The organism is Flexibacter flexilis DSM 6793 (assembly GCF_900112255.1).
Lineage (GTDB): Bacteria > Bacteroidota > Bacteroidia > Cytophagales > Flexibacteraceae > Flexibacter > Flexibacter flexilis.
The window spans coordinates 865,074-912,924 of sequence record NZ_FOLE01000001.1 but is presented as its reverse complement, the minus strand read 5'-3'; the positions used below and the strand labels follow the sequence as shown (position 1 = coordinate 912,924).

The 47,851-nt window shown below is 42.2% G+C and carries 48 protein-coding genes and 2 tRNA genes (1 of these 50 running past the window's edge); 31 read left to right on the top strand and 19 right to left on the bottom strand.

The window, feature by feature from the left end:
• Positions 1-143 precede the first annotated feature (143 nt).
• The 4 genes from BM090_RS18125 to BM090_RS03950 all read right to left on the bottom strand — a co-directional run bounded on the left by BM090_RS18125 (position 144) and on the right by BM090_RS03950 (position 11,478).
• Positions 144-4,403, bottom strand: coding sequence for a T9SS type A sorting domain-containing protein (locus BM090_RS18125; RefSeq protein WP_143083855.1), 4,260 nt, complete (start codon positions 4,401-4,403; stop codon positions 144-146).
• Positions 4,404-4,619: 216 nt separating this feature from the next.
• Positions 4,620-5,786, bottom strand: coding sequence for a tetratricopeptide repeat protein (locus tag BM090_RS03960; RefSeq protein WP_091507707.1), 1,167 nt, complete (start codon positions 5,784-5,786; stop codon positions 4,620-4,622).
• Positions 5,787-6,129: 343 nt separating this feature from the next.
• Positions 6,130-8,070, bottom strand: coding sequence for a PorP/SprF family type IX secretion system membrane protein (locus BM090_RS03955; protein ID WP_091507705.1), 1,941 nt, complete (start codon positions 8,068-8,070; stop codon positions 6,130-6,132).
• Positions 8,071-8,109: 39 nt separating this feature from the next.
• Positions 8,110-11,478 (bottom strand): Ig-like domain-containing protein, encoded by a 3,369-nt coding sequence (locus tag BM090_RS03950; RefSeq protein WP_091507700.1) that lies wholly within the window; start codon positions 11,476-11,478, stop codon positions 8,110-8,112.
• 459 nt (positions 11,479-11,937) lie between these two features.
• On the opposite strand from BM090_RS03950, the gene BM090_RS03945 reads away from it, so the two are divergent.
• Both BM090_RS03945 and BM090_RS03940 read left to right on the top strand, forming a co-directional pair.
• Positions 11,938-15,750: a PAS domain S-box protein gene (locus BM090_RS03945; protein WP_177199827.1), complete on the top strand. Its 3,813-nt coding sequence runs from the start codon at positions 11,938-11,940 to the stop codon at positions 15,748-15,750.
• 85 nt (positions 15,751-15,835) lie between these two features.
• A complete protein-coding gene (locus BM090_RS03940) occupies positions 15,836-16,435 on the top strand; it encodes a ribonuclease HII (protein WP_091507692.1) in 600 nt (199 codons plus the stop codon).
• Positions 16,436-16,439: 4 nt separating this feature from the next.
• Here the strand turns inward: BM090_RS03940 and BM090_RS03935 are convergent, their stop codons facing one another.
• Both BM090_RS03935 and BM090_RS03930 read right to left on the bottom strand, forming a co-directional pair.
• On the bottom strand, positions 16,440-17,516 hold the full coding sequence (locus tag BM090_RS03935) for a glycosyltransferase family 4 protein (RefSeq protein WP_091507689.1): 1,077 nt from the start codon (positions 17,514-17,516) through the stop codon (positions 16,440-16,442).
• An 8-nt stretch (positions 17,517-17,524) separates the two neighbouring features.
• Positions 17,525-18,529: a UbiA prenyltransferase family protein gene (locus tag BM090_RS03930; RefSeq protein WP_091507685.1), complete on the bottom strand. Its 1,005-nt coding sequence runs from the start codon at positions 18,527-18,529 to the stop codon at positions 17,525-17,527.
• An 88-nt stretch (positions 18,530-18,617) separates the two neighbouring features.
• On the opposite strand from BM090_RS03930, the gene BM090_RS03925 reads away from it, so the two are divergent.
• From BM090_RS03925 to BM090_RS03885, 8 genes are all read left to right on the top strand, one after another.
• Positions 18,618-19,034, top strand: coding sequence for a hypothetical protein (locus BM090_RS03925; RefSeq protein ID WP_143083854.1), 417 nt, complete (start codon positions 18,618-18,620; stop codon positions 19,032-19,034).
• Entirely contained in the window at positions 19,024-19,290 is a 267-nt protein-coding gene (locus BM090_RS03920) for a CPCC family cysteine-rich protein (protein ID WP_091507678.1), read from the top strand. The genes BM090_RS03925 and BM090_RS03920 overlap by 11 nt, the downstream gene beginning before the upstream one ends.
• A gap of 3 nt (positions 19,291-19,293) precedes the next feature.
• Positions 19,294-19,689, top strand: a complete 396-nt coding sequence (locus tag BM090_RS03915; protein ID WP_091507675.1) for a hypothetical protein — start codon at positions 19,294-19,296, stop codon at positions 19,687-19,689.
• Positions 19,690-19,695: 6 nt separating this feature from the next.
• Positions 19,696-19,938 carry an Imm32 family immunity protein gene (locus tag BM090_RS03910; RefSeq protein WP_143083853.1) on the top strand — a complete coding sequence of 81 codons (243 nt, stop codon included), beginning with the start codon at positions 19,696-19,698 and terminating at the stop codon, positions 19,936-19,938.
• A gap of 94 nt (positions 19,939-20,032) precedes the next feature.
• On the top strand, positions 20,033-20,377 hold the full coding sequence (locus tag BM090_RS03905) for a hypothetical protein (RefSeq protein ID WP_091507669.1): 345 nt from the start codon (positions 20,033-20,035) through the stop codon (positions 20,375-20,377).
• A 2-nt stretch (positions 20,378-20,379) separates the two neighbouring features.
• Complete coding sequence (locus BM090_RS03900; protein ID WP_091507665.1) at positions 20,380-20,871, top strand: hypothetical protein; 492 nt, start codon at positions 20,380-20,382, stop codon at positions 20,869-20,871.
• A gap of 595 nt (positions 20,872-21,466) precedes the next feature.
• Complete coding sequence (locus tag BM090_RS03890; protein WP_143083852.1) at positions 21,467-21,886, top strand: hypothetical protein; 420 nt, start codon at positions 21,467-21,469, stop codon at positions 21,884-21,886.
• Positions 21,883-22,380, top strand: a complete 498-nt coding sequence (locus BM090_RS03885) for a hypothetical protein (protein ID WP_091507654.1) — start codon at positions 21,883-21,885, stop codon at positions 22,378-22,380. The genes BM090_RS03890 and BM090_RS03885 overlap by 4 nt, the downstream gene beginning before the upstream one ends.
• A gap of 3 nt (positions 22,381-22,383) precedes the next feature.
• On the opposite strand, the gene BM090_RS03880 is transcribed toward BM090_RS03885, so the two are convergent.
• Positions 22,384-22,611, bottom strand: coding sequence for a hypothetical protein (locus BM090_RS03880; protein WP_091507651.1), 228 nt, complete (start codon positions 22,609-22,611; stop codon positions 22,384-22,386).
• 322 nt (positions 22,612-22,933) lie between these two features.
• Here BM090_RS03880 and BM090_RS03875 point away from each other — a divergent pair, with 322 nt between their 5' ends.
• The 8 genes from BM090_RS03875 (at position 22,934) to BM090_RS03840 (ending at position 27,317) form a co-directional block, all read left to right on the top strand.
• Complete coding sequence (locus BM090_RS03875) at positions 22,934-23,281, top strand: hypothetical protein (protein ID WP_091507647.1); 348 nt, start codon at positions 22,934-22,936, stop codon at positions 23,279-23,281.
• Positions 23,281-23,922 (top strand): hypothetical protein, encoded by a 642-nt coding sequence (locus tag BM090_RS03870; RefSeq protein ID WP_091507644.1) that lies wholly within the window; start codon positions 23,281-23,283, stop codon positions 23,920-23,922. Before BM090_RS03875 ends, BM090_RS03870 begins: the two co-directional genes overlap by 1 nt.
• Positions 23,923-24,012: 90 nt before the next feature.
• Complete coding sequence (locus BM090_RS03865; protein ID WP_091507640.1) at positions 24,013-24,666, top strand: hypothetical protein; 654 nt, start codon at positions 24,013-24,015, stop codon at positions 24,664-24,666.
• 154 nt (positions 24,667-24,820) lie between these two features.
• Positions 24,821-25,294, top strand: a complete 474-nt coding sequence (locus tag BM090_RS03860; RefSeq protein WP_091507636.1) for a hypothetical protein — start codon at positions 24,821-24,823, stop codon at positions 25,292-25,294.
• A 229-nt stretch (positions 25,295-25,523) separates the two neighbouring features.
• Complete coding sequence (locus tag BM090_RS03855; protein ID WP_177199826.1) at positions 25,524-25,886, top strand: hypothetical protein; 363 nt, start codon at positions 25,524-25,526, stop codon at positions 25,884-25,886.
• Positions 25,887-25,898: 12 nt separating this feature from the next.
• Positions 25,899-26,156, top strand: a complete 258-nt coding sequence (locus BM090_RS03850) for an Imm32 family immunity protein (protein ID WP_091507632.1) — start codon at positions 25,899-25,901, stop codon at positions 26,154-26,156.
• Between the two features lie 98 nt (positions 26,157-26,254).
• On the top strand, positions 26,255-26,620 hold the full coding sequence (locus BM090_RS03845; protein WP_091507628.1) for a hypothetical protein: 366 nt from the start codon (positions 26,255-26,257) through the stop codon (positions 26,618-26,620).
• 4 nt (positions 26,621-26,624) lie between these two features.
• Positions 26,625-27,317 carry a hypothetical protein gene (locus BM090_RS03840; RefSeq protein ID WP_091507624.1) on the top strand — a complete coding sequence of 231 codons (693 nt, stop codon included), beginning with the start codon at positions 26,625-26,627 and terminating at the stop codon, positions 27,315-27,317.
• Positions 27,318-27,364: 47 nt separating this feature from the next.
• Here BM090_RS03840 and BM090_RS03835 read toward each other — a convergent pair whose 3' ends face one another.
• Both BM090_RS03835 and BM090_RS03830 read right to left on the bottom strand, forming a co-directional pair.
• Positions 27,365-27,859, bottom strand: coding sequence for a DUF6428 family protein (locus BM090_RS03835; RefSeq protein WP_091507620.1), 495 nt, complete (start codon positions 27,857-27,859; stop codon positions 27,365-27,367).
• Between the two features lie 51 nt (positions 27,860-27,910).
• Positions 27,911-28,246 (bottom strand): ArsR/SmtB family transcription factor, encoded by a 336-nt coding sequence (locus tag BM090_RS03830; protein ID WP_091507617.1) that lies wholly within the window; start codon positions 28,244-28,246, stop codon positions 27,911-27,913.
• 89 nt (positions 28,247-28,335) lie between these two features.
• Here BM090_RS03830 and BM090_RS03825 point away from each other — a divergent pair, with 89 nt between their 5' ends.
• The gene (locus BM090_RS03825) at positions 28,336-28,545 is read left to right on the top strand and encodes a hypothetical protein (RefSeq protein ID WP_091507613.1); all 210 of its coding nucleotides are present in this window, start codon (positions 28,336-28,338) and stop codon (positions 28,543-28,545) included.
• A 78-nt stretch (positions 28,546-28,623) separates the two neighbouring features.
• On the opposite strand, the gene BM090_RS03820 is transcribed toward BM090_RS03825, so the two are convergent.
• Positions 28,624-29,088, bottom strand: coding sequence for an Lrp/AsnC family transcriptional regulator (locus BM090_RS03820; protein ID WP_091507609.1), 465 nt, complete (start codon positions 29,086-29,088; stop codon positions 28,624-28,626).
• 202 nt (positions 29,089-29,290) lie between these two features.
• Between BM090_RS03820 and BM090_RS03815 the strand changes: the two genes are divergently transcribed.
• Together BM090_RS03815 and BM090_RS03810 are read left to right on the top strand one after the other, a co-directional pair.
• Positions 29,291-30,556, top strand: coding sequence for a cystathionine gamma-synthase family protein (locus BM090_RS03815; protein ID WP_091507605.1), 1,266 nt, complete (start codon positions 29,291-29,293; stop codon positions 30,554-30,556).
• A gap of 297 nt (positions 30,557-30,853) precedes the next feature.
• Positions 30,854-31,159 (top strand): helix-turn-helix domain-containing protein, encoded by a 306-nt coding sequence (locus BM090_RS03810; RefSeq protein ID WP_091507602.1) that lies wholly within the window; start codon positions 30,854-30,856, stop codon positions 31,157-31,159.
• Positions 31,160-31,310: 151 nt separating this feature from the next.
• Here BM090_RS03810 and fbp read toward each other — a convergent pair whose 3' ends face one another.
• Complete coding sequence (gene fbp / locus BM090_RS03805) at positions 31,311-32,330, bottom strand: class 1 fructose-bisphosphatase (protein ID WP_091507854.1); 1,020 nt, start codon at positions 32,328-32,330, stop codon at positions 31,311-31,313.
• Positions 32,331-32,434: 104 nt separating this feature from the next.
• Positions 32,435-34,051 carry a phosphoenolpyruvate carboxykinase (ATP) gene (gene pckA, locus BM090_RS03800; RefSeq protein ID WP_091507598.1) on the bottom strand — a complete coding sequence of 539 codons (1,617 nt, stop codon included), beginning with the start codon at positions 34,049-34,051 and terminating at the stop codon, positions 32,435-32,437.
• A 494-nt stretch (positions 34,052-34,545) separates the two neighbouring features.
• Here pckA and BM090_RS03795 point away from each other — a divergent pair, with 494 nt between their 5' ends.
• The 10 genes from BM090_RS03795 to menD all read left to right on the top strand — a co-directional run bounded on the left by BM090_RS03795 (position 34,546) and on the right by menD (position 43,394).
• Complete coding sequence (locus BM090_RS03795) at positions 34,546-35,853, top strand: DUF1015 domain-containing protein (RefSeq protein ID WP_091507594.1); 1,308 nt, start codon at positions 34,546-34,548, stop codon at positions 35,851-35,853.
• Between the two features lie 20 nt (positions 35,854-35,873).
• Positions 35,874-37,541, top strand: coding sequence for a sodium-dependent transporter (locus tag BM090_RS03790; protein WP_091507590.1), 1,668 nt, complete (start codon positions 35,874-35,876; stop codon positions 37,539-37,541).
• A gap of 193 nt (positions 37,542-37,734) precedes the next feature.
• Positions 37,735-38,079 carry a phage holin family protein gene (locus tag BM090_RS03785; RefSeq protein WP_091507587.1) on the top strand — a complete coding sequence of 115 codons (345 nt, stop codon included), beginning with the start codon at positions 37,735-37,737 and terminating at the stop codon, positions 38,077-38,079.
• A 16-nt stretch (positions 38,080-38,095) separates the two neighbouring features.
• Positions 38,096-38,728 (top strand): NUDIX hydrolase, encoded by a 633-nt coding sequence (locus BM090_RS03780; protein WP_091507585.1) that lies wholly within the window; start codon positions 38,096-38,098, stop codon positions 38,726-38,728.
• 133 nt (positions 38,729-38,861) lie between these two features.
• Entirely contained in the window at positions 38,862-39,176 is a 315-nt protein-coding gene (locus BM090_RS03775; protein WP_091507581.1) for a rhodanese-like domain-containing protein, read from the top strand.
• 33 nt (positions 39,177-39,209) lie between these two features.
• Positions 39,210-39,647 (top strand): OsmC family protein, encoded by a 438-nt coding sequence (locus tag BM090_RS03770; RefSeq protein ID WP_091507577.1) that lies wholly within the window; start codon positions 39,210-39,212, stop codon positions 39,645-39,647.
• Between the two features lie 44 nt (positions 39,648-39,691).
• Complete coding sequence (trxA, locus tag BM090_RS03765; protein WP_091507573.1) at positions 39,692-39,994, top strand: thioredoxin; 303 nt, start codon at positions 39,692-39,694, stop codon at positions 39,992-39,994.
• Positions 39,995-40,198: 204 nt separating this feature from the next.
• Complete coding sequence (locus tag BM090_RS03760; RefSeq protein WP_091507568.1) at positions 40,199-40,930, top strand: RluA family pseudouridine synthase; 732 nt, start codon at positions 40,199-40,201, stop codon at positions 40,928-40,930.
• Positions 40,931-40,958: 28 nt separating this feature from the next.
• Positions 40,959-41,546, top strand: coding sequence for a DUF1573 domain-containing protein (locus tag BM090_RS03755; protein ID WP_091507564.1), 588 nt, complete (start codon positions 40,959-40,961; stop codon positions 41,544-41,546).
• A 138-nt stretch (positions 41,547-41,684) separates the two neighbouring features.
• Positions 41,685-43,394, top strand: a complete 1,710-nt coding sequence (gene menD / locus BM090_RS03750) for a 2-succinyl-5-enolpyruvyl-6-hydroxy-3-cyclohexene-1-carboxylic-acid synthase (RefSeq protein WP_091507560.1) — start codon at positions 41,685-41,687, stop codon at positions 43,392-43,394.
• Positions 43,395-43,476: 82 nt separating this feature from the next.
• On the opposite strand, the gene rpsJ is transcribed toward menD, so the two are convergent.
• From rpsJ to BM090_RS03715, 7 genes are all read right to left on the bottom strand, one after another.
• A complete protein-coding gene (gene rpsJ, locus BM090_RS03745; RefSeq protein WP_091507557.1) occupies positions 43,477-43,782 on the bottom strand; it encodes a 30S ribosomal protein S10 in 306 nt (101 codons plus the stop codon).
• 16 nt (positions 43,783-43,798) lie between these two features.
• On the bottom strand, positions 43,799-45,928 hold the full coding sequence (gene fusA / locus BM090_RS03740) for an elongation factor G (protein ID WP_091507554.1): 2,130 nt from the start codon (positions 45,926-45,928) through the stop codon (positions 43,799-43,801).
• Between the two features lie 6 nt (positions 45,929-45,934).
• On the bottom strand, positions 45,935-46,402 hold the full coding sequence (rpsG, locus tag BM090_RS03735) for a 30S ribosomal protein S7 (protein WP_091507549.1): 468 nt from the start codon (positions 46,400-46,402) through the stop codon (positions 45,935-45,937).
• 82 nt (positions 46,403-46,484) lie between these two features.
• The gene (gene rpsL, locus BM090_RS03730) at positions 46,485-46,907 is read right to left on the bottom strand and encodes a 30S ribosomal protein S12 (RefSeq protein WP_091507545.1); all 423 of its coding nucleotides are present in this window, start codon (positions 46,905-46,907) and stop codon (positions 46,485-46,487) included.
• Positions 46,908-47,342: 435 nt separating this feature from the next.
• Positions 47,343-47,415, bottom strand: a tRNA-Thr gene (locus BM090_RS03725).
• 34 nt (positions 47,416-47,449) lie between these two features.
• Positions 47,450-47,522: transfer RNA gene (locus BM090_RS03720), tRNA-Thr, on the bottom strand.
• A gap of 161 nt (positions 47,523-47,683) precedes the next feature.
• On the bottom strand, positions 47,684-47,851 hold the end of the coding sequence (locus BM090_RS03715) for an alpha amylase C-terminal domain-containing protein (RefSeq protein ID WP_091507541.1). The gene runs 1,890 nt beyond the window's last position; only the last 168 of its 2,058 coding nucleotides appear in the window; its start codon lies off the right edge, out of view; the stop codon is at positions 47,684-47,686.

The window sequence follows — 47,851 nt, the reverse complement described above, 5'->3', positions numbered from 1 at the left end:
GATGGGTTTTACCCATTCGATGTTTTGGGCGGGTAGTAAGTAGCCCAAGAGTAGGAGCAGGGAGGTAAGAAGGCGTTTTTGCATGGGGGTAGAAAAGGAAAAGCCTTCCTCGCTTGAGGCAAGGAAGGCAAGGTAAAACATTATTATTGTTGAATGGCGATTTTGTGTTTGGCCAGCACTTTACCGTTGTGCTGTAGGCTACCCAAATAAATACCCGAAGGCCAATGAGCAGTGTTAAGTTCCAAGCTGCCATTGCTTTCCGAAAGGCTTTGCTCGTACCAGAGTTTGCCTGTTACGTCGCGTATTTGTAGGCGCACAGGGTTTTGGGCAAGTGCTTCTGGCGTGAGGCTTTCCGATAGCTCATAGCTCATGAGGGTGCTGCTGCTGGCAGGGTTCGGGCTATTTTGCAAAGTAGTTGGGCGCGATGGCGCGGCTACTCGCTCTAATACGCCATTTCTGCTCATACAAGTATTAATATCGGCATCTATTTGCGGGAAGCATTTTAGTATATACATATTATTTGATGGTATTGAATATGTGTTTTCATTTTCAAAACGATAATACGTTATTTTATTAGCCATTTGGTTATTAATAAATATCATGTTGTTAGGGGTAGCGGCAGGCAAATCTATCCCCAGAGAGATTTCGTTGCCTTGTGGGCTATTGCCAGTAATGATATTATTACTGAAGCTACAATCGCCTAATTGGTAGTCATTAACATCAAGAGAGCTTTTTATTGTAGCATTTCCTTCTAATAATACGGCGGTCTGAGGGCCTGTCCATTTTTTAGCAAACTGGTTACACGTAAATCCAAGAATAAGTGGACTTGTTTCCTGTTTATTGATGTGTATGCTGGTTTGGCATTCGGAGAAGGCATTGGTTTTGATGCTATAGTTGTCACCGTTGCCTGTGAGTTGGATGCCTGTGCGTAGGTTACGGAATTGGTTTTGTCCGTCTATGGTTACGGCACGGTTGCCTTCCGCATAAATACCAATATGCTCTAAATCGTGCTGGCCTGCATTAGGACTACGGAAAATATTAAAAGTCGGTAACGCATTATTAGAACCGTTAGGTATTCGTTGAATTTTTATAATGGTATTACCTTTAGAGTAAATGCCATAATTGGCTTTTTCTGGAATCCCTCGTTCTATTTTAGTGGTCAGGCTTTGGGTAGTGTATTTGATAGGAGCATAATAAAATTGGCTGCCATATACCGAAAGCGTGTTGGTAAAGGTGTTGTAGTTAGGTCTGCTATTATACACGCCAGCTACAAAAATGTTGTTAAAGGTATTGAAGCTATATTGTGAGGTATTTCCAATCACCATTTCACCAAAAGCACTAAGCATTTCGATGCCATACATTGCTCCGTCCATATTATTATCTATAAATTGGGGAAACTCTCGTTGTGTCCTAACAAACGAATGCGCATAGAAATAACCTTCTGGATCAATGTTTGTATTATGTTCTATATCCAGTGGTGCTTTCATCTCTTCTGGATTTGAAGTGAAATTAGAAGAGGTAATAGAGAATGGGGTAATCGTACTTTGTACGCTCATGTAGTTATTTCTGAACGTGCTGTTTTCTATTACACATGTTACACCACTGCCGCTCATATCAGGGCTACTGTTATCTACTATCCCATTGTAGCTATCCGAAATTTCGCTATCAATCATTGAAAGATAAGTTCCTTTGGTAAGATAAATACCATCCCACATAGCCTCACAAGCCGCTTGGAAAGTAGAACCTTTTATGTCAAGCAGCCCCATTCTTCCATCTACCACTGAAATTTTGTAACCACCTACAGTTCCTCCCAGTATAGGTTCTTCGTGGTAATGATATCGGCTATTCACGTAGATTTTCTTCTCATGAATCTTGAAGACTTGACTGTTGTCTGGATACAAATCAATATTTCCAGCGACTAGATATTTGTTTGAAGGACTCTCGGGGAAGTTTTCGTAATATGGTGTTGATTCGGCGGTAGGGTCTCCCAAAACGACCACCTTCTCGACACAGCATTTACCCAAAACAATTACTTTGCGCGTAATTTCACCAGCACAGCCTTGTGCTGATTTTACTTTTACTTTGATCGTAACTGTTGCATAATTTCCATCAAAAGAATAAAAAACAATGCTTGCTGTCCCTCCATCTTCGATAGTAGTAAAATAGGGATGAGCATCTTGGCCGTCTTCTGTTTCCCAAGAGTATCCTTCTGGATCTAATTGAAAGCCAGAAGTAACTTGTAAAGCCAGTTGGTTGTCTGGGCAAATCACGATAGGCGCATCGTCCTCATACACTTGGTTTGTATTAGCATTTACAATATGAATATTGCCTGTGATGTTTTGGGGAGCTAAAGTATAACTAACAGTTGCCGTACAACTGCCAGCTAATTGAACAGTAACAGTGTATGTACCTGCAGCATGAGCGGTATAAGTACTAGGTACTTCGTCTTCAAACATGATATTATCTCCTTCATACTTCCATCCAAGCACTTTAGTGATTGGTAAATTATTAAGACTAACTGGGGTAAGTGTTGCTGTTCCGCCTTGACAAAGTGTAGTGGAGGTAAGTTGGATTTGAGGGTTTTGAACAATAATATTGAAGGTGGTAGAAGTAAGAATATTACCGTCAAAGTCATACCAAATTCTTTTGTAAACAGCACTTTCTTTGGGTGTAATAGTAGCTATCCAGCCGTTAGGTGGAACCTCCTGGTTGTTGGTAGCAGTCCACTGCATAATTGCACCCGAAATAGTTAAGTATGAGCCGTTTGCATTTACGCTACCAGAGCAAGGCAAGTCCGCTAATATTAGGGGATTGTCTTTACAAACATATTTGGTTACAGTATTAGAGGGTGGGGCGAGTGTTATTGAATTGCCCTGTGTACAATCTACAGATCTTCTCACAAAATAACGACTATACAACGAATTGAAGTTCTGTAGTGACAACAAATATGAATCTATGGTGAGTGTTTTAGTATGTTGGTCTGGTATAATAGCGTTATTGTAATACCAAATCCAATTGTTATCATCAGGAGCATTGCTATTAGTAACGGATATTGTGGTCAAAGGATTGGTGCCATTATAGCAAGGCGTTAAGCCATTAGAACTTGATATATTCCAAATAGTTTGGGGTTGTTGTATTTGTACTGTCACTTGATTGCTAACTCCACAGGGCATACTAACTGATGGCTCTGGAAGTATTTTAGCGATATATGTCCCACTTGCCATTGGATGATAGGTATATCCACTTCCTTGGCTTGACAAGTTCCCATTAGATAAAACTTTGTACCAACGAATTGTGTAAGGAGATTGTATGGGAGTACTGGTACTGGCTGTAAGCAATATATCTGTCGCACAAGTATTAGAAGACGATGAGACAGAAATGGACGGATAAGGATATATGGTACAAGATGAAATAAATGTTTGTCCGAGTATATTTATTGTTCGTTTGTAAATGGTCGTTTGGGTTGGTATTGGTGTAATGGCCAACATATTATTATAGGCTGCCAAATTGCTTGAAACTCCATTGACTTCTTGTTTCCAAGTGACAGTCATGTCGTTAGGCAGACTCGCATTATTATAACTATCTCCAATCGTATTTCCAGAACAAGCAAATGTCGGCAAATCATCTGGTACTTGAATTAAGTGTACATCATCAATGTAGTAGTAGGCTTGTTCTGTATAATCATCACTTACTTGCGTTGACCCTACAGAGCTATTAAATCCTAAAATGATTTTGGTTGGAGTAAGTATTGAAGTACTTGGTACTGTAAAGGTTTTTGCAAGGGTTATCCAATTATTTTTATCTTCTATCGCGGTGATATTGGATAGATTGAACGTAAAATCACCACTGATAATGGACATTTGTAGTCCTCTATGAGCAAGATTGGAATTATCAGACAAATTGGCTTTGAAAGACGCTACATATCGTTTCCCCGAAATTAATCCCACATCACTTTGCTGTGCCATTTTTTCTGAATAGATAGGATTTGTTCTGTATCTTAGCCCAATATACCCTTGTATGCTACTGTTTAATGTACCATCTTTTTGGTATCCCTCCATATTATGAGGAATGCCATGACTATAATCAATAGGAATAGAGTTATTATTATCACAAGAATTAAAATAATCAGGGCTTAATTCTTGTGCAGACCAAAAAGAAAGACCTGATAAACAGTTTGTACTTTGTTCAAAATTGCCATTGCATATTTTCTCAAAGGGGTTTTGAGAAGAGCAGTTGGCTACCTGCGTATTAATTTGGGCCTGTGCTGTATTTATTCCGCATAATACAGCAGCAACTACCGTTAATTTGGTACTAAATCTTTTCAGGGTGCGTAAGGGCACGAAAAGACTTTTAGAAAAAGACATAGCTTTCCCCATAGACATAGTGTCAATTTGTTTTTTCACGAGATGTTAAGTTTTTTAATTTAAAACAATATTGAGGTACTTGTCTGGGTGTGTATATAGGTGTGTAATAAGTGCAATTTTAAGTGATTAATTATAGAAATGCAATGTTTGTACAATTAATGAAAAGTATATTATCCAAAATATTAAAAACAAAAAAGGCCTACCCTTTTTACAGATAAGCCTTTTTTGTTTTGATGTTATATGTCTCAGACGTAATTAGTTTTTGATTTTGGCTAATTTGTCCTGAATGTCTTTCATTTTGTGCGCGTCGTTCATGTTGTAATAGACACCTTCCAACGCAAGCATGGTGTTTTTGTTGGCGGGCGTAAGTTTATGCGCTTTTTCCAAAAATGGCTGAGCTTCCTTAAACATTGCGCTGCATTGGTCAATAATTTTGGTAAGCATCGTTACGTCAAGGTCGTAGCTTTGATCGTTGATGATGTCCACCGCACGATTGTAGTACGTGATACCCATGTTGTAATTGGCACTAAAGTTATTTCCGTCAAGTTCCAATGCTTTTTTGTATGCAGTCAGGCGTTTTTGGAAATAGGCTTCTTTATCAATGCCTTTGTTTGCTTTCACGATGCGATCCAACGCCGTTCCTTGCACCAAATACAACTCAATGTTTTTAGGATTCAGGCTGATGGCTTTATCCAAAATTGGCTCAATTTCTGAAAGTTGGTTGTTGGCCATCATTACGTTTACTTCCGTAATAGCGATTTTGTCATCGCTTGGATAGAGTTTTGCTCCTTCTTTGAGCAATGCCAAACACTTTTTATCTTCTTTCTTTTGGTGATAAAGATTGGCCAAGTTATCGTAAAGCAAGGCATCTTTGTAACCTGCCTCCAATGCTTTTTCGTAATAGAAAATCGCTGAATCTGCTTTGCCCGTCATCTCGTCGGCGTAGGCCATATACGAGTAAACCTCAGGGTTGAAACTGGCTGCATCCGCAAACTGAATGTTACTTACATAGCTACGAATCGGTGCTTTTACGTCTGTATATTTTTTGGCGTTAAAAAGTTCTGTTCCGTCTTGTAGGTAAGTATTGGCCAAAAATTTGATGTTGGCTTTACATTCACCCACGTATTCGTTGGCTTTGTCCAGTGTTATAGATTTTTTGAAAAAATCCACACTTTGTAAGCGTGCTTCTTTATTTTTTACGGGGTCTTGCTTGAAAACTTCTTTATAAATGAAACCTTTATAATACCAAGTCTTGGCCTCGTTCACAGACGCGGGATTGCCAGAGGCAGCGTCTATGGCCGTTTTAGCAGCATCAATTTGTTTATTTTTGAGAAATTCGGCGGCTTTCGTAACCAAAATCGGTTGAGCTACAGCCACATTTCCCAAAATACCCAAAATACCAAGCATCAACACTTTTTTCATACTAATCTGCACTTTTTTAGGTACTTGTTGAAAGAATTATATTTTTGATATAATCGAATCAGAGAGGTTGTGAAAAATGGGTTTACACCTTCTTTCCCAGAACAAACATACGAAAAACTTGCAAAATTCTGTATGTGTTTGTAAGTTTTTTTCATTATTACATTGCCGCTCCCTCTTAGAAACATTACAATATTAGGGTGTTTTTGGGTTAATTGATATATTTTTTAGCCAAAAGTACATTTTTACTCGGCCAATGAACTGCTTTCTGTTGTGAGTGTATAAAAAGCGATGGGGCGGCACAAAGTGCCGCCCCATCGCGCTATTTTAGATGAAATACAACCAATTATTTGCTGCGCAAAACGATAAGTTCTACGCGACGGTTTTTCAATTTGCCTTCGTCCGTAGCATTGTCGGCTACTGGTTTTGTTTGGCCATAACCTTTGGTTTGTAGGCGATTAGCTTTAATTCCTTTGCTCACCAAATATGTTTTGATGGCTTTGGCGCGTTCAAGCGAAAGTCCCAAATTCTTTTTCGCATCGCCTGTGTTGTCGGTGTGGCCTGCGATTTCGAGCGTAGCTTTAGGGTTTTCTTTCAACCAAACAATCCATTTGTCAAGTTCTGGGTAAGACTCTGCCAAAATAACGGCTTTGCTTGGTTCAAAATTCAAATGTTTAAGTTCGGTCTTCATACCTGCCGCGATTGGTTGCAACAAAATTTCGGTTTCAAGGTCATGGCTTTGTTTGCCTTCTTTGTCTTTCACGTCCACCGACTCGGCCAAGAAGCCTTGTTTTTTAGCAAAAATCTTGTACGTTTTATTGGCAGAAGCTAATGGTGCAGCGGCAAAAGCACCTGTAGTCGAATCGCTATTGATATTTGCTACAGCTTGGTTATCAATTGTTTCAATTGTTACTTCTGCATTGATTGGCTGCTTCGTTTTGGCGTTTAGCACTTTGCCACGCAAAGTAGTAAGCACAGGGCAACCTTTGTTTTCTGCTGTGCCTTTTTCATTTGGACAAGTGTCGTCTTTGTCGGCTACGCCGTCTCCGTCCGTGTCTGGGCAACCTTTGAATTTTGGCAAACCAGCCACATTTACGCATTCGTCGTCGGCATCAGCTACGCCGTCTTTATCCGCATCGGGGCAACCTGCTAAGGCTTTTTCGCCTGCTACGCTTGGACATTTGTCGTTTTTGTCGGCTACGCCGTCTCCGTCGGCATCAGGGCAACCCTTCAGCTCAGGTAAACCCGCCAACATCGGACATTCGTCTTCAGTATCCACGATGCCGTCTTTATCCGTATCTTTTGGTTTTTCGATTTTCTGCCCAATGGTTTTGCGCCAAGCCAACGCCAATTCGGGTGCGCCTACGGTTTTGCCATTGTTTTTGAGCGAACTCGCGCCAAGGTCATAGCTCAAACCCACGATATAACTCGGCTGATACCATTCCACCATGGCTACCACAGCATTATCCCAACTGTACCAAGCACCCAAACCAAGATGACTTTGTGGGGCTGTGTGATAGCGGAACAATGAGCCTACATTAAGTTGTTGGCTTTTATTGCTTTGCTGTACAAAACGCGCGTTAGGAACAATAGAATATTGGTCGTTTTTCCATGCCACTACCGAACCCGTAACTTGTAGGTTTTGGCTCAATTTGTTACTAAATGTATTGCCTGTTTCGGGCTGATTGAGGTTATAAAGCGATGCACCAAGGCTAAAAGTTTGTTCGCCTTCGGCATTTTGTCCATAAAACATCAAACCGCCGTTGAGTTGCGCGAAAGTTTTGTTTTCGCCTCCAATGCTTTCGTTAATTGGTGCGTTGGGGTCGTAAGTGCCGCCAATCCATTGGCTGCCTGTGGTGAGTCGGTCTCCATCTAAGCGACGTTGATATACACCCGCTTGCAAGCCCAATGCCACAAAAAGTTTTTCGCTCAAACGCACATTATGCGCATAACCCACTGTTCCGCCAGTAGTTTGCACGTAGCCGTTTTCACCTGTGCGGTCTTGCAAAATCGTTACGCTTACCCCACCAAAACGTTTGTCTGCGTCATTTCCTTTGAGCAAAGCACGCGAAAACGAAAGTGCAGGCGTAGAATAACCATCGCCCACGCCAGCCCATTGGCGGCGATAGTTGAGCATTACACTCATTTCGTTTTTGGTAGCCACCGCCGCAGGGTTTGTGAGCGTTGGGGCGTGGTGGAATTGAGAATAATAAACGTTTTGCGCCATGCTCGCCCACGAAAGCGAAAGCAAGCCAGCCGCGATATATATTTTTTTAGAAATTTTCATTAGAATAAAATAAATTGATTTTCAACTGTTTAAGCCAAATTATTTAAGCACTACCACGCTGCCGTTTTTCTTAAATTCGGTGCCGTCGGTGTAAGTGCCTTTGAGTGTCCAAACAAGCGTTTCGCCTGTAAGTAGTTTGCCTTCGTACTCGCCATTCCATGTTTGGCCGCTTGCCGAAAGGTTGGCTACTTCGTTACCTAATCTATTGAAAACCAAAAGTTTGTATTCCGAAACATTGTTGCTGTACAATTGGAACGCGTCGTTGTTGTGGTCGCCATTCGGAGAGAATGAATTTGGCACAAAAACTTCGTTGCCTGCTTTGACGGTAACCGTTACATTGCGTGTTTCGCTACAACCCGCCGACGTGCTGATAGTCAGTGTATAAACCGTTGTTTGGCTTGGCGTTGCTACTGGGTTTGCAATGTTGGTTGCCGAAAGTGTGCTATTGGTTCCCCAAGTATAAACATCTCCGCCCGAAGCCGTAAGCGTAACACTTTGGCCTGCTTGTATTGTTACATCCGCAGGGAATTGGAAATCGGTTGTTCTTACCGTAACTCGTACCATCGTGCGGTTACTTTGGCAAGTGCCATCTTGTGCCGAAACGTAATAGTTGGTAGTGGCCGTTGGCTGTACGTTTAGTGTGTTGCCTGTGCCGATAGCTGTGCCGCCTGTGGCTGCCGTAAACCAGCTAAAAGTGGCCGTCGGAATCGTAGAACTTGCCACCAAATGTGCTGTGTCGCCTTCGCAAATCGTAAGGTTGGCTGCGGTCGGTTTGGCCAAAATATTGCTGTAACCCAAGGTAATGTAATGTAGCGTATTGCTAAAAGCCATAGTGTCTGAGGTTACGCTACCCCAAGCAGTTGTGCCTGAAGTTCCATAATTGCCATAGCTTTCCCACTCGCTTCCGCTCCAATGTGCTACGGCCATATTTGGCATATCTGTTACAGTTGGTTGTGTTTGCGCACCCCAGAAGGCTGTTACTTGCAAGTTATTGTTGAAGGCGTTAGTCGCATCCATTGTCCAATATTCGTTGCTGCTCACTTGGCAAAGTCCGTTATTTGGATTAATCGCCGTGCCAATAGTTGAAGTATTGTTATTAAAAAATTCAACAGCTACATTGCTTTGAGCTGTAAGCACACCAATTGAATATGCGCCAAAAGGTCTGAAAACGCCGTTTTTACCTACTGGCAATCTAAATGATTCTACGGGAGCATACGTTTTGTAAACTTTGCCGCTCACGTGGCTTGTATCCGAACCGCCCGAATAAATGGCCTGAGATTCTAAGCTAAATGTACCTACTGTACTTGGGTAAATAATACCATCTGTCAGTACCAATTCTTTTCTAACATTAATAGGCTTGTTTAACATTACGCTGCTGTCGGTTTTGGCTATTTCCAAAGTGCTGAAAATTTCAGTTGTAGCCGAACCGTTGATGCGTTGGGTCGTGTTGCCGACAAGCGAAACGCGGCCTTTGCCTGCTGCAAAGTGATTGACGGTGCTGTTGTTCCAGTTGCCGTGCAATAAGATTTGTCCGTCGGTAGCTGCGCCTGTGCTGTCCATGTCTAATGTGCCACCTGAAAACGTCAAGTTTCCGTGTACTTCCAATTTATGTGCGGCATTTCCTTTGATAGACAAACGCTTGGCTTGAATATCAATGTTACGGCAGTGCGCTACCAGTGTCGTAGATGCAATTTCGGGATTATTGATAGCCGAAGCAGGGATAATAACATCAATATTGGCATCAGGGACTTGGTAGAGTTCCCAGTTACAGCCATTGAACCAGTCGGTTGAGTTCATGCCCGTCCAAACACCAAGTGTTCCGCCTGTGCTTGTAACGGTGAAAGGAGTTTGGGTAACATAAGAATTTGTCCAGTTCCCAACATTTTTGAGGTTGTCAAAAATGAGTGCTTTGCTGCCGACACGTAAAGCGTTAGGTGTAGTTTTAAATGAATTGGTTTCATTGCTCAATAGAATAGAAGCAAAATTCAAACAACTAATCTGAATAGGAAGTCGTGAGGTAAGTTCGCCTGCGTTGGCATCTGCTACGGCTTGGCTCGTCAATGCCCATTCGGTGTTGGAATAACCAAACAAAATGCGGCCAGTGAAAATAGCATCGTCATTGCCATCAGCACCTGTATAAGTACCGTTATCCCAAAAGCCCTGTAAAACAAAGAGTTGGTCGCGGTCTGTGGACATATTGAAATTGCCATAATCTGCGGTAATCGGAGAAACATTATCGCGTGTCCAGCCTGTTGGAGCCGTTCCCACGCCAAAAGTTCCGTTGGTAAATTCGTTGATAGAACCTGCAGGAAGTATGCTTGTGCCACTGTACGTAAGTGAAATTACTCCTTCTTGGTTGCCCCAAGTGTTGGTAGAAACGCCTGCGGCATTGCCGCGTTCGTAACCATTGTCCGTAAAGAGAATTTGAGTGCCTGGCAAAATATCAACTAAGTTCACGAAAGACACTTTATCTGCTGCTGAACCTGTGTTTGCATCTACGGCCACAATGGCAATATCGCCAGGATAAAGCGTAGAGCCTGTAATGGGCGGCGTTTCGTCGTCTAGAATCGTAACCGTAATTTTGTTGGTTGCTCCCACCAAACAGCCATTCGTGGTGCTACTTAGGCTTAATTCAACGGTTTTGTTTCCTGCAAAAGTGTTGTTATTGATAATCGGAATAACAATGTTTTGGGAAGTTGTTACCCCGTCAAAAGTAAGGGTAGTAGGGGAGGTAAACGTAAAATCTGTGCTGGCTGCTGTGCCGCCCGTAACGGTCATGTTTACGGCGCAAGCCTGCGCAATGCTTTGATTTACAGTAACCGTAACGCTGCCACCAGCTTCGCTTACGCTTGCACTAGCCAACGAAAAGTTGAAAGCGGGTACGTTGTTGAAGTCTGTGATGTTGATGTCATCGAAATTGATGCGATTACTTCCTCCTGTGAGTTTTACGATACGGATACGCACGTTGCCCGAAGCGTTGACCGTGAAAGTCTCTTGTACCAAACTAGTAGAATTGGTCGTAATGTCGCTGCCTGCCTGTGTCCACGCCCCGCCGCCATTTGTCGAATATTCTAGTTTCCAAGTAGAACTGTTATCGTTTCCGTACTTTGCGTGCCATACTGTTACTGTTCCTGCGCCATTAGTTTTAGGCTCTAGCATTTCCAAAGAACCAGCATTGCGCGTACGGGCTGCTTGAGTGCCGTTAAAAACATCATTTGGTTGGCCATTTATAAGTGCATCAGTCAAGCTCCATTGAAGCCCAGAAAGTGTAACGGTACCTTGTGCGTAGCCTCCTTTGGTGGCATCTTCAAAGCCTGTATTGTAAGTGGCGGCCTGTGTATTGATTATACAACTAACACACCAAACAAGAAGGCAAAAAAAAAGTTTGTAATTGATTTTTAATGTCATTTGAAAAGTGAATATGAGTAAAAATTGCCCAAAGATACGGGCTTATCTTTAGAATATTTGTTACCTTCTTGTTAATTCTACCTTAACTGTGTGCTCGTATTTTCTAATATTTTAGTGTAGATTATTAGGAATGACTTTGATAGGGGGCATATACTATATTTGAAAAAAAATCGAATTTCATACATTGCACGCCGTGTATTACATATTTTATTGTTACTTTGCTGTTCGACTAACAAACACGCGAACTTTATAATATTTCCCGATGAGGCAATTAAGTGATTTATGCGTCAGAAAAAATTTCTACACCATTTTACTCAAAAAGGGATACGCCTTAGGCTAACCTTATTTGCGATATTTTTCTCTCTAATTATCGTTTCGGCGATTTCTTTCTTGTTGATACAAAATACTCGAATGGAACATCGGGTAGTAAGACTCCATACAGAAAGAATTCCTTTTGTAATGACAGCCACAAAACTCCAGCAGACCTGTACTGCGACGGGGGCGGCTATGCGTTCATTTATCATTACAAAAAATGTTTCTCATAAGCAGAAGCGTAAAAATATTTATGAAAAAGAAGTCATGGAGCTATTGGAGCAGCTCAATGATTTGGTAAAAAAAGAACGCTCTGCGGATCGTATAGAATTATTTAATACGTTGTCAGAACAAATTGTCCAATTAGGTCAAGCCCAAGAGTTACTTATTACCAAAGCTGAAACAACAGAGTCTTTGCAAGAGTTGGCCGACGAAATGCAGGCCAAAACCTCGCCGTTGGACAATAATATTTACCGTACATTGTCCTCGCTTATTGCCAGTGAAAACGCGGCCATCAAAAAGGAAAATTCAGAGATAGCACATATTAGTTCCTTGCAATATTGGTTTGGTTTTGCAATGCTAATTCTTTCTTTGCCATTGGCTTTTGGGACTGTATGGGTACTGATTGGCAACATCTTAACGCCAATCCAAACAATGCGCCGCTACATCGAAGCCCTTTCGCGTGGAGAGTTGCCATCCAAAATGCAAACCTCGGACGATGAAATTGGGCAGGCTATTTCGGCTACCAACGTGCTGATAGACAACCTTACCCACGCTGCCGAATTTTCTGTAAAAATCGGAAAAGGTGAGTTTGATAAAGAATTTCAGCCTGTAGGCGAAACCGATGTGCTAGGCAATGCTCTGACAGAAATGCAAACACGCCTACAAGCCGTAGCCGAAGAAGACCGCAAACGCAATTGGGCAACACAAGGCCTTGCGCAGTTTGCCGAAATCTTGCGCAGTTCGGATAATGTGGAAACGCTTTCGGATAATATTTTACTGCATTTGGTGCGCTATACTTCTGCCAATCAAGGGGCTATTTTTGTGATCAATGATACAGATGAGCAAAGTGTCTTTTTGGAGCAAACAGCGTGTTACGCTTACAATAAAAAGAAGCACAGTCAAAAGCAAATTCAGATAGGACAGGGGCTAGTAGGACAAGCGTATTTGGAGGCAGAAACCATTTATATGAAAACGGTTCCCCAAAACTATGTACACATTACCTCTGGTTTGGGCGAAGCTACGCCAGCCGTGTTGCTTATTGTGCCACTAAAGCTCAATGATAGAGTAGAAGGTGTGTTGGAATTGGCTGCCTTTCAGGAGTTTTTGCCATATCAAATTGCTTTTGTAGAAAAATTAGCCGAAAGTATTGCCGCCTCTTTTACTTCTATCAAAATTAATAATACGACCAGACGATTACTAACAGAGTCGCAATATCAGGCCGAGCAAATGCGTGCGCAAGAAGAAGAAATGCGTCAAAACATGGAAGAACTTTCCGCCACGCAAGAAGAATTGGATAGACAACTGCACGACTCTAATGAGGCCAAATTGAAATTTATGGCCGTACTCAATGGCGCAATTAACGGTATTGTGGCCATTGACGAATACGGAAAAATAGAGTTGGTGAACCCTGCCATGCTGGACATGTTTGGCTATACCGCTGCCGAAATGGAAGGCAAAAATATTTCGATGATTATGCCGAAAAACATAGCCGTAAACCATGACGACTTCTTGGCACACTACCGTCGCACGGGAGAGAAAAACATCTTGGCGCAAGGCCGCGAAGTAACCGCCCAACGTAAAGACGGTTCTACGTTCCCTGTCTATTTGGCAGTAAATGAGACATTTATAGAAGGAAAGCGTTGGTACACAGGCATTATTCGCGACATTACGAAAGACAAAGAAGCCGAGCAGGAAATTAAAAACTTGCTTACAGAAACGCAGCTTAATGCAGAAGAATTACAAGCAAATGAAGAGGAATTGCGCCAAAACATGGAAGAGCTCCGCGCCACACAAGAAGACCTCAATCAACGTTACAAAGAATCGGCGTTATTGGGTGCAGAACTTAATGCGCGTGTCAATGCCCTGAATAAGGCTGCGATTTTGTCGGAGTCTGATTTGTACGGCAATATCACGTATGTAAACGACAAACTTTTAGAAATTACGGGTTATACGCGTGAAGAGCTCATCGGTAAGCCGCACAGCGTTTTGCGCCACCCAGACACACCTCGCGCGGTGTTTGAGCAAATGTGGAAAACCATTAAGTCAGGTCATGTGTTTCAGGGTACTTATCAAAACCGCAAAAAAGACGGTTCGGCGTATTGGGTAGAAGCCACTATCGCACCTGTGCTAGACATAAACGGCAATCCAGAAAAGTATGTAGGTATTCGCTTCGATATTACGCACATGATGGAGGCCGAAAATGAAATCAAAGAGCTTTTGTCGCATTCGCAAATGCAAACCGAAGAGCTAAAAGTAAATGAAGAAGAGCTTCGTCAAAATATGGAAGAACTTCGTGCCATTCAGGAAGATCTGAACGCACGCTATAAAGAATCTGCATTGTTGGGCGCGGAGCTTAATGCGCGTGTAAATGCCTTGAATAAAGCGGCGATTTTGTCAGAATCGGATTTGTACGGCAACATCACGTATGTGAACGACAAACTCTTAGAAATTACGGGTTATACGCGTGACGAACTCATCGGCAAGCCACACAGCATTTTGCGCCACCCCGAAACGCCTCGTGCGGTGTTTGAGCAAATGTGGAAGACCATTAAGGCAGGCCATGTGTTTCAGGGTACTTACCAAAACCGCCGTAAAGATGGTTCTGCGTATTGGGTGGAAGCCACTATCGCGCCCGTGTTGGACATGAAGGGCAATCCTGAAAAGTATGTAGGTATCCGATTCGACATTACGCACATGATGGAGGCCGAAACCGAAATCAAGGAACTGTTGGCGCATTCGCAAATGCAAACCGAAGAGCTCAAAGTGAACGAAGAGGAACTTCGCCAGAACATGGAAGAGCTTCGGACGATTCAGGAAGATTTGAATGAACGCTATTTGCAAGCTCAAAAATTAAGTGCCGAACTCAACGCACGTGTGCAAGTGCTCGACAAAGCCGCGATTGTTTCCGAGTCAGATTTGTTCGGTACGATTACGTATGCTAACAAGAAATTTACGGAAATTTCGGGTTATTCTAACGAAGAATTGATTGGAAAGCCACATAATTTGGTGCGCCATCCTGATATGCCGAAAGCTGCTTTTGAAACCATGTGGAAAACCATTAAAGCAGGCAATATTTTTCAGGGAATGGTCAAGAATCGCCGCAAAGACGGTTCGGCGTATTGGGTAGAAGCCACTATCGCGCCTGTGTTGGGGCCAGACGGGCAGCCAGAAAAATATATTGGGGTGCGTTTCGACATTACCCAAATCAAGCAACAAGAAGAAGAAGTCGAAAAGCTATTGACTATCTCAAAGGAAAAAACTGAATCTTTGATTATAAGCGAAGAAGAGCTTCGTCAAAATATGGAAGAACTTAAAGCCATAGAGGAAGACCTCAAAGAAAAATATAACCATGCCCAAAAGCTGGGCGCGGAGCTGAATGCGCGTGTTGCGGTGCTGGACAAAGTGGCCATTATTTCCGAGTCGGATTTGTATGGCAATATCCTTTCGGCCAACGATAAGTTTTGCGAGATTTCGGGCTATTCGCGCGAAGAACTCATCGGCAAGCCACACAATATGGTGCGCCACCCCGACACGCCTAAAGAGATTTTTAAAGAACTTTGGGACACGATTAAAGCGGGCAAGGTTTTTCAGGGCAAAATCAAGAATCGCCGCAAAGACGGTTCGGCGTATTGGGTAGAAGCCACCATCGCGCCAGTGCTGGACGAAGACGGCAAACCACTGAAATACATTGGTATTCGCTTTGATGTTACCGCCGAAATGGAAAAACAAAAATCATAATTATTTTACCTTCACAAAAACCTATAAGGCCGTTTTCCTTATAGGTTTTTGTTTGATGGGGCAATTTATTTTCTACTAAAACAAAATGCTATTATCTTCTTTTTCAGAGAATTATGTAGAGGCTGGTGTAGATGAAGCGGGGCGCGGCTGCCTTGCTGGGCCTGTGGTGGCTGCGGCTGTGATTTTGCCCAAAAATTATACTCATTCTCTGCTAAATGATTCTAAAAAACTCACCGCCGCCCAGCGCGAAAAATTGGCTATCGAAATAAAAGAAACCGCTATTGCATGGGCAATTGGGCAGGCCAGTCACACGGAAATTGACCAAATCAATATACTGAATGCGTCTTTTCTGGCCATGCACCGCGCCATTGCACAACTTTCGGTTATGCCCGAACTGCTCCTGATAGACGGCAATCGCTTTAAGCCTTACACCAATTTACCGCATCATTGCATTGTAAAAGGCGACGGAAAATATTTGTCTATTGCTGCCGCCTCCGTGTTGGCTAAAACGCACCGCGACCACCTGATGCACGATTTGGCGCAGCAGTTTCCCGTGTATGCTTGGGAAAAAAATGCAGGTTATCCGACACTTACGCACCGTAAAGCCATTGAGCAACACGGCCTTACGCCGCATCATCGGCTTACGTTTACCGTCAAGCCCACACAACCCACATTGTTCGACTAACTATTTATTGGCCTAATTCGATGATACTTTTTGCCCAAGTGGTTGGGCTGAAAGCGGCTATTTTTTGTTGGGAAACGCGCCCCATTGCCTGCAATTGGCTTTCGGTGAGTGCATTTAGTTTGTTTAATGCCAAAACTAACCCTTGTAAATCGTGGGCATTGAATGCAAAACCGTTGCTTTCGTCGAGCAAATCAGGACGGCAGCCGCATTCTTCGGAAAGCACCAGCGGTAAACCCGCCGACATGGCTTCGTTCACTACCAAACCCCACGGCTCAAAACTGCTTGGCAATACAAAAGCGGTGGCCGAGCCATAGAGTTGCGGCAACTCGCTGTACGAAAGCCATTTGCTAAATACGATATTCGGGCAGCCTGTGGCTAATTGCTCTAAAGTAGCTTGCAATGGTCCGCCGCCTACGAGTTTGAGCATGTAACGTTGGCTAATCTCCGAATTTTTGAAGGCTTGTATGAGCGTATGCAGATTTTTTTCGGGGCTAAAACGCGCCACACACAACAAAACGGGCGGTTGTGGGGCTGTTTTCTGGTCAAGGTTTTGGGAGAAATGCGCGTTGTCCACGACGCTATAACCGATTTGGATGGGTTGTGTGCGTATGCCTAATTTGTCGCGGAAATGTTGCGCGGCACGCACCCCCGACACAATGAAACTATCGCAAGTAAACCGTAATAACATTCCTTTTAGGCCATTAATCAAACCATTATTTCCGTACCAAGACTCAGCGAACATCACTACTTTTTTGCCCATCATTTTAGCCAAAAAAAGCATCACAATGTATTCTTTGCGGCCATAACCAGGGATACAAACCACATCGATTTGTTGCTCAGTGAGCAGTTGGCGGAACTGCTGCACGCGTCCCCAAAGGTCGGGTTCGTGTACGGGTTTTTGGGAAAAAAGTCTGTATTGCGGGTTGGACGTATCCGTATTTTGCCACAAATACAGGTTGTCGGCTGCGCCCAAATCGGCAGCAAATACATTTTGTTCACCTACGAGTTTGCCCAAATCGCGCCAGCGTGCGCGGTGGTAGTCCCCGATTCTGTCCCAAATCAATAAATATTTTTTACTCATAAAATCGTTTAAGAGGCTTCAAAGTCAAAATGCGAACGGAAAGGTTTGGGCATTTGTCCACCGTTGTCTTGTTTGGTGGCGCGTGCCAATTGTGCTTCACTTTCAAACAGTCGGACAGCTACTTCGCGTTTGGCTTGCCACGATTTGGGCGACACAAATTCCGCTAATTGCAGATAAATTTCTTCCAAATCTTTTTGTAAACCAGCAACTTGTGCACTGTAAGTGCCGATTTCGGTTTCCAAACGTTCGAGTTGTACGTTGCGCCATTGGTCGTTGCGTTTGGTGGCGTTTTCTTCGCGCAACACACTTGCCCAGCGCGCCAAATTGCCTAACAAACCTTTTCCCGCGTAGGCAAATAAAAAGAAAGTTGCTAACAATACCGCTATGCTGTGCAGCGCGGGGCGGTCGGCCAGTCCCCAAACCACCACAAAAAATGCGGCTACCAACGGGATCCCGACTTCTTCCGCCCACTTTTGCCAGCCTGTTGGTTGCTCGGATTTTTCGGCATACAACATGGCCGTATTGCTCCAAAGACTAAACATTCCGAAGGCGTACATGCCCGCCGTTACCCACACGGGCTGCGACCAATACGGCGAAAGCCATTCGTACACCCACGTAAATCCCAGCGCGGCACTGAGCAAATAGGCCACCGTCCCGACGGCCAAACGCAATTTGTGCGAAGGCGCGGCAGGGGTTTGGGTGGCTAATTGTTGGCGGCTGGCGGTGGCTTGTGTCAGTAGGTTTTGTTGTTGGGAAAGAGAAAGTTCAAGGCGCGTTTTTTTCTCCTCCAAATATTGCTGTTGCTGTGCGGCCACTACGATATGTTGCTGAAAATAAGCATCTATGACGGCCACACGCTGCGCGATGTCGCCTTCCGAAAGACCAAACAATACGGCCTCGTCGCGAAGGGCATCTTCGTTTTCTATCCAATCAAAAATCGCGAAATTGGGGTCTGTAGCCATATAGGTAGGTGGCGGCGTGGCCGCTGAGTCTTCGTGCTGAAAATCGTTCATAAACACAAATGTAGAAAACACAGGCAAGGAATGCCAACGCCAAAAGGCCGCAAAGGCCTGCCGACAGGATAAACGGCTACATAAAGCGTTGGTTTGGAGTGTGGAATGTTGTTGTAATAACTTCTCGGTTAATAAAGTTATTCGTAGATTTGCGAGTAAGGCAGGTAATACGGTTGGGAAGGCTGCCGCTAAGGGGGAAATTAAACTTTTAAGCGCAGGTAAATTTCCGCGCCTTTATTTTAAGTTTGAAAAACATGCGGCAGAATGGTCTCAATGGGGTTTTATTTCTAAAACAGCATATAATAAAAGAGCTGTCCAGTTAGCTAATAGTCAGATTGGTGGTAAAATTATGGGCTTTACCTCTAAACAAGGCTGGGTATTTAGGTTTAACAGTGCCACTGGTGAGTTTTTGACGAGCCACCCTAATGGTTATATAGAAACATTTTTTCGTCCTAAAGCAGGTTTGGAATATTATTTGAAACAAGTACAACTATATGGAAACTAATAGTTTTGGAAAGTATAAATGCTTATGCTGTGGTTTTTATACTTTAAATAATAAAGCTAATAATACTTTTCAAATTTGCCCCGTATGTTATTGGGAGGATGATGGCGTACAATATATTGAGCCTTATTATGAAGGTGGAGCAAATAGTATTAGTTTGTTTCAAGCGAGAAAAAATTTTAATTCTTATGGGGCAATAGAAGAAAGATTTAAAAAATATGTTCGTCCGCCTTTAGAAGAAGAACAAAGCCCTGATTAAATCGTGGCTGGATACTTTTATAACCAATTAACAACCACCGCAACAGGCTTAGGCACCGAACTGGCCTTGCAAGTGATGCCGACCAAGAAAATAGGCGTGGTGGCACGAGCGGTAGGAAAGAGGTTAGGGATTGCTAATCCATTTAAAGGAAAGACTTTTTCTCAAATCGATCAAATATTTAAGGCTAAAGGATTTACAACGAAAGGTGTTGGCCCTTTAACAGGGAAAGGTTCATATTTTAGCCCTAACGGGACTCGTTATTATCTTGATAAAGGTGGAATGTATAAGAAAGGATTTGAAGGGCCTCACGTAGATATTTGGTATAACGGACATCCTTCGTTTGAAAAAGTCAAGATCATTTTAGATGGTTCACCTAAAATGTATACACCTATAAAATAATTGGCTATGGAAAAGGTATTTACAATCGAGCTTGACCAGCAAGGAGAAATGGTAGAACTGCACCTAAATAAAAAGGGAGCTGAATTTTTAAGAGATGTTCTTAATAAATTAATTGAAAACAATAGATTTAGTGACCATCATTTTATGTCACCTGAGTGGGGTGGAGATGAACTAAGTTCAGAGAAACAAAACCTAAGTGATGATATAAAGTTGATACATCAATTAAAAATTTTATACTCTAAAGAGTAACAACAAAGCCCCGATTTAGTCGGGGCTGGATAATTTTATAACCAATTAACAACCACCGCCAACAGACTTAGGCACCGAACTGGCCTTGCAAGTGATGCCGACCAAGAAAATAGGCGTGGTGGCACGAGCGGTAGGAAAGAAGTTAGGGATAACAACGAATATCGTTACAAAATCTAAATCAGTTTTAGGACATATTTTTAGGAATATAGTAGGGCACGTTAATCCTTCTACTGTTGCTTCACAAGACAGGTATATAAAATTATTTGAAAAGGTTGCAAATAATTCAGCAAATCTTAATCCGAATGTTTTAAGCAATTACCAAAGAACAGCAGGTGGATACCAAGGGTATTCTCAAATATTTAGAAATGGGCAACAAGTTTGGGTTCAAACACTTAATGGCAAAATTATTAATGCAGGGGTTAACATCATACCTAAATAAAAATGGAATCAGCATTACTAAAAGATATAGAAGGGAAATACATCGAAGCTGTTCAATCCTATGAACATGAGATAGCTGGTGATTTTAGTTATATTTTACCTGATAGCTACATTAACTTGGCATTTCTTTATTGGAGTTTTGCCTTTGAGTTATTTGAGTTTAATATCCCTAATAATATTAATGATGAATATAGCATTATTGGTGGAAATAGGTATAAAATAATTTTAGACTTAGGGTTAATTAAGTTTCCAAACAATATAGAGTTGCATTTTTGGAAAAAGTATTTTCAGCATATAATTTATGGTGAAGAGTTTTCTAAAAATGACTGTGAATCGCTTTTAAGAGAGTATGGCGATAATAAAACTATTGTACCCTATTTCTTTCTTTACCTTTTTGATAAAGAAAAATATAAGGGAAAACGAAACGAGTTGCTAGATAGGTGCAATAAGTACCCAACAGCAAAAAATATTTACATAAAATCTATTATTGATTAATAGTAACGAAGCCAATAAATCAAAACATTTTACCCACAATCCGACCCTCATAGACCACTTACTTTGATGAATATAATTCGTTAGCGTTAATTATTCAAAAGAAATAACAAGCCATCCAACCCCGACTAAATCGGGGCTGGATACTTTTATAACCAATTAAGAAACCACCGCCAACAGACTTAGGCACTGAACTGGCCTTGCAAGTGATGCCGACCAAGAAAATAGGCGTGGTGGCAGGAGCGGTAGGAAAGAGGTTAGGGATTGTTGTTAGGACGAGTACGAATGCATTTAAGTCTTTTACAGCAAGTAATTACAGACATAATTTACAGGTACTAACAGCTAAGAGTGGCGTAGCAATAATGGACGCACACCATATTTTCCCACAAGCAAAACGTTTTCAACAGCATTTTAATAGGGTAGGGTTAAATATTCACGACCCCAAGAATCTTACTTGGTGGCAGAGTTGGAGTACACAGGAGTGCGTCAGGAGCCTATAACAAAGCATGGGATGGGTTTTTTAAACAATATCCTAATGCAAATCTTCAACAGATTCAAAATTTTGGAAATTCATTAATGAAAAGTTATGGATTTTAATATGGAAACATTTTATTACATAGGTATAAAAAGAGAAAAAAATGAAGCTCTTATTCAGAGTTTAATTGAGTATGAACAAATAAAATTAAAAAGGGCTGAAATAATACCGGCAGAACCCTTTAAGATGGAAATTAATGAAGGTCACACGCTATATGATATTGTTGGTTTTCAAGACACATCTAATTTTGCTATTTCAGAAAAACTATTCAATTTGTTAAAAAAGCATTCAATTACAGGTTGGAAGGCATATGAAATAAGTATTAAAGGAGTTAAAGAAAAATATTATGGTTTTCAGGTTTTAGGTAGATGCGAAAAATTAGAAGAGCCTAAGGAAGCATTTTTAAATAACATACAATTTTATAAAGAAGAAAACGGCATTTGGTTATCAGACCAGATACCTTCAAAATACATAGTTGAATGATGGAGTTAGTAGAAATAAAAGGCCTTTTTGAAATGGATTTTGGTTCGCCTTCGCCAACTATATTATCAAACGATAATGAGTTGTTTATTGCATTTTATGCGGATAAACAAAGTTCATCTACCATCCCACAAGAACGCAATACCATTTATGACACAGGTATTTTTGCATTAAAGTTTAAAGCTTTCTTGAAATACACCTTTGGTTTACCAGGCGATGAAACAATACAAGGGCATCCATATAGTAAACTTGGTATGAAATCTTACTCATTTTATGAGCTGAGAAATTCTGATCTTATTAAATCTCTACAGGACATTGAAAAAATCCACCCTAATTATAATCCTGAAAAATGGAAAATGTACAAGCATTACATATTAACTTTTCACGATAATATGTTTGAATGTATTGCTCAAGATTTTGAGATTAGAGAAGAAAATACATCGCTTTATAACCAAGCTACAGTGATGCTTAATGAGTTGTCTGTAAGGCATTTTTGATGATTACAGAGCAGCAATATTTTTAAGTTTAACAGATTTAATGAAGCCATCAAGCACGTGTAGGATATGGCTTTTTTCTGTTGTTTCCATTTTGTCCAGTTCAGCCAATCGCTGAAGCATTACAGGGTCTTTAAACAAATCGACTTTATCTGTTTCCCCTAATAAAAGATAACCTACCGTAGTATTTAAGTGATTAGAAATGTTTTTAGCCACATCAATACTTGGGGGCATCTCATCCCTTTCATATCTGCCAATTACCGAAAGTATCCATATAAAAACTCTTAAAAGGATTATTAAAACGGTGATTTTGCTTTACAGTGCAAACATAAAACACTTTTACGAGCGATTAAAACCTAAAAGATTTTGTAATTAAATCTAATCCATGGTTTGAGTCTTCACAGACAACTCACTTTGATGAATATAATTCGTTAGAGTTAATTATTCAAAAGAAATACAAGCCATCCAACCTCGACTAAATCGAGGCTGGATACTTTTATAACCAATTAAGAAACCACCGCCAACAGACTTAGGCACTGAACTGGCCTTGCAAGTGATGCCGACCAAGAAAATAGGCGTGGTGGCACGAGCGGTAGGAAAGAGGTTAGGGATTGCTGCTAAAGTGGGGGGAGTGAAAATTTTAGCTCAATTTAATAGTGCTGAAAGCCTAATTCGGGGGGCAGGAGAGCTAACGAAAGTAAAAGCAGGTTTACAAGGCTTTGTAAAGGGTGATGGATCTGCAATATTTAAATCCATTACAAATGGTGGAACTTTATCGCTCAAAGGTTATTATATAATGCCAAATGGAACTATTATTAGTAAATACTTTTCATCTACAAGTGGCGAGTTTACTATTTTCATTAACCAAGGAAGTGATGTCTACAAAATTAGAATTAATCCATAATGGAATTTACTAAACATATAAATTTTTACGAATTATATCACTGGGCTGGATTTTCAAAACTTGTCCCTGACCCAATCTGGGGGAATAAAAAGATAGCAGAGATGTACTTACAAAAGTATTGGTTACCAGAGCAAGAATATTTGAGTGTTTGGAAACCAATACAAGATAAAATTTTTGTTCAAGGCAAAAATTTACCAGATTTAATTTATCATTCTATATTTGATATGATGGCTTTAAAGGGGGGGTGTTTATTCTTAGAAGAAGATTTTAAGCAATTGCAAAGAACTATGCAGGAAGTCGAAGAAGAGTATTTCGTAATTATCCAGCATTCACAAGATTTTACAGAAGGAGAGCCAATGTTTAGAATGAAGTTTCCAGTAAATATAACTTGGGAAGAACTCACAAGCGGAAACTATATATCGGCTGTTCTTTTAGAAATGAGCTACAATAACTACTTAGTTTTTGGTTCAAAAGGTAATTGGGGTAAGTATTCTGCAAATGATTTTGAAAATCCAGTTGACATAATCGGCTTTAAACCTGAATTAGCCCATATTTTTCAAAAATATTTTAGTCAACCGAAGGAAGAGCAGGAAGAAATACGAGAGTGGTTACCACAGGAATATAAAGAACTTATCAAGTAGTAGAAACGCCAGGCTTAACAGCTTGGCGTTTGGGTTTTACTTCTTTTTGGGAGCGGCAGTTCTGCCCGCATCTGCCTTGGTAAGCTTGCTATGCCCTTTAGAAACAAGGTCTTTTTTGTCCAGCTTTTTAGGATATGGTTTGTTTCTGGCGGTGCTGGTTATGGTAGTGGTTCACCTTCTTCTGCCCCAGTGGAGCACCGTACAGAATGGAAATTTGGTTATAATGAATCGGTAAAAGCAATAAAAACCTTTGGCTCTAAAGTGGGTCAAAAAGCTATAGCAATAGCTGAGGCTGGTGATGATTGGAATAGAACTGAAGGGAAATATTATGGACTGTTTGTAATTGACTTGTCTGGTACACGTACTGCCTTTAGAATATATAATCATTCACGAGAGATCAACTATGATCCCTTTAATTACGAAGCAACAAATGCCAATCAATTAGCTAAAGATGCAGCCTTGGAAATGATGCCGACCAAGAAAATAGGCGTGGTGGCACGAGCGGTAGGAAAGAGGTTAGGGATGGTTGTTACTAAGGTGGGATTCAAAACATTATCTCAATTAGGTTTAAAAGATGGAATGAAAGTTTCGTCAAGCAAAGCCCTAGAATTAGGGGAACAATTTTTAGGAAAAGGATACAAGGAACTTGTACATGGAAGCAGTCGGTACGTTTCAGCAGATGGTACAAGAGTATTTAGAATGGGAGTCTGCAACATTTACTGGCGGCTCTTAGCCTTTGGCTAATGGAAAAATAGTTCCTTGGAGTAGAGTGGATTGGACCACACATGGACGTCCTTTAGTACATCCAAATCCGCATCAGCACATTTTTAATTTCAATAACGGAAAGAATTGGCAATATGGTAACGCTGTGCCATTTCCTTAAAAAAATATTATAATAATGGACGTAGGTTTCGAATTTTTATTACCAATAGAGTCAAAAATAACAACTATTAAATTTGAACAACCTGTTTATGAGTGGCAGGGAGAAAAATTTCCACAAGGTCAAGAGGAAGCTTGGTTTCATTATTTTAAACTAACCAAGTCAAATGTTCCTGATCACATCATACCATTATTGCCAAATGATTTTCAAGGAGAACAATGGCAATGTATTTCAATACTTGATGGAATTGAAAATTTGATAAATGAACTTTCAGTAGATACGAATGTCCCCAAAAAAAATGACATATTATTAAACCTGTTGTATTCTTTAACTGGAGTCGAAAAAAAATGGGTTGTAGTTTTTGAACCTGATTATGACTGTATAGATGAAGTGATAGAAGGAGATGTTCATATTGCTTTTCGTAAAGTTGTAGATTCTCTGACATTAGAGAGAAATGGTTTTGTGCTTTGGTCCTGCTCTTCGGGATGTTAGCGTAGCGCATCCCGAAGCAACAGATAATGGAGGGTCTACTTCCATGGTCTGTGTCCTCACAGACCATTAACTTTGATGAATATAATTCGTTAGAAGAAAATTCTTTAGCGTTAATTATTCAAAAGAAATAACAAAGTATCCAGCCCCGACTAAATCGGGGCTGGATACTTTTATAACCAATTAACAACAACCGCCAACAGACTTAGGCTCCGAGCTGGCCTTGCAAGTGATGCCGACCAAGAAAATAGGCGTGGTGGCAGGAGCGGTAGGACAAAGGTTAGGGATGGTTGTTACTAAGGTGGGATTCAAAACATTATCTCAATTAGGTTTAAAAGATGGAATGAAAGTTTCGTCAAGCAAAGCCCTAGAATTAGGGGAACAATTTTTAGGAAAAGGATACAAGGAACTTGTACATGGAAGCAGTCGGTACGTTTCAGCAGATGTTACAAGAGTATTTAGAATGGGAGTAAGTGATATTACTGGAGCTCATGGTGGTGGCCCTCATGTTAATTTTGAAACTTTGATACCAAATCCTGCTAAGCCAAGTAAAATGATGGTAGATAACAACTTACACATTTATTTAACAGATTAATTTACAAAAAATATGGACATAAGAATAGAAGTACCAGCTTTTACAGTAGAAAAGGGAATTAAATACAAATGGGAAAATGGTTTTGAAATAGAAACCAAGTATGAAAATGGGGTTATCAGTATTGTCGCCAATAAAGAAGGGTTGGTCTCATTGGCAAATCATTTGTTGAACTTAGCACAAAAAGAAGTTCCATCAGGCTACCACCTACACTTTGATGAATATAATTCGTTAGAAGAAAATTCTTTAGCGTTAATTATTCAAAAGAAATAACAAAGTATCCAGCCCCGACTAAATCGGGGCTGGATACTTTTATAACCAATTAACAACAACCGCCAACAGACTTAGGCTCCGAGCTGGCCTTGCAAGTGATGCCGACCAAGAAAATAGGCGTGGTGGCACGAGCGGTAGGAAAGAGGTTAGGGATTGCTAGTAAGTTAATAACATCTTCCAAATCCTTAGCTCCATCTGGAACTTACACAATTTTTGATGGTAGTGGTCAGCTTTATAAATTCGGTGTAACAGATGCAAACCTTTTTAGATATGCTCAGTCTCTTAAGCAGGCTGGGCCTGGTGCTTATGGTAAGATTTCTTCTGTAATGCCTAAGAATCAAGCCCATAAAATGGAAAAATATCTAAGGAGTTTGCATTATAATTCGACAGGACAGTATACATTGCCAGGTATGAAAATCCCTTACCCCGTTAATTTTAATACAGGATTACCAATCAAGCCTTAAGTTTATGAATATAGAAAGATTAATGTTCTGGTTTCAAGATGCTGATGAAAAGATTAATGCACTTAATGATGATTTCTTTGAATTAGGAACATTATTAAATCGTTTATTAAATGAAAAATATGATGGAAAAAAAATTAATTTTTTAAATCTGTATTTTTACACAGAAAAAACGTACAAACTTCATCCTGTTCTGCCTAAAGATACTCCATATTACTATAGCGGTCATTTGCAATACTATGGATTGTTTGATGTGACCCAGTTTAATACTTTAAGTTGGAATGAAAAGAAGAATTATGTTTGGGAGAAGGCTTGTAATTATATCAAAAAATCAGCGGCATTCACTAAGAATAAAAAATTATTTGATGCTGTAGAATATGCTTATTTAAAAGGCATTGAAATCAAATTGAACCCTGATTATCGTCTATTGGATCTAACTGTAGGTGTTTCTGATAAACAGCTTGATGTCTCTTTATGGATAAATTTTCGAGAAGATGGGGTTTATTCAAAATTGGTTATAGAAAATGATGCAGGAATAATTTTTGAAAAGCAAATAGACAAAACTCATAAAGGAGTTGAGTATTTTTTAGAAATGTATAAAGCATTAGATTTTGATGGGAGTAATATAATAATAAAAGGGCGAAAGGATGTTGGTTATTTGCCTTTAAAAGTTCCTATACCAGAATTTATCACAAATTAAAAGTATCCAGCCCCGACTAAATCGGGGCTGGATATATTTTTAACCAATTAACAACAACCACTATTGGGTGTGCAGCAGCCCGAAGCGTTTTGCAGGTCAGCTAATTTAAGTTTGGGTTTGCCAGTGGCAGTGGGTAGGGCTTCAGCAGGAATGCCGCATTTGTCTTGCGCCAAACACGTGGTAGCCCTGCCGACCAATACAAAATGTTGCCCGTCAAATTCCAAACCGTACTTGCCGATGGTGTCTTGTCCTTGATATTCTACTTCGATTTCGGCATCCGTAATGCCCAGTGTTTTTTCGGACAATGCAATGATATTCAGGAGTTTGGCAGGCTTTAAGCGATGCTCAAAATCATTAGCGTTCCAGAGTTGGAAATTTACGCGTTGTTCGGTGCGCACCACGCCGCCGCAGTCAATAAAATGTTTGGTGATAAGCCCCACTTCCGTTACGTGGAAATGTTCGGGTACAAACGTGCCGTCCGAGAGCTTAAAATCAACAGCAGGCACAGTGGCCAATAGGTTTTTAACTTCCGATAATTTCATAATTTTTCAGGGGATTTAAAGTAAAATATAAAACAATTTAAAATGCGAAATTTAGCTGCAACAGCCGCCTTCTTTGGCTTGCGTCTGTTGGATAATGTGCTGGCAATAGTCCAGTAATTTGGCTACCGTTTCTTTGTTTATGCAATAGCAAATCGCGTTTCCTTCCACGTTGCCTTGTATCAAATCCACGCTGCGCAATTCTCTAAGATGCTGTGAAACAGTAGGTTGTGCCAGCGGCAATTCTTCCACGATGTCTCCGCAAATACATTTATCTACTTTTAGCAAATACTCAATAATGGCTACGCGTGCTGGGTGGCCGAGTGCCTTCATGAGTACGGCAATTTCGTTTTGTTGTGCCGAAAAATGCTCTGTTTTGGTTGCGCCCATTTTGTTGTCTGATTTTATATTGCAATATTACGATAGAGTTTGTTTGAAAACAAAATTTTGAACCTAAAATTTTCATGAAATATTTTTAAATGATTGATTTGAAGTTGTTTAATATACGAAAATATGTTCGTGTAAATCCATTGCCTGTGGGACACAGGCAATTTTTGTTGGTGGCTTGTGGAGACACAAGCCACGGGCATGGCGTTTATTCAAATATCATTACTACAAAGATGCCAAGCCAAAAGGCTTTGGTGCGTCGTGCATTAGGAACAAATCCGTTAGGATTGCAATCTTTGTAGAAAAAACATTGGCCATCTTTTCCATGGCCTGTGAAGACACAGGCCATTTTTTGATATAAATTTCTTTAAATCAAATGCTTACTTCAAAGGCAGTGCCGTCGATTCCATGATTTCCTTCATCACAAAAGCACTTTGCGCGTGGCCAATGTTGTCCAGCGAGGCGAGTTTGTAGGCGATAAACTCGTGATATTCATCCATATTGGCCACCATCACTTTTAACAAATAATCAAACGTCCCCGCAATGTAATAACAAGCCACGACCTCTTTCAGGCAGGTTACTTCTTGCTCGAATTTGTCCAAATACGGACGCGAATGCTCTTTGAGTTGTACGTTACAATAGGCTGTAAGCGAGCGATTTAGTTTCTGCGGATTGAGCAACGCTACATATTTTCGGATAAAACCTTCGCGCTCCAGTCGCTTGATGCGTTCGTGTACGGGCGTGTTGGAAAGTTGGAGTTTTGCCCCGATTTCTTTGGTGGTTAGTTGGGCGTTTTCTTGGAGCAATTCCAGAATGCGCAGGTCGGTTGCGTCTAAGTTGTTCATGCGTGCAAACGGTTTTGTAGTAAAATTTTCTGTAAAACGATCTCTAAAAATATATCTTTAGACTAATATTCTATTAAAATAGAATATTTTAGTTTTAAATTCTAAGTTTACGTAAAAATAAAGAATAAAACAACAAGAATTGTACATTTGTGCATAAGCCAAACGCGCTTATTAATACACCATAATTTTCTGTAAAAGCACCATGAACAATTCACAAAACCATACTTTCCGGCCCGAAAGCCTAATGATGTCTTACGGCTATAAGCCTGAGCTTTCGGAAGGAGCTATCAAATGCCCTATTTTCCAAACTTCAACTTTCGTGTTTCGCAGTGCCGAAGAAGGCAAGGCGTTTTTTGAAGTGGCTTACGGCCTCAGAGACAAAAACGTAGGCGAAGAAATGGGTTTGATTTATAGCCGAATCAATAACCCAGACCTCGAAATTTTGGAAAATCGCCTTTCGCTTTGGGACGGAGCAGACGACTGCGCCGTATTTGAAAGCGGTATGTCTGCGATTACAACTGTGTTGCTGGAGTTTTTGAAACCTGGTGATTTGTTGCTGTGTAGCAGCCCTTTGTATGGCGGAAGCGACCATTTTATTAAGCATTTTTTGCCTAAATTAGGGATTCATTATTTGGAGTTTCAGGCAGGGCAATCTACGGCGCAAATCATGGAATTGCTCGAAAAATCGGGCATGAAAGACAAACTTGCTATGATTTATATCGAAACGCCCGCCAACCCAACCAACGCCCTAATAGACATCGAAGGTTGCAGCCAATTGGCCAAGCAACTTTCCACGCCCGACAAACGTGTGTACGTGGCGGTGGATAATACTTATATGGGGCCGTTGTGGCAACACCCTTTGCAGTTGGGCGCGGACTTCTCGTTGTACTCGGCTACCAAATACATCGGCGGCCATAGCGACGTAATCGCGGGAGCTTGTTGCGGTAGCAAAGAAGTGATTACGCGTGTAAAAACATTGCGTACTTTCTTGGGAAATATGGCTGGTCCTTGGACGGGTTGGTTGTTGTTGCGCAGCTTAGAAACGCTCAAAGTGCGTATGGAACAGCAAGCCGCCAACGCCGTACACGTGGCGGATTTCCTCAAAAATCATCCGAAAGTAGAAAAAGTGTATTATTTGGGCTTGCTTGACGCTGTGGCAGATGCCGAGCAGTACCGCATTTACAAAAAACAATATTCTTCACCTGGTGCGATGTTGGCTTTTGATGTGGTGGGTGGCGAAAAAGAAGCCTTCAAAGTGCTGAATGCCATGAAACTTATCAAATTGGCGGTGAGCTTGGGCAGTACCGAGTCGTTGGCCGAACACCCCGACACCATGACGCACGCGGGTGTGGCTTGCGAACACAAAAAACACCTGAATATTACAGGCAAAATGGTTCGTTTGTCGGTGGGAGTGGAGAACTACCAAGATATTATTTGGGACTTGGAGCAGGCTTTAGCAGCTGTTTAATATAGTCTCATTAGTTTAGTATAAAAATGCGCTATTTGCTGTTGAGTTTTGCAGTAAATAGCGCATTTTATGTTGTAATAACTATAAAAATATAGCTTATTATGTGGTTTTCATTATAAATATGTTTTCAGTACGCATCTGTTCGAAGTAAATAGTTGTGGCTAAGGTGTCTTCTGTTATGATTTTTTATAAAATAAAAAAATATTCAGAATGTGAATAAATATTACTTGCAAGTTATTGGGATATGGTATAATTTGGCAGAGTATTTATTTTTTATACCTAATCTTTTCAAAGCAAATGCATACCCACATCACCGTTGGCAGAGCCATTAAAAAGCTACGCGAAGCGCGTAACTATACGCAACAATTTGTAGCAGAACAGTTACAAATGAGTCAAACAAGTTATAGTAACATGGAGCGAGGAAAGACAGAAATTTCTTTACGTCGCTTGGAGCAAATATCCTCCTTATTTCAGATCAGCTTGTATGAGTTATTGGCCTGTACGCAGCCACCTAAACATTTGTCCGACCATGAACGTACGTTTTATCAAGAACAAATCGTATCGCTACAAAGAGAGTTAGCTTCTTTACGTAGTAAAGTCTGAATGTTACAGAAAAGAATAAACCCCTCTGAGTTTGGCTCAAGAGGGGTTTTTCGTGAAGGTAGTTTAGTTAATAAAGGTGTGTAAATGGGTACTTTTGATTTAGAAAAGCAGTTTTAAAGGTTTGTTTTGGCACTAAATTATAAACATTCAATCATTGTACTGCTGCGGTTTCGCTCTCAATGTAGCGGATGGCTTTGCTTACCATTTGCTCCGAGCCAATAAATAGCGGCGTGCGTTGGTGCAAATCGGTTGGTTCGATGGTCAGGATGCGTTGTCGGCCATTGGTGGCATCTCCGCCTGCCTGTTCCACGAGCATCGCCAGTGGGTTGCATTCGTATAGCAATCGCAATTTGCCGTTGGGGGCTTTGCTGGTGCTTGGGTAAATATAAATGCCGCCTTTGAATAAATTGCGGTGAAAATCGGCTACAAACGAACCAATATAACGCCCCGAATAGCCACTTTCGCGGCAATAATCGACGTACTTGCGTACGGCTGGCGAAAATTCATTATAACTTCCTTCATTACAAGAATAAATCTTGCCCATGGTCGGAGTTAAGATATTGGGGTGCGACAAATAATATTCGCCCAACGAAGGCTCGTAAGTAAAGCCGTTTACGCCGTGCCCCGTCGTATAAACCAACATCGTAGAAGAGCCATACAAAATATAGCCTGCCGCTACTTGGTCAGTTCCTTTTTGCATAATATCCTGCATTTCTGGCTTTGTCCCGATCAGTGTTTTACGCCGATAGACCGAGAAAATCGTCCCGACCGCGACATTTACATCTATATTGGACGAGCCGTCCAGTGGGTCTATGGCCACGATGTATTTGCCGTGCCAGTTGCCCGTATCTATTACCTTTTCTTCTTCTTCCGAAACAATAGCACAAACTTCACCACCATTTATCAGCGCACGAATAAAGCGCACATTGGCAATGGCATCTAGTTTTTGTTGGTCTTCGCCCTGTACGTTTTGGCCGCCCATTGCCCCCGACAAATTGGCCAAACCTGCCCGATTAATCTCCCGATTCACGATTTTGCTGGCTAAGGCGATGTCGCGCAACAATTGCGAAAGCTCGCCAGTTGCAAACGGAAAATGTGCCTGATGCCGCATAATAAAGCGGTCTAAGGTGGTGCCTGTTGGTAATATTAGTTGTTCTAAATCATGACTCATGGCTACAAAAGGGGTTTTGAGTGTGTAAAATAATTTGTGTGTATAGGTCAAAAATAAAACAATAAATAGCCTTATGGTCAGGTGTTTGGGTGAAAATATGAAGGTTAACTGCTCGACTCCATCATGCAGGGCGCACCCGAAAGTAATTGCTCTGTGGCCAGACTCGAAAATTTTTCAAAATTCTTTAAAAATGCTTTGGCCAAATAATTGGCTTTGTGGTCGTACTCGGCTTTGTCTGTCCATGTATTGCGCGGGTTGAGCAATTCGGCAGGCACTTCAGGACACGAAAGCGGCATTTGCACCCCAAAAACAGGATGTGTTTCGTAGTCCACTTTCTCCAAATCGCCGTTGAGTGCTGCCGTAATCATGGCACGCGTGTAGGCCAGTTTCATGCGTTTGCCTGTGCCATAGCCGCCGCCAGTCCAGCCCGTATTTACCAGCCAAACATTTACGCCCGATTCGCTGAGTTTATTTCCCAAAAATTCGGCATAAACCGTTGGGTGCAAAGGCATAAACGGCGCACCGAAACAAGTCGAAAATACGGTTTTAGGCTCTGTAATGCCCACTTCCGTACCCGCTACTTTGGCCGTGTATCCCGAAATAAAATGGAACATGGCTTGCGCCGTGTTGAGTTTGGAAATTGGCGGCAATACGCCGTAAGCGTCCGCTGTCAGGAAAAATATATTTTTGGGCACATCGCCCACCGATGGGATTTGTGCATTGGGTATAAAGTCTATGGGATAAGAAACGCGTGTGTTCTCTGTTACGGTTTTGTCTGCATAATCGACCGTATCTGTTCCCTTCAAAAAACGTGTATTTTCTAACACTGCTCCCGCTTTGATAGCGTCCCAGATTTTGGGTTCTTGCTCGCGTGTAATATTGATTACTTTGGCATAGCAGCCGCCTTCAAAATTGAAAATTCCCGTAGGAGTCCAGCCGTGTTCGTCGTCGCCGATGAGTTTACGGTTCGGGTCGGCCGAAAGCGTAGTTTTGCCAGTCCCCGAAAGCCCAAAGAAAATGGCCGTGTCGCCGTCCGTGCCAGTGTTGGCCGAACAGTGCATGGGCATGGTGTTTCTTTGTAGTGGCAAAACAAAATTCAGAATCGAGAAAACGCCCTTTTTTATTTCGCCCGTGTATCCAGTTCCGCCAATGATTATCATTTTTTCGGTTAGGTCAATAATGGCAAAATTGGCGTGTGGCGTGCCGTCTTTGGCGGGATCTGCCTCAAATTCGGGCACACACAAAATTGTATATTCTGGTTTGAAAAGCTGTAAATCTTCCACATCAGGGCGCAAAAACATATTGTTCACGAACAAGTTGTGGTAGGCTTTCGTATTGATTACACGGATATTGGTTTGATAGCTTGCATCGGCGCAGGCGTACACGTCGCGCACGTACAAATCTTTATCGGCTACAAACTTCACCATTTTGTGTAATAGCCTGTCAAACACGCGCTTGTCTATGGCGCGGTTGGCATCGCCCCACCAGATTTTGTCGGCGGTAAGCTCATCTTTTACGAAAAATTTATCCTGAGGCGAACGCCCTGTAAACTGACCTGTATCGCACATCAAAGCACCCGTACTGGTCAGTACGCCTTCTTGGTTGGCAATGGCGTGGTGCACCAACTCGCTGGGAGTTAGGTTCCAATATACCTTGCTGGCCTGTCTGATACCGACAGCCTCTAATCCTGAATACATTGATTTTATTCCTGTTTCAATCATGGTTCAAATGCTTGTAGGGAGATGTAAATGATTGGTATAAAGTGTAACAGAATGTGTTGGTCAGTTGGGTGTAAGTTTACATACCTAAAATGTCAGAATTTTTTTTCAATAAAAAAAAGATAAATGCCGTTTATATTTCATTTGTTAAATGAAACATAATTCAAAGCCTGCTTTATTATTAAATTTAAAACAAAATCAAATATAGAGGCTTGTATTTTGTTATTTTCTTAATTTTGTATTCAGTGTGCAAATATATTGGATTTTCTGAAAAAAGCAACTTACAAGCCCATGTTTTATTCTGAAAAATATTTTTACTAAAACGATTGCGCAAAATATTATTTTATATAACTTGTTTAATTGTTTATAATATTTTGATTTGGTTGTTCCAGTGCCTTATAAGTCAAAAGCTTTGTTAAGTTTCCGAAAATAAAACGTAAAATTGCACTCTTGTTATTATATTATAAACCTGTTTTTGCTTAACCTTATTATATTTTATGGCCGAAATTCGTCCCCTTCGCGCGTGGCGTTACAATCATGCTTTAGCTCAACAAATAGAGGTGCTTACCTCGCCGCTTTTCGATGTGGTTTCGGCAAAACAGCGTGAGGCACTGTATCGTAACCCCTTTAATAGCATACACTTATCTGTGCCTACTGGCGAACACGCCCACGATAAAGCCGCCGAGCTGCTGCATCGTTGGAAAAATACGGGTGTGCTGGTACACGACGTAATGCCCGCGATTTATGTGTATTATCAACATTTTTCGTTGGCGGGGCAGTCGCGCCAATATTGCCGTAAAGGGTTCATTTGCAACATCAAGGCCTACGACTGGAAAGAAAATGTAGTGTTGCGCCATGAAAGTACGCTTCCCAACGCCGTTGGCGACCGCCTCGCGCTGCTGGAAAAAACAGAACTAAATGTTAGCCCAACGCACGGACTTTATACCGACCCCAACCACGAACTGGAAGCCCTCATGGACGAGGCCATGAAAGCCCCGCTTTATGAAACAGAAGATTATCAGGGTGTTAGAGATGTATTGGCCGTGATTCAGGATGCGAACGCCATCAAAAAATTTGTGCAGGTGCTATCCGAAAAGCAAGTGATTTTGGCCGACGGGCATCACCGTTACGAAAGCTCCATTGCTTACCGCAAGGCGCAAACCGCCTCCAACCCTGACCACACAGGCCAAGAAGCCTACAATTATCATCTGATGTACCTGACCAACACCGAGTCGGAGGACTTGCGTATTTTGCCGACGCATCGCCTCGTGCGCGACCTCGAAGGCTTTGATACAGAGACATTTTTGGAAAAATTAAGCGAATATTTCAATTTCAAAACCATAGAAGATGCCTGCATGATGCCCGACATTATCGCAGGGAAAAAATGGGCTTTTGGCTTGGTTTTCAACGATAGAGCCTACAAAATCACGCTCAAACCCGACAAGCTTAGCGAAATAGACTGGAACTTCCCGCAGGCCATCAAAGAATTGGATTTGACTGTGTTGCATTATTTTATTTTGGAAAAAGTCTTGAATATTTATCGCAAAGAACAGACGCGTTCGCCGCATTTGCTTTTTGAGCGCAACTTTACCGAATGTGTTTCGCAGGTAAACAAAGGGTTGGCGCAGGTGGCCATTATCACTTCCGAAGTATCTATGGACGACGTGAAACGCGTGTGCGCTTTAGGCCACACTATGCCGCCGAAAGCCACGTATTTTTATCCGAAAGTAATTTGTGGTTTTGTGTTTTCGTCCATTATGCAAAAAGAATTTGAGTCCATTGCCGACGAAGTATTTACTATATAAACGCTACTAATCAGAAATATATGAGTTCAGAAAATAAAGAATCGTGGGGCAGCCGCATTGGGCTTATTTTGGCAATGGCAGGCAATGCCGTAGGGTTGGGCAATTTTTTGCGCTTTCCTGTGCAGGCTCTCCAAAATGGTGGTGGTGCGTTTATTATTCCGTATTTGGTTTGTTTTTTACTCATGGGGATTCCGCTTTTGTGGGCAGAATGGGCAATGGGGCGTTTTGGCGGCAAACACGGACATCATTCCACGCCATTTATTTTGGACGCGATGGACAAACGCCGTTTCTGGAAATACATGGGCGTATTCGGGATTTTTACGAACGTGGCCGTAGCCGCGTACTATTGTTATCTGGAAAGCTGGACGATGTCGTATGTGTATCATTCGGTGGCGGGCACTTTCGCGCCGATGAGTTCCGAGCAAGTGGCCGCTTTTTTTGATTCTTACGTGGACGTAAAAACCTCTACAACGGGTTTGCCTTACGAGCCTATTATCTTTTTTGTGTTGTGTATTTTGCTCAATACTTGGATTTTGAGTAAAGGCTTGAGCGGTGGCGTAGAGAAAGCCTCCAAAATCGGAATGCCTTTGCTGTTGATTTTTGGTGTTTTCTTGGCCTACAAAGGCGTTACGTTACAAGCTGGCGAGCATGGCGCACAGTTTTCGGGTTTGGTGGGTTTGAATTTCCTTTGGACTCCGCAATTTGATTCGCTGGCCAATCCGCAAGTATGGTTGGCGGCGGCTGGCCAGATTTTCTTTACGCTGTCGGTGGGCATGGGAACAATACAATGTTATGCCTCGTATGTACGCCCCAAAGATGACATTGCGCTCAATGCCATGAGTGCGGGCTGGATGAACGAGTTTGTGGAAGTAGTGCTGGGCAGTGCCATTCTTATCCCGATTGCGGTGGGTTATTTGGGGATTGATAAAGTAATCGAAATGACCAAATCAGGTGGTTTGGGCTTGGGCTTCCGCACGATGCCGTATTTGTTTCAGCAATGGGGCGCAATAGTGGGCGCAATGGCTGGCGTGGCGTTTTTTGGCTTGTTGTTTTTTGCGGGAATTACTTCGTCGTTGGCGATGGGTACGCCTTGGATGGGCTTTTTGCAAGATGAGTTTGGTTGGAAACGTGAGCGTGCGGCGTGGTCGTTTGGCCTGATTGTGTTGGTGTTAGGCCTTCCAACAGTGATTTTTTTCCAAGAAGGCGTTTTTGACGAATACGACTATTGGGCAGGCACGGTTTCGTTGGTGGTGTTTGCGCTGGCCGAATCTATTTTGTTTGCGTGGGTGTTTGGCATGAAAAAAGGCTGGCACGAAATCACGCAAGGCGCGGACATCGAAGTTCCGACGGTTTATCGTTTCATTATCAAATACATTACGCCTGCTTTGCTTTTGTTGGTATTTTTGGGGGCAATGTTTGCACCTGCCAGCGGCAATTGGTCGGAAGCTATCGGCTTGCTATTCAGTGGAAAAGGTTGGGCTTTGTCTGATGGTGCTATTTTTGCCAAACTCTTCAACCAAGATATTTACCGACAAATAGAAGTAGCCACCGACTCGGCCACCAAAGACGCTTTGCACACCAAACTTTGGTACGTGAACGGCTCGCGGTTGTTGCTGTTGGCTGTTTTTGTGGGTATTGCCTATTTGGTGTATTTGGCGCAACGCAAACGCAAATTGCAACAAGCCTAAGAATTGCATAATCAAAATTTTAATAGAAAGCCTGCCATAACACTGGCGGGCTTTTTTGTTTATAGCGTCAATAGGCTTTAGCAAAATTTAAGCCCGCATCACGAATACGTTTTATTTGTTTTCGCTCAAAAATCACTAAACTTGTGGTCTAAGTCGTGAACTAATTTTGTATAATTCTAATATTCTTTAAGGTATGAATTTTCTAATAAGACTCATTCTTTCGGCGGTGGCGGTGCTTGCGGCTGCGTATTTTACACCTGGGGTAAAAGTAGAAGGTGGCTTTTGGGCAGCTTTCAAAGTAGCCATTGCGTTGGCTTTGCTCAACACTTTCGTAAAACCAGTGTTACAATTTTTTGCTTTTCCGTTCACGATACTTACGCTGGGGCTGTTTTTGTTTGTTATCAATGTGATTATCATTTATTTAGCCTCTTATTTTGTCGATGGTTTTAAGGTGACGGGCTTTGTTCCAGCCCTGATTTTCAGTGTGATACTGTCGGTAGCCACTTGGATACTGAACGCTTTTGCTGGTAACGACTAATTTTTTTTCTGAATAAATGATGCCCTTGCTCGACACACTCGCCCAACGACTGCAACAGGATTTGCCAGCCCAAGCCGCGCACAAACTCATGGAGTCGCAGGCACGTTTCAGGCAAGGGCTTTCTTGGAAACCCAACGACAAAACGCGCCAAAGTGCCGTGCTTATTTTGTTGTATCCGCACCAAGACAGCTTGTTTTTTCCGCTTACGCTTCGGCACGTGTACAAAGGCGCACACAGCGGCCAAGTGAGCCTGCCCGGTGGCCGCCGAGAAGAACAAGACCGCGATTTGGTGGCGACGGCTTTGCGAGAAACGCACGAAGAAATTGGAGTTGTGCCTGAAAACGTGCAAGTTATAGGGCAACTAACCGAACTTTTTGTACCCGCCAGTAATTTTATGATTCAGCCTTTTGTGGGTTATGTGGCCGAAAGACCAACTTTTCAGCCCGACGCGCACGAGGTTGCCCAACTTTTCGAGACGGATTTGCAGCAACTTACCGAGCCGTTTCGGGTAAAGAAAACCCTGCTAACCGTTGGGGAAAATATAGAGTTAGAAGCTCCTTATTTTGATTTGCATGGCCAAATAGTTTGGGGAGCTACTGCCATGATTTTGAGTGAGTTAAAACAAATTTTGCTGCAATCGTCGCACTGATTTTTTAGTTAAAAGCAAGAAAAAAGCGTTACTGTAACAAATGTTACAGACCATCATTGTTGCGCACAGTACCTTTGTATCGTAAAGTTTGACTCAGCCGAGTTATTTACCATCACAAAAGCACTGTTTCGTTATGTTAGATAAAATAAAAAGTTTCTTTGGCATTGCTCCCGCGCCAGATTACGCGCAACTTCTCAAAGAAGGCGCAATTATCGTAGATGTTCGCACCAAAGGCGAGTATTCGGGCGGCCACATCAAAGGTTCTATCAACTTGCCTCTCAATACGTTGGGTAGCCAATTGGACAAGCTCAAAGACAAAAATCAAGTAATTATCACTTGTTGCGCGTCGGGTATGCGTAGCGCGTCGGCCAAAAGTTTACTCAAATCCAAAGGCTACACGCAAGTATATAACGGTGGCGGCTGGTATGGCCTGCAATCGCGCCTCTAATCCTTTATTTTTCCCCAAAATTTTCTTAAAACAATGGAATCTGCACACGTTTATAATGTTGATATTGAATGGCTACAAGACCGCAAAGGCGTAGCTTCGTCGCCTGAATTGGATAATACTGTGGAAGTGGTTACGCCTCCCGAATTTCCGAAAGGCATTGCTGGCGTTTGGTCGCCCGAACATTTTTTTGTTGCGGCGGTGAATAGCTGCCTGATGACGACTTTTTTGGCGGTAGCCGAAAACTCAAAACTAAATTTTGTATCGTTCAAAAGCCAAGCCACGGGCACGCTGGAGAAAGTAGAAGGCAAATTCATGATGACTAAAGTTTTGCTCAAACCGCACGTAGTGTTGCCTGAAGGCGAAAGCCCCGAACGCGCCCAAAAAGTGCTGACAATGAGCGAAAAAGCCTGTTTAATTTCCAATTCCGTGAAATCGGAAGTAGTAATGGACGCAACTGTAACTTTTGCTTAAAAAGTTTTGTTGAAGGCTTAGAACAAACAAAACCCCAACACATTATGGCAACTTCATTTTCTGAACTTATCAAAAGCCCAACGCCAACATTAGTGGACTTTTACGCCGACTGGTGCGGCCCGTGCCGAGCCATGAAGCCGATTTTGGAGCAAGTAAAAGACTCGGTGGGCGACAATGCCAATATTATTAAAATAGATGTGGACAAAAATCCGAAGGTGGCGGCTGCTTACCAAGTGCAAAGTATCCCGACGCTGATTTTGTTCCAAAACGGCCAAGTGAAATGGCGACAAGCTGGCGTGGTGCAAGCCGCCCAACTCAAGCAAATTATACAGCGTTTCAAATCCTAATAGCATTTCAATTTACTCAAAACTAAATATATCTGTTGCCCTCTGCGAGCTTTGCGGTTTGTGGAGGGCTTTTTTTTGATGGGTGAATGATAAGCCATGGCAGAGCCTTGTTATTTATCTAAACAAAAAAACGTACCTTTGCAGCCTCAAAGCGTTTGGCCGTGCGCCAAACCGTAATTTATTGACTATCAAAAATTTATTGAATTGAAGAATAAAATAAATATTGCCGAACTCACCCTTTTTGAAAACGATGATTATTTGGTTTTGAACAAACCGCCGCATATTTCTACGCTCGACGAACGCACAGAAGGCGCACCGTTAGGTTTGTTGCGTGTGGTTCGTCAGGTTTTGCCCGATGCGCAAGTAGCGCACCGCTTGGACAAAGGAACTTCTGGCGCGATTGCTTTTGCCAAAAATCCTGATGCTTATCGCAATTTGGCCATGCAGTTTGAGCACCGCCAAGTAACCAAAGTGTATCATGCCGTAGTGGGTGGTTTGCAAGATTTTGTGGGAATAAATGTGTATTTGCCGATTTTGCCCCAAAAAAATGGCACGGTGAAAATCGACAAGCTCACGGGCAAAGAAGCGGAAACTATTTTTAATACGATTGAGGTTTTTAAAGCACATACGTTGGTGGAATGTTTGCCGATTACGGGGCGCATGCACCAAATTCGTATTCACTTGGCTTGCCTCAACTCGCCGATTGTGATGGACGAAACCTATGGCGGCAAACCGATTTTTCTTTCTCAAATCAAATCCAAATTCAACCTCAAAAACGACACGGAAGAGTTGCCGCTTATCAGCCGCGTAGCCTTGCACGCGCGTGCGTTGAGCTTTATGCTGCGCCCCAACGACGAGGAAAGCCGTGTAACAATAGAAGCTCCGTATCCGAAAGACATGGCCGCCTTGCTCAACCAATTGCGAAAAAATAACTAATAGACTCATTCACTAATTATCTGTTTCTATGAAAAAAATAATCATTTTCGCGTTAGCCAGTTTGTTGATTTTCAGTGGATTTGCACAGACAACCACCAAGAAAAAAAGAAAGTCAAGAACTAAAACGAAGACAACGACAACGGTCAAATCAAAGAAAAAGCTCAAAAAGGTTTCTGACAAAAAAGAAATAAAAGTAGCTGAGGCCAAGCCTGCCGCACCTGTTGCGCCCGTGATTCCGCCCAACAAACCGTATATCACGTTTGAACAGCCTACGCGCGATTTCGGCGATATTGTGCAAGGCGAAAAAGTTTCGCATACTTTCAAATTTCAAAATGCTGGTACACAGCCGCTTATCATTAGCAACGTACAAACTACTTGCGGTTGCACCGTTCCCGAATGGCCAAAAGAACCGATTCCGCCAGGCAATACGGGTTTGATTTCGGCTACTTTCAATTCGGCGAACAAAAGTGGGATTCAGCAAAAAGTAATTACGATTTATTCTAATGCTGCCAATGACCAAGCGACGGTAAAGATTTTGGCCAACGTGTTGCCGCCAAAGAAAACCGAAATGCCTGCCAATGGCACTGCGCCGACGGTGGTTTCGCCTACGGAATAATTTTTTAGAAAAATTTTATATAGAATTAGGTTGGATTTTTGGAAAATAGCCCCGAATATTCCAGCCTAATTTTTTTATTTGGGTCGAAAACCTAAACGCTGTAAGCAGTGTTTTGTGTTTGTTTTATTGCTTCATAACATGATTTTACAACCTCTCGTAGATATAGCGGCCATTTGTGCCGCCAAAAATGTAACTGAATTTGTGGTTTCGTCGGGTTCGCGTTGTGCGCCGCTTACGTTGGCGTTGGTGCGCCACACAGCCATTCGCACGCGCACGATTAGCGACGAACGCGCTGCCGCTTTTGTGGCGTTGGGCATGGCGCAAATGTCTGGTAATGTGGTAGGTTTGGTTTGTACGTCGGGTTCGGCGGTGCTCAATTACGCGCCTGCTATTTCCGAAGCCTTTTACCAACAAATTCCGCTTTTGGTGATTACGGCAGACCGCCCGCCCGAATGGATAGAGCAACAAGACGGCCAAACCATTCAGCAACAAGAAGTTTACGGCAAACACGTGAAAGCCTCGTATCAGTTGCCAGCCGACTACACGCACCCCGACGCGGTGCAATTTATCAATCGTGTGTTGAATGAGGCCATCAATTTGGCGCAGGTGTATCCGTGTGGCCCTGTGCACGTAAACGTTCCGATTCGTGAACCTTTTTATCCCGAAGAAAACGAAATAATGCAATTTGATGCGCAGCCGCGTGTAATCGAAGAAATTTCGCATTCGGCCAGTTTGCCGCGCCCAGCGTACATGAATTTGGCAAATGAGTGGCTTACTTTTTCGCGGAAAATGTTGGTAGTTGGGCAAGTTACGCCAGATTTGGAGTTACGCAATGCGCTGTATGCCTGTTGTTTGTATAATCAAATGCCATTGGTGGCCGACCTGATTAGCAATATGCACCAAGCCGAAAACGCCATAGATGCACACGATTTGTTTTTGATGACAACCGATGAACAAACAAAAAAAGACTTGCAGCCAGATTTGTTGGTAACAGTCGGCAACTCGGTTTTGTCTAAAAATTTAAAAACTTTTTTGCGAAAATATAAACCCAAACAACATTGGCACGTGCAGAAAGCGGGCAAAGTGGCCGACCCATTCGGAACGCTTACGCGCATTATCCGCACCGAACCCGCCGAGTTTTTTACCAAATTGGGGGAGCAAGGTTATTTTGAATTTATGAATCAGCAACCCAACGCATTTGCGGAGGCGTGGCTAGCGCAGCAACAAAATGCCCGCGAACGTTTTGTTGATTTTTTCAAAAACACTGCCCATTTTACTGAATTTGGGGCACTTAGACACGTAATGCAGGCTTTGCCCGACGATAGTCATTTGCATTTGGCCAATAGTATGTCGGTGCGCTATGCTAATTTTTTGAGCTTAGAGAAAAACAAAAAGATTGGCGTTTGGAGCAACAGAGGCACAAGCGGCATAGATGGCTGTACGGCTACGGCGGTGGGTGCCGCTCTCCAAACCGAGAAAATCGTAACGTTGATTACGGGCGATGTAGCTTTTTTCTATGACCGTAACGGTTTGTGGCACAATTATTTACCCAATAATTTGCGCATCGTTTTGATAAACAATAGGGGAGGAGCTATTTTTAAAATGATAGATGGCCCAGCACGCCAACCCGAAGCCGACGAATATTTCCAGACACGCCAGCAGCTGACCGCCGAACGCACTTGCGCCGACGCGCAAATTTTGTATCATAAAGCTGAAAATGATGCAGAATTGAAGGCAGTTTTAGAAACCTTTTTTGCAGCAAGTGAGCAAGCTAAATTACTGGAAATCAGTAGCTACACAGAAGTTAATGCCGCATTTTTTAGAGAAATGAAAAAGCAGTTTGTTTAGCAAGTTGCGGTAATAATAGGGATTGATATAAAACAAAAAAGCCGACTGTTGAAGTCGGCTTTTTTGTTTGTAAAGAAGATAATCAGACTTTGATTTCTACATCTACACCGCTAGGAAGCTCCAATTTCATAAGAGCATCTACCGTTTTAGGGCTAGTTGAGTAAATATCAACTAGGCGTTTGTAGGTACAAAGTTGGAATTGCTCTCTTGACTTTTTGTTAACGTGCGGAGAACGCAATACCGTGAAGATTTCTTTTTCAGTTGGCAACGGAATTGGACCGCTTACCACTGCACCTGTAGCCTTAACAGCCTTTACAATCTTCTCAGAAGATTTGTCCACAAGGCTGTGGTCAAAGGATTTTAGTTTTATTCTAATTTTTTGGTTCATAATCAATTATAAAGTTTTACACGCCTACGCTTTTGCCTTTAGCAGCCACTTGGTCTGCCAAGTTGTTTGGCATAAATTCGTAATGAGAGAAAGTAAGACTTGCAGCAGCACGTCCAGAAGTGATTGTACGAAGGTCTGTTACATAACCGAATAGTTCAGACAAAGGCACATCAGCTTTGATGATTTGCGCACCAGCTTTGCTGTCCATACCTTTCATCAAACCACGACGACGGTTCAAGTCACCTGTTACAGGACCTGTAAATTCGTCTGGCGTAACTACTTCAACACTCATAATTGGTTCCATCAAACGTGGACCGCATTTTTTAGCAGCTTCTTTGAAGCCCATACGAGCAGCCAATTCGAATGATAGAGAATCCGAATCCACATCGTGGAATGAACCGTGGAACAAACGAACTTTCATAGAGTCAACTGGGTAACCGCCGATAGGGCCGTTTTTCATTGATTCTTCAAAGCCTTTTTGGATAGCTGGGATAAATTCTCTTGGAATTGCACCACCTACGATTTCGTTCACGAATTCAAGACCTTCTTTACCGTCTTCGCGTGGCATCAATTCAAATACGATGTCGGCGAATTTACCACGACCACCAGTTTGTTTTTTGTAAACTTCACGGTGTTCAGAGTTTTTGGTAAGAGCTTCTTTATAAGCTACTTGTGGAGCACCTTGGTTGATTTCTACCTTAAATTCGCGACGCATACGGTCGATGATGATTTCAAGGTGAAGCTCACCCATACCACGCATTACAGTTTGGCCAGTTTCTTGGTCAGTGTGTACGCGCAACGTAGGATCTTCTTCCAACAATTTAGCGATAGCATTCGCCATTTTGTCCATATCAGCCGTTTTCTTAGGCTCGATAGCGTAGCCGATAACTGGCTCAGGGAAGCTCATAGATTCCAATACGATTGGTCTGTCTTCAGTTACAAGCGTATCACCAGTTTTGATGTCTTTGAAACCAACACCAGCAGCGATGTCACCAGCTTCTACTACATCAATTGGGTTTTGCTTGTTAGCGTGCATCTGCATAAGGCGAGAAATACGCTCTTTTTTGCCTGTACGCATGTTCAATACGTACGAACCAGCATCCAATTTACCAGAGTAAACACGGAAGAAGCACAAACGACCTACGAATGGGTCAGTTGCGATTTTGAAAGCAAGAGCTGCGAATGGTTCGCTTGCATCTGGCTGACGTGTTTCTTCTTGTTCTGTGTCTGGGTTTGTACCAACGATAGCAGGTACGTCCATTGGAGAAGGCAAGTAAGCGATAACCGCGTCAAGCATTGTTTGTACACCTTTGTTTTTGAAGGCAGAACCACAAAGAACAGGCGTAATTTTCATGGCAATAGTAGCTTTGCGGATCGCAGTCATCATTTCTTCGCGAGTGATGCTATCTGGATCTTCAAAGTATTTCTCCATCAATTTATCGTCGAACTCAGCGATGCTTTCTACCAAGAATGTACGCCATTCGGCTACTGTCTCAACTAAGTCTTCAGGAACTGGCACTTCGTTCCAAGTTCTTCCTTCGTCGCGATCGTTCCAAACCATAGCTTTGCCCGTAAGCAAATCTACTACGCCTTTGAACGTGTCTTCAGCACCGATTGGAACTTGCAAAGGCACAGGGAAACCGTTAAGTTTTTCTTTAATTTCTTTAATTACGTTAAAGAAATCAGCACCTGCACGGTCCATTTTATTAACAAAACCGATACGAGCTACATTGTATTTGTTGGCTTGTCTCCAAACTGTTTCTGATTGAGGCTCAACACCTGACACAGCACAGAAAAGAGCTACAGCACCGTCCAATACACGCAAAGAACGCTCCACTTCCACCGTGAAATCCACGTGGCCTGGAGTATCAATGAGGTTGATACGGTACGTTTTTGAGTCACCAGTAAGTTCGCCTTGAACTGTTGGATAGTTCCACTGAGTAGTGGTAGCAGCCGAAGTGATAGTGATACCACGTTCTTGTTCTTGCTCCATCCAGTCCATCGTGGCAGCACCATCGTGAACCTCACCAATTTTGTGCGTTTTACCTGTGTAGTACAGAATACGCTCACTGGTAGTTGTTTTACCAGCGTCAATGTGAGCCATGATACCTATATTGCGTAGGTATGCTAAATCTTGTTTTGCCATTGGAAATTAGAATTTGAAATGTGAGAACGCCTTGTTTGCTTCAGCCATTCTGTGCGTATCGTCTTTTTTCTTCACTGCCGCACCTTCGCCTTTAGCTGCCGCAACGATTTCGCCAGCCAAACGCTCAGTCATGGTTTTTTCGCCACGTTTGCGAGAATAAAGAATCATCCATTTGATGCCCAAAGCTACTTTACGAGCAGGACGAACTTCGTTTGGTACTTGGAAAGTAGCACCACCTACACGGCGGCTACGTACTTCTACCGAAGGCATGATGTTGTTTAGGGCTTTTTTCCAAACTTCAAGGCCGTTTTCGCTTGTACGTTTTTCTACTAAATCGCAAGCATCATAGAAAATTGAGTACGCGATGCTTTTTTTACCATCGTACATCAAGCTGTTTACGAATTTGGTTACAAGCGTATCTTTATATTTAGGGTCAGGAAGGACGTATCTCTTCTTTGGTTTTGCTTTTCTCATTGTATAAGATATAAACTATGTTTGTGTAAGACTTTTTGTTGAAGTTAGGCGGCCATTAGCCAAGCCTTTGGGCTTCTAACAATTATTTTTTGCCTTTTGCTGGCGCACCTTTTCCTGCTGGTGCAGCTGCTCCTGGTTTAGGACGTTTCGCACCGTATTTAGAACGAGCTTGCAAACGGCCTTTTACGCCTGCTGTATCCAATGCACCACGGATGATGTGGTAACGAACACCTGGCAAATCTTTCACACGACCACCGCGGATAAGAACGATTGAGTGTTCTTGTAGGTTGTGGCCTTCACCTGGGATGTATGCGTTTACTTCTTTGCTGTTCGACAAACGTACCCTTGCCACTTTGCGCATCGCAGAGTTTGGTTTTTTAGGGGTTGTTGTGTACACACGAGTACATACGCCTCTGCGTTGAGGACATGAGTCCAATGCCGGAGATTTTGATTTGGTAGTAAGCTTTTCTCTACCTTTTCTCACTAATTGCTGTATAGTAGGCATTTATTAATGATTTGGATTGGAAATAAAAGTTTTGAAGACTTTATAAATTTGATTGTTAAATATTCCCGAAACGTGCTAAATCTCCCGACTTGGGCACGCACCAGTTTCTTTCTTTGGTAACGAATAAATGCAATGAATTGATTTGCAGCAATCTACTGGCATTTCTTGGCTGTTTCGGAAATTCTACTGGTCTCTTGTAGGATTCGGGCTGCAAAGATGCAAAGAGTATATTACAATTGCAAGCCTGTCGTTATTTTTTTAAAAAACAAGTTTTTTTAAAACTTTTTTTTCGGGCAATGGGGTAGTGCCTGATTCTCTGTTACAAACGCGCGGCGCAAACCTGAGTAGCGTGGCGTTTTTTCAGTCCAAAATGCTTGTTGGGATAAAGCAAAAAGGACTACGATATTTTGTGTTATCGTAGCCCTTTTTTGGATGAGCCCCCAGTCGGAATCGAACCAACGACCTACTGATTACAAGTCAGTTGCTCTACCAGCTGAGCTATGGAGGCTTCAATTTGATGTTTTTGCTTTAAGGAGGAAGTGAGCCCCCAGTCGGAATCGAACCAACGACCTACTGATTACAAGTCAGTTGCTCTACCAGCTGAGCTATGGAGGCTTCTTGCTTAAAGCGGTGCAAAAGTAGGCAGAGTTTTTAATTATGCAAAAAAATCTACCAAAAAATTTCACACTTTTTTGTAAAATCCTGATTGTTAATTTTTTATTTTTCAAAAAAAATGAAGCGATGTTCGGCTACATACCTTTTTCTCCTAACAAAACTTACTTTTCTATGCCCAACACCAAGGCCGTGCGGCTTGTCAAATACAGTTGCAAAAGGCCGTTTTCGTTGGTGGCGTAGCGCGTTTGGGTGTCTATTCGCTCAAATCCGCCAAAGGCCGCATCGTCGGTATTGAGCAAAATTTTGTATTTTCCTTTGCGGCTCGGCTT

What these genes read in the sequence shown, in the direction of transcription:
- BM090_RS03780 (WP_091507585.1), top strand. Translation starts at nt 38,096, where the DNA reads ATGATGCCCTTGCTCGACACACTCGCCCAACGACTGCAACAGGATTTG.
- BM090_RS03785 (WP_091507587.1), top strand. Translation starts at nt 37,735, where the DNA reads ATGAATTTTCTAATAAGACTCATTCTTTCGGCGGTGGCGGTGCTTGCG.
- trxA (WP_091507573.1), top strand. Translation starts at nt 39,692, where the DNA reads ATGGCAACTTCATTTTCTGAACTTATCAAAAGCCCAACGCCAACATTA.
- BM090_RS03870 (WP_091507644.1), top strand. Translation starts at nt 23,281, where the DNA reads ATGGAATTTACTAAACATATAAATTTTTACGAATTATATCACTGGGCT.
- BM090_RS03810 (WP_091507602.1), top strand. Translation starts at nt 30,854, where the DNA reads ATGCATACCCACATCACCGTTGGCAGAGCCATTAAAAAGCTACGCGAA.
- BM090_RS03845 (WP_091507628.1), top strand. Translation starts at nt 26,255, where the DNA reads ATGCCGACCAAGAAAATAGGCGTGGTGGCACGAGCGGTAGGAAAGAGG.
- BM090_RS03875 (WP_091507647.1), top strand. Translation starts at nt 22,934, where the DNA reads ATGCCGACCAAGAAAATAGGCGTGGTGGCACGAGCGGTAGGAAAGAGG.
- BM090_RS03900 (WP_091507665.1), top strand. Translation starts at nt 20,380, where the DNA reads ATGGAATCAGCATTACTAAAAGATATAGAAGGGAAATACATCGAAGCT.
- BM090_RS03880 (WP_091507651.1), bottom strand. Translation starts at nt 22,611, where the DNA reads ATGCCCCCAAGTATTGATGTGGCTAAAAACATTTCTAATCACTTAAAT.
- BM090_RS03955 (WP_091507705.1), bottom strand. Translation starts at nt 8,070, where the DNA reads ATGAAAATTTCTAAAAAAATATATATCGCGGCTGGCTTGCTTTCGCTT.
- fbp (WP_091507854.1), bottom strand. Translation starts at nt 32,330, where the DNA reads ATGAGTCATGATTTAGAACAACTAATATTACCAACAGGCACCACCTTA.
- BM090_RS03795 (WP_091507594.1), top strand. Translation starts at nt 34,546, where the DNA reads ATGGCCGAAATTCGTCCCCTTCGCGCGTGGCGTTACAATCATGCTTTA.
- BM090_RS03775 (WP_091507581.1), top strand. Translation starts at nt 38,862, where the DNA reads ATGTTAGATAAAATAAAAAGTTTCTTTGGCATTGCTCCCGCGCCAGAT.
- BM090_RS03885 (WP_091507654.1), top strand. Translation starts at nt 21,883, where the DNA reads ATGATGGAGTTAGTAGAAATAAAAGGCCTTTTTGAAATGGATTTTGGT.
- BM090_RS03755 (WP_091507564.1), top strand. Translation starts at nt 40,959, where the DNA reads ATGAAAAAAATAATCATTTTCGCGTTAGCCAGTTTGTTGATTTTCAGT.
- BM090_RS03950 (WP_091507700.1), bottom strand. Translation starts at nt 11,478, where the DNA reads ATGACATTAAAAATCAATTACAAACTTTTTTTTTGCCTTCTTGTTTGG.
- BM090_RS03960 (WP_091507707.1), bottom strand. Translation starts at nt 5,786, where the DNA reads ATGAAAAAAGTGTTGATGCTTGGTATTTTGGGTATTTTGGGAAATGTG.
- BM090_RS03835 (WP_091507620.1), bottom strand. Translation starts at nt 27,859, where the DNA reads ATGAAATTATCGGAAGTTAAAAACCTATTGGCCACTGTGCCTGCTGTT.
- BM090_RS03850 (WP_091507632.1), top strand. Translation starts at nt 25,899, where the DNA reads ATGGACATAAGAATAGAAGTACCAGCTTTTACAGTAGAAAAGGGAATT.
- BM090_RS03840 (WP_091507624.1), top strand. Translation starts at nt 26,625, where the DNA reads ATGAATATAGAAAGATTAATGTTCTGGTTTCAAGATGCTGATGAAAAG.
- BM090_RS03920 (WP_091507678.1), top strand. Translation starts at nt 19,024, where the DNA reads ATGGAAACTAATAGTTTTGGAAAGTATAAATGCTTATGCTGTGGTTTT.
- BM090_RS03860 (WP_091507636.1), top strand. Translation starts at nt 24,821, where the DNA reads ATGGACGTAGGTTTCGAATTTTTATTACCAATAGAGTCAAAAATAACA.
- BM090_RS03790 (WP_091507590.1), top strand. Translation starts at nt 35,874, where the DNA reads ATGAGTTCAGAAAATAAAGAATCGTGGGGCAGCCGCATTGGGCTTATT.
- pckA (WP_091507598.1), bottom strand. Translation starts at nt 34,051, where the DNA reads ATGATTGAAACAGGAATAAAATCAATGTATTCAGGATTAGAGGCTGTC.
- BM090_RS03935 (WP_091507689.1), bottom strand. Translation starts at nt 17,516, where the DNA reads ATGAGTAAAAAATATTTATTGATTTGGGACAGAATCGGGGACTACCAC.
- BM090_RS03930 (WP_091507685.1), bottom strand. Translation starts at nt 18,529, where the DNA reads ATGAACGATTTTCAGCACGAAGACTCAGCGGCCACGCCGCCACCTACC.
- BM090_RS03910 (WP_143083853.1), top strand. Translation starts at nt 19,696, where the DNA reads ATGGAAAAGGTATTTACAATCGAGCTTGACCAGCAAGGAGAAATGGTA.
- BM090_RS03820 (WP_091507609.1), bottom strand. Translation starts at nt 29,088, where the DNA reads ATGAACAACTTAGACGCAACCGACCTGCGCATTCTGGAATTGCTCCAA.
- BM090_RS03825 (WP_091507613.1), top strand. Translation starts at nt 28,336, where the DNA reads ATGATTGATTTGAAGTTGTTTAATATACGAAAATATGTTCGTGTAAAT.
- menD (WP_091507560.1), top strand. Translation starts at nt 41,685, where the DNA reads ATGATTTTACAACCTCTCGTAGATATAGCGGCCATTTGTGCCGCCAAA.
- BM090_RS03865 (WP_091507640.1), top strand. Translation starts at nt 24,013, where the DNA reads ATGCCCTTTAGAAACAAGGTCTTTTTTGTCCAGCTTTTTAGGATATGG.
- BM090_RS03945 (WP_177199827.1), top strand. Translation starts at nt 11,938, where the DNA reads ATGACAGCCACAAAACTCCAGCAGACCTGTACTGCGACGGGGGCGGCT.
- rpsL (WP_091507545.1), bottom strand. Translation starts at nt 46,907, where the DNA reads ATGCCTACTATACAGCAATTAGTGAGAAAAGGTAGAGAAAAGCTTACT.
- BM090_RS03890 (WP_143083852.1), top strand. Translation starts at nt 21,467, where the DNA reads ATGGAAACATTTTATTACATAGGTATAAAAAGAGAAAAAAATGAAGCT.
- BM090_RS03830 (WP_091507617.1), bottom strand. Translation starts at nt 28,246, where the DNA reads ATGGGCGCAACCAAAACAGAGCATTTTTCGGCACAACAAAACGAAATT.
- BM090_RS03940 (WP_091507692.1), top strand. Translation starts at nt 15,836, where the DNA reads ATGCTATTATCTTCTTTTTCAGAGAATTATGTAGAGGCTGGTGTAGAT.
- BM090_RS03855 (WP_177199826.1), top strand. Translation starts at nt 25,524, where the DNA reads ATGCCGACCAAGAAAATAGGCGTGGTGGCAGGAGCGGTAGGACAAAGG.
- rpsG (WP_091507549.1), bottom strand. Translation starts at nt 46,402, where the DNA reads ATGAGAAAAGCAAAACCAAAGAAGAGATACGTCCTTCCTGACCCTAAA.
- BM090_RS03815 (WP_091507605.1), top strand. Translation starts at nt 29,291, where the DNA reads ATGAACAATTCACAAAACCATACTTTCCGGCCCGAAAGCCTAATGATG.
- BM090_RS03770 (WP_091507577.1), top strand. Translation starts at nt 39,210, where the DNA reads ATGGAATCTGCACACGTTTATAATGTTGATATTGAATGGCTACAAGAC.
- BM090_RS03905 (WP_091507669.1), top strand. Translation starts at nt 20,033, where the DNA reads ATGCCGACCAAGAAAATAGGCGTGGTGGCACGAGCGGTAGGAAAGAAG.
- fusA (WP_091507554.1), bottom strand. Translation starts at nt 45,928, where the DNA reads ATGGCAAAACAAGATTTAGCATACCTACGCAATATAGGTATCATGGCT.
- rpsJ (WP_091507557.1), bottom strand. Translation starts at nt 43,782, where the DNA reads ATGAACCAAAAAATTAGAATAAAACTAAAATCCTTTGACCACAGCCTT.